The 56973-nt window shown below is 56.6% G+C and carries 54 protein-coding genes (2 of these 54 cut by a window edge); 29 read left to right on the top strand and 25 right to left on the bottom strand.

Annotated features, from left to right (window positions below):
* The 7 genes from fdh3B to R0J87_RS04850 all read right to left on the bottom strand — a co-directional run.
* A protein-coding gene (gene fdh3B, locus R0J87_RS04820) for a formate dehydrogenase FDH3 subunit beta (protein WP_404343866.1) crosses the window boundary here: on the bottom strand, positions 1–98 show its 5' portion. 517 nt of this gene lie to the left of the window's left edge; 98 of the gene's 615 nt are visible here — the first part of the coding sequence; the start codon lies at positions 96–98; its stop codon lies beyond the left edge, outside the window.
* Positions 99–159: 61 nt separating this feature from the next.
* Positions 160–3015, bottom strand: a complete 2856-nt coding sequence (locus tag R0J87_RS04825; RefSeq protein ID WP_498884694.1) for a formate dehydrogenase subunit alpha — start codon at positions 3013–3015, stop codon at positions 160–162.
* A gap of 24 nt (positions 3016–3039) precedes the next feature.
* Complete coding sequence (locus R0J87_RS04830; protein WP_052509959.1) at positions 3040–3243, bottom strand: twin-arginine translocation signal domain-containing protein; 204 nt, start codon at positions 3241–3243, stop codon at positions 3040–3042.
* 74 nt (positions 3244–3317) lie between these two features.
* Positions 3318–3971 carry a TorD/DmsD family molecular chaperone gene (locus tag R0J87_RS04835; RefSeq protein ID WP_498884697.1) on the bottom strand — a complete coding sequence of 218 codons (654 nt, stop codon included), beginning with the start codon at positions 3969–3971 and terminating at the stop codon, positions 3318–3320.
* A gap of 4 nt (positions 3972–3975) precedes the next feature.
* A complete protein-coding gene (locus tag R0J87_RS04840) occupies positions 3976–5691 on the bottom strand; it encodes a 4Fe-4S binding protein (protein ID WP_498884699.1) in 1716 nt (571 codons plus the stop codon).
* A gap of 208 nt (positions 5692–5899) precedes the next feature.
* Positions 5900–6535: a DUF3306 domain-containing protein gene (locus tag R0J87_RS04845; protein ID WP_498884701.1), complete on the bottom strand. Its 636-nt coding sequence runs from the start codon at positions 6533–6535 to the stop codon at positions 5900–5902.
* Complete coding sequence (locus R0J87_RS04850; RefSeq protein ID WP_498884703.1) at positions 6532–6972, bottom strand: DUF3305 domain-containing protein; 441 nt, start codon at positions 6970–6972, stop codon at positions 6532–6534. The genes R0J87_RS04845 and R0J87_RS04850 overlap by 4 nt, the downstream gene beginning before the upstream one ends.
* A gap of 151 nt (positions 6973–7123) precedes the next feature.
* On the opposite strand from R0J87_RS04850, the gene R0J87_RS04855 reads away from it, so the two are divergent.
* The 5 genes from R0J87_RS04855 to R0J87_RS04875 are packed head-to-tail and all read left to right on the top strand — an operon-like array spanning position 7124 to position 11869.
* Positions 7124–7981 carry a formate dehydrogenase accessory sulfurtransferase FdhD gene (locus R0J87_RS04855; protein ID WP_404343878.1) on the top strand — a complete coding sequence of 286 codons (858 nt, stop codon included), beginning with the start codon at positions 7124–7126 and terminating at the stop codon, positions 7979–7981.
* Positions 7978–8598, top strand: a complete 621-nt coding sequence (gene mobA, locus R0J87_RS04860; protein ID WP_498884705.1) for a molybdenum cofactor guanylyltransferase MobA — start codon at positions 7978–7980, stop codon at positions 8596–8598. The genes R0J87_RS04855 and mobA overlap by 4 nt, the downstream gene beginning before the upstream one ends.
* On the top strand, positions 8595–9848 hold the full coding sequence (gene moeA / locus R0J87_RS04865; protein WP_498884707.1) for a molybdopterin molybdotransferase MoeA: 1254 nt from the start codon (positions 8595–8597) through the stop codon (positions 9846–9848). The genes mobA and moeA overlap by 4 nt, the downstream gene beginning before the upstream one ends.
* The gene (gene moaA, locus R0J87_RS04870; protein ID WP_404343884.1) at positions 9845–10837 is read left to right on the top strand and encodes a GTP 3',8-cyclase MoaA; all 993 of its coding nucleotides are present in this window, start codon (positions 9845–9847) and stop codon (positions 10835–10837) included. Before moeA ends, moaA begins: the two co-directional genes overlap by 4 nt.
* A 3-nt stretch (positions 10838–10840) precedes the next feature.
* Positions 10841–11869 carry a CobW family GTP-binding protein gene (locus R0J87_RS04875; protein WP_498884709.1) on the top strand — a complete coding sequence of 343 codons (1029 nt, stop codon included), beginning with the start codon at positions 10841–10843 and terminating at the stop codon, positions 11867–11869.
* Here the strand turns inward: R0J87_RS04875 and R0J87_RS04880 are convergent.
* Positions 11849–14899 carry a bifunctional diguanylate cyclase/phosphodiesterase gene (locus tag R0J87_RS04880; RefSeq protein WP_498884711.1) on the bottom strand — a complete coding sequence of 1017 codons (3051 nt, stop codon included), beginning with the start codon at positions 14897–14899 and terminating at the stop codon, positions 11849–11851. The genes R0J87_RS04875 and R0J87_RS04880 overlap by 21 nt on opposite strands.
* A gap of 189 nt (positions 14900–15088) precedes the next feature.
* Between R0J87_RS04880 and R0J87_RS04885 the strand changes: the two genes are divergently transcribed.
* Positions 15089–15997: a LysR family transcriptional regulator gene (locus R0J87_RS04885; protein WP_404464257.1), complete on the top strand. Its 909-nt coding sequence runs from the start codon at positions 15089–15091 to the stop codon at positions 15995–15997.
* Positions 15998–16060: 63 nt separating this feature from the next.
* On the opposite strand, the gene R0J87_RS04890 is transcribed toward R0J87_RS04885, so the two are convergent.
* Complete coding sequence (locus R0J87_RS04890) at positions 16061–17572, bottom strand: NCS1 family nucleobase:cation symporter-1 (protein ID WP_498884714.1); 1512 nt, start codon at positions 17570–17572, stop codon at positions 16061–16063.
* A gap of 615 nt (positions 17573–18187) precedes the next feature.
* Between R0J87_RS04890 and R0J87_RS04895 the strand changes: the two genes are divergently transcribed.
* The 5 genes from R0J87_RS04895 (at position 18188) to R0J87_RS04915 (ending at position 24375) form a co-directional block, all read left to right on the top strand.
* Positions 18188–19054, top strand: coding sequence for a nitrilase-related carbon-nitrogen hydrolase (locus tag R0J87_RS04895; protein WP_498884716.1), 867 nt, complete (start codon positions 18188–18190; stop codon positions 19052–19054).
* A 31-nt stretch (positions 19055–19085) separates the two neighbouring features.
* A complete protein-coding gene (gene hydA / locus R0J87_RS04900) occupies positions 19086–20525 on the top strand; it encodes a dihydropyrimidinase (RefSeq protein WP_253018362.1) in 1440 nt (479 codons plus the stop codon).
* A 40-nt stretch (positions 20526–20565) separates the two neighbouring features.
* On the top strand, positions 20566–21945 hold the full coding sequence (locus R0J87_RS04905) for an NAD(P)-dependent oxidoreductase (RefSeq protein ID WP_498884719.1): 1380 nt from the start codon (positions 20566–20568) through the stop codon (positions 21943–21945).
* Positions 21942–23285, top strand: a complete 1344-nt coding sequence (gene preA, locus R0J87_RS04910) for an NAD-dependent dihydropyrimidine dehydrogenase subunit PreA (RefSeq protein WP_295709829.1) — start codon at positions 21942–21944, stop codon at positions 23283–23285. The genes R0J87_RS04905 and preA overlap by 4 nt, the downstream gene beginning before the upstream one ends.
* 238 nt (positions 23286–23523) lie before the next feature.
* Positions 23524–24375, top strand: coding sequence for an ABC transporter substrate-binding protein (locus R0J87_RS04915; protein ID WP_498884721.1), 852 nt, complete (start codon positions 23524–23526; stop codon positions 24373–24375).
* 33 nt (positions 24376–24408) lie between these two features.
* Here R0J87_RS04915 and R0J87_RS04920 read toward each other — a convergent pair whose 3' ends face one another.
* From R0J87_RS04920 to R0J87_RS04930, 3 genes are read right to left on the bottom strand one after another with little or no spacing between them, the layout of a single operon-like run.
* The gene (locus tag R0J87_RS04920; protein ID WP_498884723.1) at positions 24409–25299 is read right to left on the bottom strand and encodes an amino acid ABC transporter substrate-binding protein; all 891 of its coding nucleotides are present in this window, start codon (positions 25297–25299) and stop codon (positions 24409–24411) included.
* Between the two features lie 11 nt (positions 25300–25310).
* On the bottom strand, positions 25311–26210 hold the full coding sequence (locus R0J87_RS04925) for an amino acid ABC transporter substrate-binding protein (RefSeq protein WP_498884725.1): 900 nt from the start codon (positions 26208–26210) through the stop codon (positions 25311–25313).
* The gene (locus R0J87_RS04930; RefSeq protein WP_498884728.1) at positions 26200–27645 is read right to left on the bottom strand and encodes a diguanylate cyclase domain-containing protein; all 1446 of its coding nucleotides are present in this window, start codon (positions 27643–27645) and stop codon (positions 26200–26202) included. The genes R0J87_RS04925 and R0J87_RS04930 overlap by 11 nt, the downstream gene beginning before the upstream one ends.
* A 249-nt stretch (positions 27646–27894) precedes the next feature.
* Between R0J87_RS04930 and codA the strand changes: the two genes are divergently transcribed.
* Positions 27895–29142, top strand: coding sequence for a cytosine deaminase (gene codA, locus R0J87_RS04935; RefSeq protein ID WP_498884730.1), 1248 nt, complete (start codon positions 27895–27897; stop codon positions 29140–29142).
* A gap of 51 nt (positions 29143–29193) precedes the next feature.
* Positions 29194–29670, top strand: a complete 477-nt coding sequence (locus R0J87_RS04940) for a YbaK/EbsC family protein (RefSeq protein ID WP_498884732.1) — start codon at positions 29194–29196, stop codon at positions 29668–29670.
* A gap of 14 nt (positions 29671–29684) precedes the next feature.
* Here the strand turns inward: R0J87_RS04940 and R0J87_RS04945 are convergent, their stop codons facing one another.
* Positions 29685–30134 (bottom strand): GNAT family N-acetyltransferase, encoded by a 450-nt coding sequence (locus R0J87_RS04945; protein ID WP_498884734.1) that lies wholly within the window; start codon positions 30132–30134, stop codon positions 29685–29687.
* A 212-nt stretch (positions 30135–30346) separates the two neighbouring features.
* Between R0J87_RS04945 and pcsA the strand changes: the two genes are divergently transcribed.
* From pcsA to R0J87_RS04960, 3 genes are all read left to right on the top strand, one after another.
* Positions 30347–31030 (top strand): phosphatidylcholine synthase, encoded by a 684-nt coding sequence (pcsA, locus tag R0J87_RS04950; protein ID WP_498884774.1) that lies wholly within the window; start codon positions 30347–30349, stop codon positions 31028–31030.
* Positions 31031–31323: 293 nt separating this feature from the next.
* Entirely contained in the window at positions 31324–32217 is an 894-nt protein-coding gene (locus R0J87_RS04955; protein WP_498884736.1) for a DUF3034 family protein, read from the top strand.
* A gap of 29 nt (positions 32218–32246) precedes the next feature.
* On the top strand, positions 32247–32699 hold the full coding sequence (locus R0J87_RS04960; RefSeq protein ID WP_498884737.1) for a group I truncated hemoglobin: 453 nt from the start codon (positions 32247–32249) through the stop codon (positions 32697–32699).
* Positions 32700–33039: 340 nt separating this feature from the next.
* Here the strand turns inward: R0J87_RS04960 and R0J87_RS04965 are convergent, their stop codons facing one another.
* Positions 33040–33591, bottom strand: coding sequence for a fasciclin domain-containing protein (locus tag R0J87_RS04965; RefSeq protein ID WP_404471928.1), 552 nt, complete (start codon positions 33589–33591; stop codon positions 33040–33042).
* 181 nt (positions 33592–33772) lie between these two features.
* Between R0J87_RS04965 and R0J87_RS04970 the strand changes: the two genes are divergently transcribed.
* Together R0J87_RS04970 and R0J87_RS04975 are read left to right on the top strand one after the other, a co-directional pair.
* The gene (locus R0J87_RS04970; RefSeq protein WP_498884738.1) at positions 33773–34336 is read left to right on the top strand and encodes an RNA polymerase sigma factor; all 564 of its coding nucleotides are present in this window, start codon (positions 33773–33775) and stop codon (positions 34334–34336) included.
* Positions 34315–35025 (top strand): anti-sigma factor, encoded by a 711-nt coding sequence (locus R0J87_RS04975; protein ID WP_498884740.1) that lies wholly within the window; start codon positions 34315–34317, stop codon positions 35023–35025. The genes R0J87_RS04970 and R0J87_RS04975 overlap by 22 nt, the downstream gene beginning before the upstream one ends.
* Here R0J87_RS04975 and R0J87_RS04980 read toward each other — a convergent pair.
* Entirely contained in the window at positions 35015–36454 is a 1440-nt protein-coding gene (locus R0J87_RS04980) for an aminotransferase-like domain-containing protein (protein WP_498884775.1), read from the bottom strand. The two genes, R0J87_RS04975 and R0J87_RS04980, sit on opposite strands and share 11 nt — an antisense overlap.
* A gap of 166 nt (positions 36455–36620) precedes the next feature.
* Between R0J87_RS04980 and R0J87_RS04985 the strand changes: the two genes are divergently transcribed.
* Together R0J87_RS04985 and R0J87_RS04990 are read left to right on the top strand one after the other, a co-directional pair.
* Entirely contained in the window at positions 36621–36812 is a 192-nt protein-coding gene (locus tag R0J87_RS04985; protein ID WP_498884741.1) for a DUF1127 domain-containing protein, read from the top strand.
* Positions 36809–37684, top strand: coding sequence for a PhzF family phenazine biosynthesis protein (locus R0J87_RS04990; protein ID WP_498884742.1), 876 nt, complete (start codon positions 36809–36811; stop codon positions 37682–37684). Before R0J87_RS04985 ends, R0J87_RS04990 begins: the two co-directional genes overlap by 4 nt.
* Here R0J87_RS04990 and R0J87_RS04995 read toward each other — a convergent pair.
* Complete coding sequence (locus R0J87_RS04995) at positions 37681–38655, bottom strand: LysR family transcriptional regulator (RefSeq protein ID WP_498884744.1); 975 nt, start codon at positions 38653–38655, stop codon at positions 37681–37683. The two genes, R0J87_RS04990 and R0J87_RS04995, sit on opposite strands and share 4 nt — an antisense overlap.
* Before the next feature lie 159 nt (positions 38656–38814).
* Between R0J87_RS04995 and R0J87_RS05000 the strand changes: the two genes are divergently transcribed.
* Genes R0J87_RS05000 through speB form a run of 7 tightly spaced genes read left to right on the top strand, consistent with a single transcriptional unit; the run spans position 38815 to position 44945 of the window.
* Positions 38815–39642, top strand: a complete 828-nt coding sequence (locus R0J87_RS05000) for a transporter substrate-binding domain-containing protein (RefSeq protein WP_498884746.1) — start codon at positions 38815–38817, stop codon at positions 39640–39642.
* Positions 39643–39691: 49 nt separating this feature from the next.
* Positions 39692–40348, top strand: coding sequence for an amino acid ABC transporter permease (locus R0J87_RS05005; protein ID WP_290836350.1), 657 nt, complete (start codon positions 39692–39694; stop codon positions 40346–40348).
* A gap of 13 nt (positions 40349–40361) precedes the next feature.
* Positions 40362–41057: an amino acid ABC transporter permease gene (locus R0J87_RS05010; RefSeq protein WP_498884749.1), complete on the top strand. Its 696-nt coding sequence runs from the start codon at positions 40362–40364 to the stop codon at positions 41055–41057.
* A complete protein-coding gene (locus R0J87_RS05015; RefSeq protein WP_498884750.1) occupies positions 41044–41862 on the top strand; it encodes an amino acid ABC transporter ATP-binding protein in 819 nt (272 codons plus the stop codon). Before R0J87_RS05010 ends, R0J87_RS05015 begins: the two co-directional genes overlap by 14 nt.
* A 55-nt stretch (positions 41863–41917) precedes the next feature.
* Entirely contained in the window at positions 41918–42637 is a 720-nt protein-coding gene (locus R0J87_RS05020) for a DUF1989 domain-containing protein (RefSeq protein ID WP_498884751.1), read from the top strand.
* Positions 42638–42658: 21 nt separating this feature from the next.
* Complete coding sequence (locus R0J87_RS05025; protein WP_498884752.1) at positions 42659–43948, top strand: M20 family metallo-hydrolase; 1290 nt, start codon at positions 42659–42661, stop codon at positions 43946–43948.
* Positions 43949–43958: 10 nt separating this feature from the next.
* Positions 43959–44945: an agmatinase gene (speB, locus tag R0J87_RS05030; protein WP_498884753.1), complete on the top strand. Its 987-nt coding sequence runs from the start codon at positions 43959–43961 to the stop codon at positions 44943–44945.
* A gap of 46 nt (positions 44946–44991) precedes the next feature.
* Here the strand turns inward: speB and R0J87_RS05035 are convergent, their stop codons facing one another.
* The 4 genes from R0J87_RS05035 to aptA all read right to left on the bottom strand — a co-directional run bounded on the left by R0J87_RS05035 (position 44992) and on the right by aptA (position 49308).
* Entirely contained in the window at positions 44992–45657 is a 666-nt protein-coding gene (locus R0J87_RS05035; RefSeq protein ID WP_498884754.1) for a histidine phosphatase family protein, read from the bottom strand.
* A 110-nt stretch (positions 45658–45767) separates the two neighbouring features.
* Positions 45768–46388, bottom strand: coding sequence for a TetR family transcriptional regulator C-terminal domain-containing protein (locus R0J87_RS05040; RefSeq protein ID WP_498884756.1), 621 nt, complete (start codon positions 46386–46388; stop codon positions 45768–45770).
* Positions 46389–46500: 112 nt separating this feature from the next.
* On the bottom strand, positions 46501–47997 hold the full coding sequence (locus R0J87_RS05045) for a CoA-acylating methylmalonate-semialdehyde dehydrogenase (RefSeq protein ID WP_498884777.1): 1497 nt from the start codon (positions 47995–47997) through the stop codon (positions 46501–46503).
* Between the two features lie 30 nt (positions 47998–48027).
* Positions 48028–49308: an omega-aminotransferase AptA gene (aptA, locus tag R0J87_RS05050; protein WP_422822616.1), complete on the bottom strand. Its 1281-nt coding sequence runs from the start codon at positions 49306–49308 to the stop codon at positions 48028–48030.
* 308 nt (positions 49309–49616) lie between these two features.
* On the opposite strand from aptA, the gene R0J87_RS05055 reads away from it, so the two are divergent.
* Positions 49617–50882, top strand: a complete 1266-nt coding sequence (locus R0J87_RS05055) for a Zn-dependent hydrolase (RefSeq protein ID WP_498884757.1) — start codon at positions 49617–49619, stop codon at positions 50880–50882.
* Positions 50883–50924: 42 nt separating this feature from the next.
* Here R0J87_RS05055 and hmuQ read toward each other — a convergent pair whose 3' ends face one another.
* Positions 50925–51227, bottom strand: coding sequence for a heme-degrading protein HmuQ (gene hmuQ, locus R0J87_RS05060; protein ID WP_498884758.1), 303 nt, complete (start codon positions 51225–51227; stop codon positions 50925–50927).
* 111 nt (positions 51228–51338) lie between these two features.
* Between hmuQ and R0J87_RS05065 the strand changes: the two genes are divergently transcribed.
* Positions 51339–52919 carry a cryptochrome/deoxyribodipyrimidine photo-lyase family protein gene (locus R0J87_RS05065; RefSeq protein WP_498884760.1) on the top strand — a complete coding sequence of 527 codons (1581 nt, stop codon included), beginning with the start codon at positions 51339–51341 and terminating at the stop codon, positions 52917–52919.
* Between the two features lie 105 nt (positions 52920–53024).
* Here R0J87_RS05065 and R0J87_RS05070 read toward each other — a convergent pair whose 3' ends face one another.
* The 4 genes from R0J87_RS05070 to R0J87_RS05085 form a co-directional block, all read right to left on the bottom strand.
* Complete coding sequence (locus R0J87_RS05070) at positions 53025–53813, bottom strand: hypothetical protein (protein WP_498884761.1); 789 nt, start codon at positions 53811–53813, stop codon at positions 53025–53027.
* A gap of 97 nt (positions 53814–53910) precedes the next feature.
* On the bottom strand, positions 53911–54306 hold the full coding sequence (locus R0J87_RS05075) for a hypothetical protein (RefSeq protein ID WP_498884763.1): 396 nt from the start codon (positions 54304–54306) through the stop codon (positions 53911–53913).
* A 317-nt stretch (positions 54307–54623) separates the two neighbouring features.
* Positions 54624–55895 carry a 4-aminobutyrate--2-oxoglutarate transaminase gene (gene gabT / locus R0J87_RS05080; RefSeq protein ID WP_498884780.1) on the bottom strand — a complete coding sequence of 424 codons (1272 nt, stop codon included), beginning with the start codon at positions 55893–55895 and terminating at the stop codon, positions 54624–54626.
* Between the two features lie 11 nt (positions 55896–55906).
* On the bottom strand, positions 55907–56973 hold the 3' portion of the coding sequence (locus R0J87_RS05085; protein ID WP_230834544.1) for an NAD-dependent succinate-semialdehyde dehydrogenase. 385 nt of this gene lie beyond the right edge of the window; only the last 1067 of its 1452 coding nucleotides appear in the window; the start codon falls outside the window, past its right edge — the gene reads right to left on this strand; the stop codon is at positions 55907–55909.

A 56973-nucleotide genomic window follows, 5' to 3' on the forward strand; every position in this document is an offset into this window, starting at 1 on the left:
ATGCCCCACTCGACGTCGTTGGCGTTCTTACAGGCCGTGACGCAGCCGTTGCACTCGATGCAGCGCTCGGCGTCACACATAAATTTCATTTGAGCCATGGTGTTCTCCTCTTGCCGGTGCGGGCGTGTCCGCACCAGCATACTGTCAGGTCAGGTCGTGTTAGCTGGCGCGTTCGATACGGCAGATGGTGCACTTGGTTTCTTGCATCAGTGTCACCGGGTCGTAGCCGTAGGTGGTGGCGGTATTGGCCGCTTCACCAATGACGTAAGGAACGGTGCCTTCCGGATAGCGGTCGTGCAGGCTTTCGCCCTGGAACACACCGCCAAAGTGGAACGGCATAAACGCCACTTTACGATCAACGCGGGGGGTAACCAGCGCTTTCACCTTGACTCGGCCGCCTTCGGCACCTTCGACCCATACTTGGTCGCCATCGCGAATACCAATGTCGTTGGCATCGGCCGGGTTGATCTCAACAAACATCTCCTGCTGCAGCTCAGCCAGCCACGACATGGAGCGCGTCTCTTCACCGCCGCCTTCGTACTCAACCAAACGACCTGAGGTCAGAATGATCGGGTAGTCCGCGCTGTTGTCACGATCCTGGATGGTTTTGTACATCGTGGGCAGACGCATGATGGAGTCAAAGTCGTCCCACGTGGGGTAGCGCTCAACCAGGTCACGACGGGTGGTGTAGAGCGGCTCACGGTGCTTCGGCACGGCATCCGGGAACGTCCATACCACGGCGCGGGCTTTGGCGTTACCGTAAGGCGCACAGCCGTGCTCGATGGCCACGCGCTGGATACCGCCGGAGAAGTCGGTCTTCCAGTTCTGGCCTTCGGCCGCCGCTTTCTCTTCAGCGGTCAGGTCATCCCACCAGCCCAAGTCTTTGAGCATTTGGTCGGTGAACTCCGGGTAGCCATCGTCGATATCACCGCCCACAGGAGCCGAGCCTTCCGCCAGCAGGTTGACACCATCGCGCTCGATACCAAAGCGGGCGCGGAAGCCCATGCCGCCTTCCATGACCGGAATACTGGTGTCGTAGAGGTTAGGCGAGCCTGGGTGTTTGAACTCCGGCGTTCCCCAGCAGGGCCATGGCAAGCCGTAGTAGTCGCCATCGGCGGGGCCGCCCTGGGCACGCAGGTTTTCAAAGCTGAAGGTGTGCCAGTTTTGCTGGTGCTCTTTCAGGCGCTCCGGGCTTTGGCCGGTGTAGCCTACCGTCCACATACCGCTGTTGATTTCACGCAGCACGTCTTCAATGACCGGACGGTTGCCTTCCATTGCGATGTTTTTCACGAACTCGTTGCCAAAGCCAAGCTTATTGGCAAACAGATACATGATTTCGTGGTCAGGCTTCGATTCAAACAGCGGCTCGATGACCTGATCGCGCCACTGAATCGAGCGGTTGGTGGCCGTCACGCTACCAGTGGTTTCAAACTGCGTGGCTGCAGGCAGCAGGTAAACGCCGTCGGTGCGGTCATGCATAACGGCTGCAACGGTGGGATAAGGGTCAACGATGACCATCATCTCCAGCTTCTGCATCGCTTTCTGCATTTCAACGCCGCGGGTTTGCGAGTTGACCGCGTGGCCCCAGTAGAACATCGCTTTCAGCGCGGTGCGCTGGGAGATGTTTTCGTCCTCTTCCAGCACGCCATCCACCCAGCGCGATACGGTAATACCGCTGGAGTACATGGGCTTGCCGTCGGCGTACTCAGTGTCATCGAAGCGACCTTTCAGCCACTCGTAGTCCACGTCCCACACTTTGGCCCAGTGCTGCCATGCGCCTTCCGCCAAGCCGTAGTAACCCGGCAGGGAGTCACAGCCCAGACCCAAGTCAGTAGCGCCTTGAACGTTGTCGTGGCCACGCAGAATGTTGGCACCACCACCGGATTTACCGATGTTACCTAGCGCCAGCTCCAGAATGCAGTAGGCGCGAGTGTTGTTATTACCGGTGGTGTGCTGGGTACCGCCCATACACCACACCACGCAGCCGGGGCGGTTGTCGGCAAGGCGCTTGGCCACGTCGAACATGTCCGCTTCGGATACGCCGGTAATATCTTCTACAACGCTGGGCGGGAACTGCGCGACTTCAGCGCGCACATCGTCCATGCCATAAACACGCTGGCTGATGTACTCGCTATCTTCCCAGCCGTTTTCAAAGATGTGCCACAGCAGGCCCCAGATGTAAGCAACGTCAGAGCCAGGGCGCAGACGCACGTACTTGTTGGCCTTGGCAGCGGTACGCGTAAAGCGCGGGTCAGCCACGATAATCTCGCAGTTGTTGCGCTCTTTCGCGATCAGAATGTGCTGCATGGCCACCGGGTGGGCTTCACTGGGGTTAGAACCGATGAAGAGGATCGCCTTGCTGTTGTGCATATCGTTGAGCGAGTTGGTCATCGCTCCGTAACCCCAGGTATTCGCAACGCCCGCCACGGTAGTGGAGTGGCAGATACGCGCCTGGTGGTCGGTGTTGTTGGTGCCCCACATGGAGGCGAGCTTGCGCATCAGGTACGCCTGCTCGTTGTTGAATTTCGCCGAGCCCAGCCAGTAAACGCTGTCGGGGCCGTGGGCGTCGCGCAGCTCAATCAGCTTGTCGCCAATTTCGTTGACGGCCGTGTCCCAGTCCATACGCTGCCATTCACCGGCCACCAGCTTCATCGGGTACTTCAGGCGACGAGTGGAGTGGCCGTGCTGGCGAAGCGACGCACCTTTGGCACAGTGAGCGCCACGGTTGATCGGGTGGTCGAAGGCGGGCTCTTGCTTGGTCCAAATACCCTCTTGCACTTCGGCATACACACCGCAGCCCACCGAGCAGTGGGAGCAGATGGTGCGTTTGGTTTCCACCGGGGAGTCAAGCACCGGGGTTTTATCGGCCGCTTCGGTGCGCTGCATCATTGGCGCGCCCATAAAGCCCACGGCGGCAACGCCACCGGTGGCCACGCCCGTGCGCTTCAAAAACTGACGACGGGAAATACCCAGCCCAGTGGTAGCAGGGGTGTTCGTTTTGCGAGTTAGACGCATGGCAAATCTCCTGGCAGTTCGCCGTCAGTCACGCAGCGAGGCGTAATAAGCACGAATATGGTCGGTCTCGCGGTAGTTCACCGCCTGTTTGTCGCGCTCAACCGGGCTTTTATCATCCGCCTGTGCCAGCGTGACGTGTCCTACCGCAACGGCTGCGCCCGCAGCGGCGGTGCCTAAACCAACGGTTTTCATAAACCGGCGGCGCTCAGGGTTATGTGACTGGTGCATGGGGTTCTCCTCTTTCATGCCCTTTTTTTATACGTGGCCCGCAGGCCCTGTTCTTACCGCTGCGCACGGTCACGTCACGGTGTGGCTTTGCGCGCTGCGCCGGCGTCATAGGAAGCAGGCTCCACTATTCGTACCGGCTGGTAGGCCGCCTGATCGCTCAAACGTGCCTGTTCGCTCTCCATAAAAGCGCTACCCAACTGCCCCAGCGCTGAATAGAAAGCGGTGTCTACTTTTGCAAGGTCGTCCCAACAGCGGTTAGCCCAGGGGGCAAGGTGCCGTTGAAAAAAGGTAAACTGCTCACCGTTCTGTGCGGCGATGAGCATGGCCATCACTTCGCAAATGGCAGCCAAATGATCTTCTGGGTCACGCGTGTGTTCGCTACGCTCGAAGCCTAGCGCCCGGAGATCCTGACGCAATGCCACCAGCGCGGCTTCCATCAACTCGCCGTTGCGATACCAGGACGCATAGGGCACAACCTCCCCTTGGATCACGCCGACTAAATGCCGGAAATGTGCCCGCTTTAGGCTGTCCACATCGCTTTGGCCTGCCGCCTGTGACAGCGCGGCCCAGCATTCGGCAATACGGCTACCATCTTGCTCAATATCGAGGCTTTCCAGCCACGCCAGTAGCTCGCTGTCCGGCGCTTGGCGCAGCAGACTGGCGAACAGCTGGTAGATATCCATGCGCAGCGCATCGGTTTCGTTTAGCGTCGGCATTGCATCGCTCATTGCATTACACCTTTAGTTGCGCGTCAGGGTCGCGAGCCATGGTTTTCCAAACGTCTTTTACCCGGCAGTCTTCGCACATTTCCAAACGTGTTATGGCATCACCGGCAAAATAGGGGTGGTTAGCCAGTTTGGCCTTAATCGTCGCGACAGTGCTGGCCGTGGCAAACGGTTTACCGCAGCCAATGCATTCAAACGCCGCTTCTTCATGGCAGATGTGCCGCGCTTCACGGTCAGGTGCCGCGAGGAAACCGGGCACCAGCGTGATGGCATCTTCCGGGCACGCCTGCTCACATAGGCCGCACTGCACGCAATCGGCTTCCAGGAAGCTGAGTGCGGGAGTATTCCCACCCGATTTAAGCGCAGGCGTTGGGCAGTTGCTGACACAGGCGTGGCACAGTGTACAGGCAGCGCTATCAACGTTGATGCCGCCGTACGCCGCGCCTTGGGGCATGGCGTGGCGTTCACCGCTGGGCGTACCCAGCTCGGCCAAGCGTGCCAGCACCACGTTCAGGCGAGCGCGCTTGTTAGGCTCTTTAAAGCTCAGTGGCGACTCAGTGAGCGGGGTAAGGCTTGGCAGCGCATCGCGCTCGCTCTCAGCCCCTACCGGCAGCAGTTTGATACGCGAAGTGTCATGACCTAGCGCGACGAGCAGCTCGTGAGCCTGGGCAATTTGCTGCTCTAAAAATGCGCTGAGCCGGGGCGGCATGCCGTCGTGAAGCTGAATGCGCACTTCTGAAGCGCCGCTGGCGAGTGCCGTCAGCCACTGATCGTGGCCCGCAGCGCCCAGCTCTTCCAAGGGAGCATCAATGATGTGGCCCGGCGTTGTGACGCCTGCCGCACGCTCAGCATCCATTGAATCGTGGGTAATAAAGCGCAGTACCGGCACCTCGCCACCGACTTCCCGGTAAGCGGACAGCCAAGTGGCTAACGTATCCTGCTGGCGGCGGGTTTCCGGCAGGCGGAACTCGATGGCACCGGTAGGGCAGGCGCTGGTACAACTACCCACGCCTTGGCATAAAAATGGGTCGATCTCGATGCGCGACTCAATACGCCCTTGGATGCTGGAAATCGCATCCGCCGGGCAGACGTCCAAGCAACGGGTACAGCCAACATTACCGCTGGAAGAGTGAGCGCAAAGGTCACTATTGACCTGGAAGTAACGCGGTTTATCGAACTCGCCGACCAGCTCGGTCACGCTCTCCAGCACCTCGGCCCGCTCCGCTTCCTGGCGCTCCCAGGAGAGGCGTATATAACCCGGAGGAGGCATCTCCCAAGAGGCAGCGCTGAGCGTTTCCGGCTCGCAGAGGTCCAGCACAACGTCAAACACATCACGCTCGAGCAGCGCTTGAGCAAGGTTCAGTACGTCGCCATCGTCTTGGGTCAAGGTGGCGCGAAAAGCGCCCAAATGCCCTGCAATAGTGAGCTGCTTCTGCTGATGGGGGCTCAGCACGTGGGTAGTGAGCGGTTCTTGGGTAGCTGACAGCTCGACAGCCGTATCGGTGGTCAATAGCGAGAGCGACGCTAACCCACGGCCTTTCAGGGCAAACGCTGCCTGGCTCACCGCCAGTGCGCTACCCAGCAGCATCACGTGCCCGCGACTGTGGTAGGTCACATTGGCTGGCGTGAGGTTCACCGGCCATGAGATACGCCGACGCACCGCTTCACGAGCGGCGACGTTGCGCTGGTCGTCAATCGACGCCAGTTGGATTCGTTGGTTCATGCATTCTCACGGTCAAGAGGTCGTTTTTGTTATAATTGGGTATTAGATTTTATCATCCTACGGATGACATTCGGCGTTATAACGACAGATCATTTCTAATCTTGCTTCCATCAGCGTATGGCGCAAACAGCATTATTGCCACTTCCATTGGTCGTATCGCTGTCAACGCAAGCTCGCCAAACTTACTCTAAAACACTGATCTTTATAACTAACTGCCTTTTTTTTGCCCGTCCTGAGCGTGAGCAGAATAATCAGACTGGTCGTCTAGTGGAGCACTTTGTACAAAACTGTCATCACTTGTGCAAGCGTTGAAAGGCTCAGACGCAGGCATTGACGCTGTCTCTTCCGATGCGTTGCCCTGCTGTTCGTCGTTTTTCTGAGCAGTCTCCCTTGGCTCCGAGTCTTCCAATCGATCTAACGTCTCTTCCGCTTTATTGGCCCAACGACGCAGTTTACCTGCCAGCTCGCTAGCCATGGGTTTGAGCTGCTGAGTGTAGTCGGCGTCGTAATCATCTAGCCCATCACGCACATTATAGTTACCCGTCGACCACAGCCTGCGCAGCGCGCGGCGGCGCAGGGCGGCACTGACACCAGGCACCATAAAAGCACTAAAGTCGCTACCTGCAGGCAGTGCGTCAGGGTCAGGTAACGTGTTATCCAGGCTGCCGGGGAGCGGCGGAGCGGCGTCTGCGCGCTCAGCCTCGGGGACGGCGGCGTCGTGCTCTTCTTCGGTTAGCGCCTGCGCTTCCAGCGGCGGATCCGTAGGCTCTAGCTGCTCTGGAGGCTCGACACCTTCGCTTTCAATGCCGCGCTTTTTACGCGACCAGCGCTCAAAACGGCTCACTGCGGCTGCTCCTTGGTCGGGGTATCTTTGCCACGCCCGGCCCCTTTACGTTTTTTCTTGCGCGTTTCCACGGGGGCTTCGCCGTGGCGAGCAAGATAGTGCTCTATCCACACCTGAATCGCCATCGGCATCGCAGCTTCTAGCACTTGCTGCTCACCATCTAACCAGCCTGCAGCTACATCCTGGCTGGCGGTGATCGCATCAGGTTTCGGGGTTTGCCCGGTGAACCCGGCACGCACGAACAGGCGCGGCGTCGGCGAGGTGAGGTTAAATCGATAGGCGGCTCGCTCGGTCATATAGAGCTGCAGGTTGAGTACGCACTCCCCTTGATCACCGGGTACAAGCTCTGCAATGCGCCACTGGGTCAGCGTGAAACTGCGTACCTGCTTGGGCTCGGCGACTAAGGTAACGCTTAATGCGCGTAAACTATCACTCATGGGTTTCACCACCTTAGACCTTGAACGGGTAGACAAGTAAGCCTTTTGAGCGCCATCATCGTCAACTCAGACTATTTTACTCAACTATTATGATCTTGTGCGCCGTGTTTGCGTCAGCCACACAGCGTTTTGGTATCAGTGAGGATTGCGGATGCCCGCCCTTCAGCTAAGCCGAGCCCGCTTACCGGCCACGACCACCATTGATGTCATGGATGCCTACGGCGACACTCGCCCGCAGGCCATTGCCGCCGAGCGTGCGCTTACGGTGTATCTTAACAAGCGTGAAATTGTCACCCTGATGACGCTGGGCGATGACCCCGAAGCCCTAGTGGTGGGCTATTTGCGCAACCAGGGGCTTTTGAGAAACGCCGAAGATTTAACCGCGGTTCAGGTTGACTGGGACGTCGAGGCAGCGGTGATCGTGACTCGCCACCTGCCCGAGGATTTAGAGGCACGCCTAAGCACGCGTACGGTCACCACCGGCTGCGGGCAGGGCACCGTGTTTGGTAAACTGTTGGAACAAACCTCGCTCACTGCGCTGCCCAAAACACCGCTGGCGCAATCAACACTTTATGAATTACTGACCAATTTGAACACCTACAACGAGACCTACCGCAGCGCGGGCGCGGTACACGGCTGCGCGCTGTGTCATCAGTCGCAGGTGCTGGATTTCGTCGAAGACGTAGGCCGCCACAACGCCGTAGACACGCTAGCGGGGCGTCAGTGGCTCAACCAAGCCGACAGCCACAGTGCCGATATTTTCTACACCACGGGCCGGTTAACATCGGAAATGGTGCTGAAAGTCGCGCAAATGGGCATTAGCGTGCTGGTATCTCGCTCAGGCGTCACCCAAAAAGGCGTAGAGCTGGCCGAGCGTTTCGGCGTAATGCTGATTGCCCGCGCTAAAGGGAAAGGCTTCCAAGCCATTAACGCCGCTGGTCGCTTAACACTGGACGCGATTCCCCCCAAGCCGCCGAGCGCACGCTCGTCCAAGGAGGCAGGCGTATGATCGCCAAGCACGATCTGACTGGCATGATTCTCGCGGGCGGTGAAGGCCGCCGTATGGGCGGGCGAGATAAGGGCCTGGAGCCCTTTGCAGGCCTCCCGCTGGTAGCGCATACCGTTAAGCGCTTCGATGGCCAGGTGCAGGAGCTGATGATTAACGCCAACCGCAATAGCGATGCGTATGCGCTGTTTGCCGACCGCGTGATTGAAGATGCCGAAGGCGGCTTCAAAGGCCCGCTGATGGGCATTTACAGCGGCCTGCGCGCGGCTCAAACGCCGTGGCTGCTGGTCGCACCCTGCGACTCTCCTGCGCTGCCCCACGATTTGGTGGCGCGCATGGTCTCAGGTATTACCCAGGCGGGTGTCGAGCACGATATCGCCGTGGCGTTTGATGGCGAGCGCCTGCACCCCGTCGTCGCGCTGCTGCGTACGTCGCTGGCCGATGATTTGGCCACCACCCTGGCCGAAGGCGAGCGTAAAATCGACCGCTGGTACGCTCGCCACGCCTGGTGCCGGGTGGATATGTCCGACTGCCCTGAAGCGTTTGCCAACCTCAATACCGAAGAGGAGAAAGCTCGCTTGGAGCTGGCACTGACAACGCCTTCCCAGGAGACGCCATGAGCCTGTCGTGTTTTGAACTGGGCGAGCAGATGCTCAGCGTCGATGCCGCTCGCGATGCGCTGATGACGCTGGTTGAGGAACCGGTAGCGGTAGAACAGGTGGCACTAGGCAGCGCCTACGGACGCAGGCTAGCGACCGATATCACCGCGCCTATTAACGTGCCACAGAATACCAATGCGGCGATGGATGGCGTTGCCTTGGCCTGGCCAAAGCAGCCGCCCTTTCAAACCCACTGGCCTGTTGCGGGCGATGCCTTCGCCGGGCAAGCGTTTGAGGGTGAGGTGCCTCCAGGCCGGTGCGTGCGTATCACCACCGGCGCACCGCTGCCCAGCGGCACCGATACGGTGATTATGCGTGAGCAGCTCATCGAGGGTAACGACAGCGTCACCATCGATGCGCCAGAGCGGGTCAGCTTTGGGCAGCACGTTCGCCAAGCGGGAGAAGATATTGCCAAAGGGGCCGTTGCATTAACGGCGGGCTCACGGCTAGATGCTGCCAGCATGGGGCTGATTGCTTCGTTAGGCCATGCCACCATCGACGTCTATCAGCGTCCAAAGGTAGCGATCTTCTCCACTGGCAACGAAGTCACGCCGCCGGGGGAGCCGCTGCCCAGCGCCGGAATTTACGACACCAACCGCTTCACCCTGATTGGCATGCTTAGCGAGCAAGGGGCCGAGGTGGTGGATTTAGGCATTTTGCCCGACGACCCGCGCGCCATTGAGCAAGCGCTTGCGGAAGCAGCGGCGCAGTGTGACCTTGTGATTACCAGCGGCGGTGTTTCCGTTGGCCACGCGGACTACACCCGCACAGCGCTTGAAAAACTTGGTCGGCTGGCCTTTTGGCGGGTGGCGCTACGCCCTGGCCGCCCGATGGCCTGCGGCCAGTTGGGGGATTCGCACACGCCGTTTGTGGGCTTACCCGGCAACCCGGTAGCCGTCATGGTGACCTTTAGCCAGTTCGTGGTGCCGCTACTGCAGCGGCTTCAGGGGCAGTCTAACGTATCGCCTTCACGGCTGACCGCCATTGCTCAGACGCCGCTAAAAAGCCGCCTGAAACGCACTGATTTTCTGCGCGGTATCTACACATGTGACGACCAGGGCGTGCTGCATGTGCGCAGCACAGGCGCCCAGGGCTCGGGTATTTTGACCTCTATGGTAATGGCCAACTGTTTGATCGAACTTGGCGATGACCAAGCAGACGCCCAGCCAGGCGAGGCGGTCTGCATTCAACCGATAACGAGCTGGCAATGACCGAACAACTGATTGACGATTTTGGCCGCCGGGTGCGCTACGTGCGCATTTCGGTCACCGACCGCTGCGACTTCCGCTGCGTTTACTGCATGAGTGAGGAGATGACGTTTCTTCCCCGCGCGCAGGTACTCACGCTGGAAGAGCTCGCCATGGTGGCGCGTGCCTTCACCGAGCTAGGCGTTGAAAAGATCCGCCTAACCGGCGGTGAGCCGCTGGTGCGAAAAGGCATCGAACAGCTGGTGGATGAGATTGGCAGCCTGCCAGGGCTGGACGACTTCACCATGACCACTAACGGTGCCAGCCTGCGCAAGCACGCCAAGCGGCTGTATGAAGGCGGCCTGCGCAGGCTCAACATTAGCCTGGACTCCCTCGACCCCGAGCGCTTTAAGCAGCTGACGCGTACCGGCGACTTAGCCAAAGTCATCGATGGCATTCACGCCGCCAAAGAGGCGGGCTTTAAGCGCATCAAGCTGAACGCGGTGATTTTAAAAGGGCGCAACGACGATGAGGTGATTGACCTTGTTGCCTTCGCCCGCCAGGAAGGTCTCGATATTAGCTTTATCGAGGAGATGCCCCTGGGCGATGTGTCAGACCACTCCCGGGCAGAGACGTTTTATTCCAGCGACGACGTTCAGGCGCTGATCGAAACCCGTTTCCCGCTCACCCCGACCACTGAGACGACGCCGGGGCCATCGCGCTACTTCAAAATGGCCGACAGCGACAGTCGGGTGGGCTTTATCTCGCCCCACAGCCATAACTTTTGCGATAGCTGCAACCGCGTACGGGTCACCGTGGAAGGCCGCCTGCTGCTCTGCTTAGGGAATGAGCACTCGGTGGACCTGCGCGCTGTATTACGTCGCCACCCCGGCGACATGCAGGCGCTCAAAACCGCCATTATTAACGCCCTGCCGCTTAAGCCCGAACGCCACCACTTCACCACCGATGGCGACGTGCAGGTGGTGCGCTTTATGAACATGACCGGAGGTTAACCGTTGGCAGCCGCTTCGCGCGTTCCCGTTCACATCGTCACCGGCTTTTTAGGTAGCGGCAAAACCACGCTTATACACAGCCTGATCGAACAAAAGCCTGTGGATGAGAAATGGGCGATTTTGGTCAACGAATTTGGCCAGATCGGCATTGATCAGGCAATGTTTGATGCCCGCGATGATGTGGTGGTGAAAGGCCTGCCCGGCGGCTGCCTGTGCTGTCAGCTCGCGTTTGTGCTCCAGGCCGCGCTGGTCAATTTATTAGCGCGCAGCAAACCCGACCGGGTGATTATCGAGCCATCGGGCTTGGGTCATCCGTCGGGGTTGCTGGATCTGCTGCGCGGTGAGGCGTTTCAAGACGTGGTGGCGGTACAGGATATCATTGCCACGCTTGACCCCCGCCGCCTGGACGAAGCCCGCGTGCGCGAGCACGACACGTTTCAGGACCAGCTAAATATGGCCGATGCCATCGCCATCACCATGAGTGAGCAGGCAAGCAGCGCCCAGCATCAACAAGCGCAGCAGTTTATTGGCGCGCTATGGCCGGCCCGTAAATGGGTGCACACCGTTGAGGCAGGGGTGCTGCCGGTGTCGCTCATCTTGGACAGCGGCCAGGCGCGCCAACAAAATCAGCCCGCGATGCCTGCCGAGCATCAGGCTCTGGCAGCCAGCCCTAGCCTAGAGGGGGCTTTTTTCGATTTTCCGCCCCCTGCGGGCCAGCCCCAACAGCAAACCGCCACTGCGCTGGGTTACACCAGCACGGGCCTGCGCTGGCACCCTACCGAGCGATTCGACCTTGATCATCTCGCCTATTGTGTTAGCGCGCTGCCCGCTACGGCGCGAGTAAAGGGAGTGTTCCACACCACCGACGGCTGGAAGCGGCTCAACCGCGCAGACGGCGCGCTCAGCGTTGCCAGCAGCGCCTGGCGGCAGGACTCACGGCTCGAAGTCATTACCCCCGACCCCATTGAGCACGAGCCACTCATCGCGTCACTGCACGCGCAGCTGGCCCGCTCACTGGTGGGAGTGCGCTGAGACCACCGCCTCAATCTCGCTGACCGGCGCCGGACGGCCAAACAGATAGCCCTGAAAGGCGTGGCAGCCGTGGGCCATCAGCCACGCCTGCTGTGCCTGGGTTTCTACCCCTTCGGCAATGATATCCAGGTTCAAGCTCTTCGCGAGGGCGATGGTACTCTCCACGATCGCTGCGTTGGCCTTGCTCTCTAGCACCTGTTGCACAAAGGACTGGTCAATTTTCAGCTGATCCAGCGGCAGCTGCGCCAAGTACGCCAGCGACGAGTAGCCTGTACCGAAGTCGTCCAATGAGAAGCGCACGCCCAACGCCTTCAGGCTCAGCATCTTATCCCGGGCATCGTCGCGGGCTTCCACAAACAGCGACTCGGTGACTTCGAGCTTGAGCTGGGCAAGGGGCGCTTGAGTGCGCTGAAACACCTGCTCCACCCGAGACAGAAAATCTGCGTCGCGAAACTGTAGCGGGCTGATATTGACCGAGATAGTCAGTCGGCTGAGCTGAGCTGAAGGCGCCCAACAAGCAAGCTGCTGGCAGGCCTCTTCCAACACCCACTCGCCGACATCGTTGATGAGCCCGGTGCTCTCTAATAGCGGAATAAACTCACCCGGAGAGACCATACCGCGCTCAGGGTGCTGCCAACGCAGCAGCGCCTCCACCCCCGTTAGCGTACCGTGGCGATCTACCTGAGGCTGATAGTGGAGCCGCCACTGCTGGTTCTCCAATGCCTGACGCAGCTCCGCCTCCAGCTTTACTTTGGCAAGCAGCGTCGCCTGCATGGAGGGATCGAAGAAACGCAGCGCTTGACGCCCGCTCCCCTTCGCCTGGGAGAGCGCCATGTCTACCTGCTGTAAGTAGTCATCGGCGCTGCGCTGGCTATCCGAAATAATGGTAACGCCCACGCTGGCAGTCACCACGGCGCTCTCTTCGCCGATGTGGACGGGCTCATCAAGCGCCGCTAACAGTTTCCGGGCAATATTCTCCGCTAACCTTTGCGTCTGACGAGGGCTGCCATCCACACCCTCAATCAACACGGCAAACTCATCGCTGCCCAGCCGGGCCAGGGTGTCGGTATCGCGCAACATTTGGCCGAATCGACGCGCCACGCACTGCAGTAGCTGGTCGCCCGCATGATGGCCCAACGTATCGTTCACGTGGTTGAAGTTATCAATATCAATCAGTAGGAGCGCGCCGCAGCGCTGGTGGCGGTTCAGCTCTTTGAGCGCCGTTCCCACACGATCCATGAACAGCCGTCGATTGGCGAACCCGGTCAAGGGGTCGTAAAACGCCAGCTGGTGAATCTCCTGCTCGGCGGCTTTGCGCTCGCTGATATCACTCATGGTGGCCACATAGTGGGTCAGCTCACCCTCTGCGCCGTAAACCGCGCTAATGGTCAGCCACTCAGGAAACAGCTCGCCGTTTTTGCGCTGATTCCAGATCTCTCCTTCCCAGCTTCCTTTGTTAACTACACGCTTCCACAGTCGGCGATAGAACGCTGCGTTATGGTGGCCCGAACTAAACATACGCGGGTTTTTACCCACTACTTCCTCATCGCTATAGCCAGTAATGCGTTTGAAAGTATCGTTCACTTTCAAGATATTACCTCGTGCATCGGTCACCATAATGCCCAAATGCGCCTGAAACGCAGCCGCAGCAATTTGTAACTCCACCTCAGCTTGCTTCGCGTCGGTAATATCGCGGGTCACGGATAGGACTCCTTCAAATTGATGGATATTGCTGGCCAACGGGCTCACCGTCGCGTGAAAGTAGCGCTGCTGCTGGCCGAACATCAGCGGGTACTCAAACGTCGCCACCTGACGAGAGCGCTGGACTTGGTGAAAAACAGTATCAAAGGTAGTGGCCAGCGTGGCGGGCAGCACCTCTTGATAGTGCCTCCCAAGCGCTTTCTGGCTCCCTAAGATCAGCTTGTCATTTTCAATGGCGTGGATATAGCGAAACCGCCCTTCGCCATCAAAGACAACAATCAGGTCTTGCAGGGAGTGAATCAGCGCGTCCATCCGCGCTTCTCGGGATTGTAGCTGATAGGAGAGCGCTAGCCGGTTCAGGTAGTGACGCACTCCCCAAGCACCCAGTAACACTATGACGGCCATGACCACCGTGAGTACCAGGCCGCGCTGACGCCACCCAGCGAGCTGACGCTGCACATCAACCCCTACGACTACCAGCACGGGATAACTGCCCACCCGCTGCATATGGAACAGCCGTTCACGCCCGTCAAACGGCGAGCGGGCGGTAAACGTTTGGGCGGCTTGCTGGGTGGTCAACCACTGCTGCGTGGCTGGGTCATCTATTCGAGTGCCCACAACGGCTTGCTGTTCAGGAGTGGGATGACGAGCGATTAGCTTCAGCGTGCCATCTACTAAGCTCATGCTTTCGCCGTCATAAACGCGCATTTGCTGAAGGGCGTCTATCAACGTTTGTGGCACAAGGCGCGCGACCACGATGCCATCGAAGCGGTCATTTTCACCGCTGATACGGCGGGCGTGATAAAGATAAAACTGCTGGTCTTCGTCCGACCAGTAAAGCGGGGTCACGAGTTCACGCTGCAGCCCCTGCTGAAACGAGCGAAAAAAAGTGGTGTGGCTAATATCAATACCGGCATGGCGATTATTGCTACTACTGATCCATACACGCCCCTGAGCGTTGAGAATGCCCAGCTCGTTAATCAGCGGCATATAGTGGGTCAAAGCTTCCACGGAGCGCTGAATATCGGCCATGTCCTCATCGCTCTCGAACCCTCGCGTTTCGACATGCTGAGCCAAGGTGAAGAGCGCTTGCCCACTCTGCCCAAAGACGCCTTTCGCCCACTCGGTCATGACATTTGAACGAGCCGTTGCGCGTGCTTCTGCTGCACGAATCTCTTGTTGATACTGGCCGGTCAATAGCCAGCCAAACAGCGAAACCATAACGCACAGAGCAAGAATGAAAAGGCCAATCACACGCTTCTGCTGACGCCGATACCTTGGCAACACCAGCACATCGCGGGCCGTTGAGTCACTGCGAGAAGGAAACATTACACATAGACCTTATTCAGGCATCCCGCAGGCGCACCTGATACAGTGTAAAAAAGAACAGCGAAAGATACACCACCGCGACTTCAAGATGGCATTACTAAATAGTGGCGCGTCGCTTTTTTGATGTATATCAATTTTTAGCAAATTTGATACCGCAATAAGCGCCCTTTTTATCAAGAAGAGGCAGTTATGGCATCGTTAGGCCAAATGAGCGACTACGAAATACGCTTAGTGCGTATTTTTAAAACGGTGGTGGAGTGCGGTGGCTTTACCGCAGCGGAGACCACGCTCGGCATTAGCCGCTCAGCCATTAGCCAACACATGAGCGACCTAGAGAGCAGGCTCGGCTTCTCGTTATGCCAGCGAGGGCGTGGTGGTTTTAGCCTGACAGAAGAAGGCAAAGAGATTTACCAGGCAGGGCTTACACTGCTTACGGCGCTCGAGACGTTTAAAAGCGATGTCAACGCGCTGCATCACACCATCAAAGGCGAGCTGAATATCGGCATTACCGATAACCTCGTCACGCTGCCCGCCATGGACGTGACCCACGCGCTGGCCGCATTAACGGCTCCCCATCACGCGGTGACCGTCAATATTCATATGGAGCCATCGGACGCGGTGATTCGCGGCGTGATGGATGGCCACCTGCATGTCGGTGTGGTGCCCGCAGTGAACCTGCCGACCAGTCTAGAAACACGGCTGTTGTACGACGAACCTTCTTACTTATACTGCTCCGCCGAACATCCGCTGTTCAGCCTGCCTGATGAAGCGTTGAGCCTGCCCCAAATCGCAAGCCACCCGGCCATTCGGCCGCGCTACCCGCTTCCAGACACCGCACGCCAGGCCCACGAAGCACTCAACCTACAGGCCTCTGCATCCGACCGAGAGGGCGCGGCGTTTCTCATCCTCACCGGCAGATTTATCGGTTTTCTACCCGAGCATGTTGCCGAGCAGTGGGTGGCAGCAGGCAAGATGCGCGCCCTGCACCCGGCCGCTCAGCACTACCGTATTCCCTTTGTATTAGTCACCCGCCACGACCGTCGACCGAATCGCGTGGTGGATGCATTTTTGGGGTTTATTAAACAGCGCGAGCCATAAAGCGTAACGCCCGGCGGAGCGCCGGGCGTTACGGTGTGGGTCAGCCGTTAATAGGATGACGGCCTACTTAACGATCTCACTTGCCGCCAGAGGCACAGGCCCTGCCTGGGGCGACGTCGCGAGCGCTTGGCTGGCGAGGTAATAGACGACTGCTCCCAACGCGGAGCCCGTAAACCAGCCGTAGTCATAAAACCAGTTCATGGTGCCGGTTAGCAGCGAAAGCAGCGTTAACGCAACCGGAACCCCAAAGGCGATAAAACCGGCCATATTGACGGCGGGATAAGCATAGTGGTCCATATATAGGCTCGGCACATCCAAACGCTGCTTTTTAATCAGGAAGTAATCCACTGCCATAATGCCAGCGATAGGGCCCAACAGGCTGGAGTAGCCTAATAGCCAGTTGGAGTACATTTGTTCAAGGGAAACGCCGGGGGCGATGACGCCAGCTTTTTGCAACAAGTCATAACCCATCAGCAGCACACCGACCGCACCGGTCATGAGCACGCCACGCGTTTGGTTAATCAACTTCGGCGCAATATTTTGGAAGTCATTCGTTGGCGACACGATATTGGAAGCGGTGTTGGTGGAAATAGTCGCGATGATAATCAGCAGCATGGCCATGATGACCCAGAAGGGACTATCGATATAGCCAATCAAACGAACAGGGTCGGCGACGGTTTGACCTACTAGGTTTTCCGACGCAGCGGTCAGTACCACCCCCAACGCAGCAAAGAAAAACATCGTGAGTGGCAGGCCAAGAATTTGCCCCACAATCTGATCTTTTTGGCTTTTGGCAAAGCGGCTAAAATCGGGAATGTTCAAAGATAGCGTGGCCCAAAATCCCACCATGGCCGTTAAACCTGCAAAAAAATAGCCGTACACCGAGGCCCCTTCAGGGCGCGACGGCGGCTGTGCCAATAGCTCGGTCATCGACATATTCGGCCATGCCCACATCATAAGCCCAATACCCACGGCTAAGAGCAAAGGAGCCGCCAGCGTCTCCAGCCACTTAATCGACTCCGCGCCCCGGATCACCACATAGAGGTTCATAGCGCCGAAAACAAAAAAGCCAATCACTTCCCCCACGCCCCCTAGGGCTGCCCAGGCGGGAATCAGCTCCGACAACAGCAGGTGAATGGCCAAGCCGCCAAACATGGTTTGAATACCGAACCAGCCGCAGCCCACCAGCGCACGTACTAGGCACGGCACATTCGAGCCCAAAATACCGAAGGATGAGCGCAATACCACCGGAAAAGGAATACCGAACTTAGTACCGGGAAAAGCATTCAGCGTCAGTGGAATCAGTACGATCACGTTGGCTAGCAGGATGGCAAAGAGCGCTTCCCCCACGCTTAAGCCAAAATAAGCGGTTAACACCCCGCCCAGCGTATAGGTGGGTACACAAATCGACATTCCTACCCACAGCGCTGCAATGTTCCACTTGCTCCACGTGCGCTCACTTGCCTGAGTAGGCGCAATATCTTCATTGAAACGAGGACTCGAACGAACATCGTCCTCAACGTGGAGTTCAATCAGCCCCTCTCTGTCTACCATCTGGGTTCTTGAGCCTGTCATTTTATTCTCCTCAGCAGCGACATTGCCGACCGCATTTACGGCTTCAGCTTTTGATGCAGCAATAAACATGCCTAAACACACCGCATGACGGATAACTTATTGAGCAAAAAGCTGACTTAATCGACAGATAGGCAGTCACCGCACTCTCACTTGTTATTGTGTGTTTTTTGAATGCGACGTAAGACCACTAAAAACCTTAGTTGGTTAAAAAAATAACGCACCAAAAAGAAACAAAAAAATCCTTTAAAACCCTATAAAAAAATATCAAGACATTGATTTTAAGTCATATAAAAAAATCACCAAACATGTGCACGCATTCACCAAATCAGGGAAAACAGTCTTAATGAAAAACAAAAGCATATAAAATCAATAACTTAAAAGGAAAATCATCATTAGGTAAAAAAATCTTGAAAAGTGACCACACAAAGGTCTATGTTCAAAAAGCTGTCAAATATGACAACTTTTAAAAACAACAATAAACACTCGGCTTTATGCCGGTGTCACCACACGCCAAGTGACCGTCATCACACTCATAAATATTAGCGATTAGTGTTTTTAACTTGCCGTGATGCGCTAGCCAATGTGGTGAGCGCGTATGACACGAGAGGGCTTTGTATGCAGAAGATGAAAATCGGCCTGATTCAAATGGGCCTAAAAACCAGTACCGACCTGGAACCCGCCGCTATTCGAGACGCCATGAACGAAGCGCATCTGCCGCTGATAAAACAAGCCGCTGAACAAGGCGTGCAGGTGCTGTGCTTCCAGGAAGTGTTTAATCAACCCTACTTTTGCCCCAGCCAGGACAGCAAATGGTACGCCGCTGCCGAGCGGGTGCCGGAAGGGCCCACCTGCCAGATGATGCAGGAGCTCGCCGCCGAACACCGTATGGTGATCATCGTCCCTATCTATGAAGAAACCGAGACCGGCGTTTACTACAACACGGCAGCGGTATTCGACGCTGACGGTAGCTATCTGGGCAAATACCACAAGACACACATTCCCCAAGTGGCTGGCTTTTGGGAAAAATTCTTCTTTAAGCCGGGCCAATCCAACTGGCCGGTGTTCGATACCGCCTACGGCAAGATCGGCGTGTATATCTGCTACGACCGCCACTTCCCTGAGGGCTGGCGAGCACTGGCCCTTAACGGTGCCGAAGTCATCTTCAACCCCTCCGCGACTGTGGCCGGGCTATCCCAATATTTATGGGAGCTTGAACAACCCGCCTCGGCCGCCGCTAACGGCTGCTTTATCGCTGCCATCAACCGCGTGGGCAACGAAGCTCCTTGGAATATCGGCGACTTTTACGGCTCCAGCTACATCGTCAACCCACGCGGCAAGATCGAAGCCCAGGCCAGCGAAACCGAAGACGAGCTGCTGGTACACGAGATCGATTTAGACATGGTGCGCGAGGTGCGCAACAACTGGCAGTTCTTCCGTGACCGCCGCCCGGAAACCTACACCCGCTTAACCGACGGCGAATAAGCCCCTCATTCAATTACCCAAGGAGTGAACCATGAGTTTATTGATCAAGGGCGGCACCGTCGTCACCCACGCCGACACCTACCGCGCTGACGTGCTCTGCGTCGATGGAAAAATCCACGCCATTGGCACCGATTTAGACGTGCCGGAAGGCTGCGAGATTGTCGATGCCAGCCACCAATTGGTGATGCCCGGCGGCATCGACCCCCACACCCATATGCAGATGCCGTTTATGGGCGCGGTAGCCAGCGAAGATTTCTACACCGGCACCGCCGCGGCCATGGCGGGCGGCACGACAACCATTATCGACTTTGTGATCCCAAGCCCCGGCCAGTCGCTGCTGGAAGCATTTAACACCTGGCAAGGCTGGGCCGAAAAAGCCGCCACCGACTTCGCTTTCCACGTGGCGATTACCTGGTGGGATGAGAGCGTCAAAGAAGAGATGGGGACGCTGGTGCGGGAGCACGGCGTTAACAGCTTCAAGCACTTTATGGCCTACAAGGGCGCGATCATGGCCACCGACGATATCCTGGTGGAGAGTTTCTCGCGGTGTTTAGAGCTTGGGGCGATCCCCACAGTACACGCGGAAAACGGCGAGCTGGTCTACCACATGCAGCAAAAGCTGCTCGCCCAGGGGATGACCGGGCCAGAAGCGCACCCGCTTTCCCGACCGCCTCAGGTGGAAGGCGAAGCCGCCAGCCGGGCGATTCGTATTGCCAGCACCCTGGGGGCGCCGGTTTATTTGGTACACGTTTCCACCAAGGACGCGGTGGACGAAATCGCCTACGCCCGCCAGCAGGGCCACCCGGTATTTGGCGAGTGCTTAGCGGGCCATCTGGTAATCGACGACAGCGTTTATCAAAACCCCGACTGGGCAACTGCCGCCGCCCACGTCATGAGCCCGCCCTTCCGCCCTAAAGGCCATCAGGAAGCGCTGTGGCACGGCCTGCAATCCGGCAACCTGCAAACCACCGCCACCGACCACTGCTGCTTCTGCGAAGAGCAAAAAGCTGCTGGGAAAGATGACTTCACCAAGATCCCCAACGGCACCGCAGGCGTGGAGGACCGCCTGGCCGTGCTGTGGGACGAAGGCGTGAATACCGGCAAGCTATCGCCCCAGGAGTTTGTCGCGGTCACCTCCACCAACACCGCCAAAATCTTCAACCTCTACCCGCGCAAGGGGGCGATCCAAGTGGGCTCCGATGCTGACATCGTGGTGTGGGACCCGAACGGTACGCGCACGATCTCCGCGAAAACTCACCATCAGAACGTCGACTTCAACATCTTCGAGGGCAAAACGGTGCGCGGCATTGCTCGTCACACCATTAGCCAGGGCAAGTGGACATGGCGTGATGGCGAGCTACACGCCGAACGCGGCGCAGGGCGCTACTTAGAACGCCCCGCCTACCCCGGCGTATTCGAGCTGCTCGCAAAACGCGCCGAGCTGAATGCCCCTGTGGCGGTAACTCGCTAATCCCGGCCCCTACGAAGAACAGAGCAATGGAGAAACGACCGTGACCCCTTCACTTGATCACCTGCCCAGCGCAAAAGAGGTCGGTACCTACGACCCAGCGACGTTGGCGCATAATTTCAGCGACCTTCATCCGCCGCTGACGCCGCGCCAGGCCATCATTGAAAGCCAGCGCTGCCTCTACTGCTTCGACGCGCCCTGCGTCGAGGCCTGCCCGTCGGACATCGACATTCCGAGCTTCATCCGCCAAATCAGTGAAAACAACATTAATGGTGCAGCAGAAACCATTCTGGAAGCCAATATCCTTGGCGGCAGCTGCGCCCGCGTATGCCCCACCGAAATCCTCTGCGAGCGTAGCTGCGTGCGTAACCACGACGCGGAATGCCAGCCGGTGCTGATTGGCCTGCTCCAGCGCCACGCCACGGATCATATGCAGTTTGAGAGCCACCCCTTTAAGCGCGCCGCCAGCACTGGCCGACACATCGCCGTGGTGGGTGCCGGGCCTGCGGGACTCTCCTGCGCGCATCGTCTTGCCATGCTGGGCCATCAGGTGACGATTTTTGAGGCCGAACAAAAGCCCGGCGGGCTCAACGAGTACGGTATCGCCCGCTACAAGATGACCGATGACTTTGCCCGTAAAGAAGTCGAGTTCTTACTGGAAGTCGGCGGCATCGACCTTCAGTACGGCCAGCGCCTGGGCGACAACCTCACCCTCGACACCCTGCGCCAGCAGTACGACAGCGTATTTCTGGGCTTGGGGCTAGGGGCCAGCCGTACGCTGGGACTAACCGGCGAGGATGCACCGGGCCTGATGCCTGCGGTGGACTACATCAAAACCCTGCGCCAAACCGATGATCTGGGCAGCCTGTCCGTGGCCAAGCGCTGCATCGTGATTGGCGCAGGCAATACGGCGATCGATATGGCCACGCAAATGGCGCGACTGGGCGCGGCTGACGTCACGCTGGTGTATCGCCGTGGCGTTGAGGCGATGTCCGCCACCGACCATGAACAGGAGATCGCCAAGGCCAACGGCGTGCGCATGATCACCTGGGCGCAGCCTGACGAGATTCTGCTGAATGAGCAAGGGCAGGTGGCAGGCATGCGCTTTGCCAAGACTCAGGGGCAGGCGGGCCAATTAATGGCCACTGGAGAAACCTTCGAAATTGCTGCGGATGCCATCTTCAAGGCCATCGGCCAAGGCTTCGCTGGCGAAAGCTTACGCGACGCCACTGCCGCGGAGCTTGCCCGCGACGGCGAGCGCATTCACGTCAATGAGATGCTCCAAACCTCACTGCCCAACGTTTACGCCGGGGGCGACTGTGTGAAACCCGGCCAGGACCTCACCGTACAAGCCGTGCAGCACGGCAAGCTGGCGGCTCACGCCATCCATCAAGCGCTCGCCGCCCAGCAGGAGGCCGCATGAACACCACGCCTTTCAACACCCTCTCTTTTCCAGGCAAGAAAAACAGCGGCGACAGCGTGGTCAATGGCGTTGATCTGTCGGTGAATTTTGCTGGTATCAAAGCCCCGAACCCGTTCTGGCTGGCCTCGGCCCCACCCACCGACAAAGCCTACAACGTCGTGCGCGCCTATGAAGCGGGCTGGGGCGGCGTGGTGTGGAAAACCCTTGGTGAAGAGCCCGCGGCGGTCAACGTCTCCTCACGCTACTCCGCCCACTACGGCAAAAACCGCGAGGTGATTGGCTTTAACAATATCGAGCTGATTACCGACCGTTCTTTGGAGATTAACCTTAAAGAGATCACACAGGTGAAGAAGGATTGGCCGGACCGGGCGCTAATCGTCTCCATCATGGTGCCCTGTAACGAGGAAGCCTGGGCGTACATCTTGCCACTGGTAGAAGCCACCGGTGCAGACGGAATTGAGCTCAACCTGGGCTGCCCTCACGGCATGCCGGAACGCGGCATGGGCGCGGCGGTGGGCCAAAACCCGGATCTGATCGAAAAAGTCACCTACTGGTGTAAGAAGCATTACTCCAAACCGGTTATCGTCAAACTCACCCCCAACATTACCGATATTCGCGTGGGTGCCCAGGCGGCGCTACGTGGCGGCGCGGATGCGGTCTCGTTGATCAACACCATCAATTCTATCACCAGCATCGACCTGGACAACATGGTCGCCAAACCCACCGTAGGCCACCAGAGCACCCACGGCGGCTACTGCGGTAGCGCCGTGAAACCCATCGCCCTGAACATGGTGGCAGAAATTGCCCGTGACCCAGCCACACCCACGCTACCTATTTCCGGCATCGGTGGTATTTCTACCTGGCGGGATGCGGCGGAATTTATCGCCCTGGGCGCAGGCAGCGTGCAGGTATGCACCGCCGCCATGCTCAACGGCTTTAGGATCGTAGAGGAGATGAAAGACGGCCTCTCCCGCTGGATGGCGGAAAAAGGCTACGACTCCATCGAGGCGTTTTCCCGCAAGGCGGTGCCGCACACCACCGACTGGAAGCATCTGGATATCAACTTCAAGACCATCGCCCATATCAACCAGGATTTGTGCATCGAGTGTGGCCGCTGCTATATCGCCTGCGAAGACACCTCTCACCAGTCGATCGCCAAGCTTACCGAGCAGGACGGCGCACGCCGCTACGAGGTCATCGAAGACGAGTGCGTGGGCTGCAACCTGTGCCAAATCACCTGCCCCGTAGAGAACTGCATCACCATGGTGCCTCAGGAAACCGGCAAACCCTTCCTCGCCTGGGATAACGACCCGCGTAACCCCTTCCGTGTCGCTTCTTAGTCGCTTAGTGCTTAATGATTAGCGCGTAGCTATTACGCGCCACCACGACCGCCTCTACGCAGGCGGTCGCATTTTCTGCAACATGGCGTTCCCTTTGCAAAGCGAGACAATGCCTCAGCTTGCTGCGATGATGAGAAGCTATTGCATATAGCTATGCTTCTCAAAAGACAGCTGTATTTCTCAAAAGACAGCTGTATTTCTCAAAAGACAGCTAGGGTTTCTCAAAAAAGGGACTGCCATGAAAGTAACGACCTTCGCCACTGCGCTACTGCTGGCCAGCGCCAGCGCCGCCGCAAGCGCCGACCAGCGCATTGCCACGTTTGATTTAGGCAGCCTGGATACGCTAGATGCACTGGGGGCAAGTGAGCACGTAGTGGGCGTGCCCAAAGCCAGCTTGCCGAGCTACCTTGAACAGTATGCCGCCGACACCTACACCGATATTGGCAGCCTGCGCTCGCCGGATATGGCCGCGCTAGCAGACGCCAACCCCACGCTGATTGTGCACACGGGCCGCCAGGCCGAGTGGGCCGAAGAGCTAGGCGAGATTTCCCCACTATTTGATGCCAGTGTGTCAGGCGAGGCGTATCTTGCTGCCGTTGAGCGCAATGTGCGCGAACTGGCCAGCCAACTAGCGGTAGAAAGCGAAGCCGAAGAGGCGCTCACAACGCTGAACAGCGAGATCGAGCGCCAGCGGGAAGCGCTGCAGAATGCCCCGACGACGCTGGTCGTCACGCACAATGGCGGCAACCTGATGCTGAACCAGCACCCGGTGGTGCATCAGGTGCTGGGCATTACTGCGCTGGAGATGCCCGAGAGCGTGACTCCCGAAGTACGCGGTGAACGCACTTTTACGCCGCTTTCCGCTGACGCCATTGCCGAGATCAACCCCGACATAGTGCTCGTGATCGACCGCAGCGCCGCCATTGGCGATGAGCCCGCAGACGCCGATCAGCTGCGTGCCACCCTAGCGGACGCAGGCGCAGAATCACAGCTGGTGCTGCTGACACCGGCCCTGTGGTACCTCTCTGGCGGCGGCCTACAAAGCCTGGCCCTGCAAATGGACGAAGTGACCAGCGCCCTGGCCAACTAAGCGCCATCACACTTTCGGCCGCTTTCGGGCGGCCTACCCCTGCGGATTGGTAAAATACTGCGCGAGCGTCTCGCTCATGGGCACATTCAACGTGATGCCTTTACCGGGTAACGGCTGCTGGAACCATCGTTCATACAGCTCTAGCATGTCTCCTCGCTGATACATCTCATGCAGCACTTGGTTGACCTGATCAACAAATGGCTGATCGCCTTGGCGCATCAGTAAGCCCAGCGGCTCTTCTGCGGTGATGATCTCTTCTGAGAGCGCATAGGCAGAAGGGTCTCTGGACGCCGCCATCATCGTGCTAAGCAGAATATCGTCCATGGCAAAGGCAGCAACACGACCGTCCGTGACTAAGTCGAAGGCTTCTTGGATGGATTCAACCGGCACGACGGAAAGATTAAGACGCTGTTCGCGGTTGGCCTGGTTGATTTGCCCCACATTCACCGTGCCTCGTGCCACGCTAACACTGCGCCCAGCAAGATCCTGCAGAGTAAAAAAATGATTCTCTTTGAGGGATACAAACCGTACGGAGACAAAAAAGTGGTTCAGCGAAAAGTCAGCACTGCGCCGGCGCTCCGCATTATTGGTACTGGCATTACACTCGATATCGATCTCACCGCTTTTTAGCAGCTGTATCCGGTTACCGGGTGTTGTAAACACGTACTCGATATCGAGTTTAGGTAAGTCGAGTCGCTGCTGTAACTGCGCCGCCACCTGCTGGCATAGATCAATGGAGTACCCCAGTACGTTGCCCTCTTGATCTTCATAAGAAAAGGGCGCGGTATCGCCATAACCCACGCGTAGCGTGCCCGTGTCACTCAACCGCTGAAGGGTATTGATCTCCGAAGCCATCGCCGAGGAAGCCGCCAAAACTGTTATCAGCAGCCCCACCCACCACTGCGCTTGCACTCTTCTATACATACTTCACCCCTTTAGTCGGCGTAAGCGTCTGGATGCGCCAATATGGCAGCCAACGCTGCGCTCATCGGTAAGCCAATCACTCGGTTCTCTGGCGGTATGGGCTGCAAAAACCACTGATCATACAGCGCATGAATAGCGCCACTTTGGAAATACTCATACAGCGCTTCGTTCACCACCTCAGCAAACACCGCATCCTCTAGCGGCATCATCAAACCGTAGGGTTGTGGCTCACTAATCGCTTCTTCAGAGATGTGAAAACGCTGGGGCGAGACCGCCGCCGTCACAAGGCTCGCGAGCAAAATATCGTCCATCACAAACGCCGTGGCTTGTTCGTTAGCGACCATGGCGAACGCTTCGTCATGGCTACGGCTTAACATCACTGCGATATTCAGCCCTTGAGCGCGGTTCAGTTCGTTTAACTGCTCGATATTAATCGTGCCCGTGGTGGACACAACGCTACGCCCAGCCAAATCCGCAATCGTGCGCATGTCATTGTCTGCCAGTGCGACATAGCGTGTAGCGGTCAGAAAATGAGGATAGGAAAACGTGGCCTGCTGACGCCGCTCAGGCGTGCTGGTGGTGACGCCACACTCAAGGTCAATCTCCCCCTTGCGCAGCAGAATAAAGCGGTTGACCGGTGTCACAGGCACAAAGTGAACATCGAGGGGAGCGCCCCCTAGCCGCTCACTGATGCTCTCTACCACGGCCATGCACAAATCAATGGCATAACCCACGGGCTGCCCGTCGGCCAAGTAAGAAAAAGGGACTTCGTTATCGCGATGGCCCAGTGTAATGGCCTGATTGTGGGCAATCCGCTGCAGAGTAGGAGACGCATCCACAGGAAGGGGGGAAGCGCTGGCATGCATGCTGCCCCAAGCAGCCGTCAGCCAGAGCATTGTCTTAGCGCTCATGGTGTTCTGCTCCCATGGTCATCCCAGGGCTAAATACTGCGTAGCGACCACGCCCCATCGCCTTGGCGGTATACAACGCCACATCGGCGCTGCGTAACAGCGTATGACTACTGGTGCCATCTCGAGGAGCCAGCGCAATGCCAACGCTCACACCAATGCTGACATCATGGCCATCAATGGCAAAGGGTTCTTGCAGTACTTCCACCAGTTGATGTGCCAACCGATTGGCTTTTGCCAAGGCATCACGATCGGCCTGTTGGATAATCGAGAATTCGTCTCCGCCTAAACGCGCCACTAAGTCGTTCTCTTCCAACAGCCCCTGGACACGTTGGCTCGCTTCGACCAGCAATGCATCACCCGCTGCATGGCCGAGGGTATCATTCACCGCTTTAAAGCGGTCTAGATCAAAAATCATTACGTTAAAGGAGGTGCCATGAGGTACTTGCGAGACCGCTTCCTGCAGCGCGTCGTTAAACTGCACCCGGTTGGGCAACTTGGTTAAGTCATCATGATGCGCTAAATGTTGGTAGCGCAGCGCCTGCTCTTTTACCTCCAACAAATGCTCACGCTCTTCCACTTTTTTACGCAGCGCTTCAATGGCTTGCGCCATGCAGCCAATCTCATCGCTACGCTGGGTATAGGGCGTTCTGTGCTCGGTCTGATTATGAGCAATATGCGTTAAGGCACGTATTAAGCGTGGAACCGGCTTAAACAGCTGGTTCATCAGCATACTCACCAGCAGCGCGGTGGCTAATAGCACCACGCCCAATGACGCCACGACTTTCAAAATCAGGTCACGGTGCACCTGATACAGCTCACTTTTCAGCCCAATACTAGACACAACCAAGCCGTGCAGATCTCCCTGGGGCGTTGTGATGGGTAGGGAACTAATGAAGTGATCCTCGTCCCCGATACGCGCAAAACCCACATAAAATTCTTTAGCCGACAGGCTATTGGGTACTTCGGGCGTGTCTGGAAAAACGATCTCGCCAACCTCACTGTTAAAGGCATCCGCCACTGGCGTGATAGAGCCGTTCGCCTCGCGTGCAAAGAGCCACACATTACGCCGCGTCTGGGCGCTGGCCAGCGCCAGCACATCGATAGGGCTGAAACCAGTGCTCAGCACGGAGTCTTCATCGCCAATGGGCCGTGCAGAGACCAACTGGTTCACTTGACCCGTGGAATCGGTACGCACAGCCACGGAGGTATAAATGCGGCGAATGGTGGCACTGACAATCTGCGCATTGACCTGAGCTTCGCGCCCCCACTGGTCGCGGGCACTACGCTCGACCATGGTAAAACCCAGCATCGCGCCCATCAGGTAGGCAAAAACAACGCCCAGCAGCATAAAGATGGCGACTTTGCCCACCACCGTGCGATGCCACGGAAGCTTAACCTTGGAAACAGGCGCGTTGTCAGCACTGACCTCTTGCATGCAGCACGTGTCCTTAAATTTGCATGATGGCCATCCGCACAGAGGCTATAAGCGACCAAAATCTCAGAATTACGTTATCAACCTCTCAGCAACGGCTGCAGGCTCATGGTTTATTAACAAACTATCACTAAATGAACTATTTATAAGCACACTATTTAAACGTTCTACCTCTGAATCAAGCCGCTTATCTGGCATGTCTTTTGCTGAAACTTAATGGTTTTAATCTTCAGTGCGAAAAGGAGTACTCCTATGCAAATTGTTAACGCACGCCTGCGCCAACGCCCTGAGCTTTACCGAATCGAGATAAGTAACGGTCTATTCACGGATATCACGGCACAAGATGCGCCACAAACAGCAAACGCTGAACAACTGGATGCCGGCGGAAAGCTCATCTGCGCGCCGTTTATCGAGCCTCATATCCACTTAGATGCCGCCCTCACGGCGGGTGAGCCAAGCTGGAACCAAAGCGGCACGCTGTTTGAAGGGATTGAGCGCTGGGGCGAGCGCAAACCGCTGCTTAGCGAGGCCGACATTCGCGAACGCGTGTTAAAAACCTTAAACCTACTCATCGGTAACGGCGTTCAGTTTGTGCGCACCCACGCCGATACTAGCGACCCAAGCTTGGTGGGGCTAAAAACACTCTGCGCCTTGCGTGATGAGCTGAAGGATAAGATCGATATCCAGGTAGTGGCTTTCCCTCAGGATGGCCTGCTCTCTTACCCCGGTGGCGACAAGCTGATGGAAGAAGCACTGGAGATCGGCGCTGACGTGGTGGGTGGCATTCCCCACTTTGAATACACCCGCGAGCTAGGCGTGGCCTCCATGAAGCGAGTGATTGAGCTGGCGATGAAGTATGACCGCTTGGTGGATGTGCACTGCGATGAGATCGACGATCCCAACTCGCGCTTTCTTGAAGTGCTGGCCTGCGAGGCTCTGTTCAATGAGTTAGGCAGCCGCGTGACCGCCAGTCACACTACCGCGATGCACTCTTACGACAACGCCTACTGCTCTAAACTCTTTCTGTTGCTCAAGCGCTCGGGCATTAACTTTATTTCCTGCCCAACGGAGAGTATTCACCTTCAAGGGCGCTTTGATACCTACCCAAAACGGCGTGGTGTGACCCGCGTGAAAGAGCTTAACGAAGCAGGAATCAACGTCTGCTTTGCAGAAGATTCTATCTTCGACCCCTGGTACTCGTTAGGTAACGGCAAGCTGCTACGCACGCTCGATTTTGGCCTGCATATCTGCCAAATGATGGGCTACCAGGATTTTAGTAACGCACTTTCCCTGATTACCGATAACAGCGCCCGCACTATGAATATCGAATCGCGCTACGGCATAGAAGTGGGCAAACCGGCCAGCTTCAATCTACTAGAAGGCGAAGATGACTACAGCGTGCTGCGTAACCAGGGTGATGTACTACTTTCCGTGCGGCACGGTGAAATCATAATGCAGCGTGAGCCATCACGTATCGTCACGCCGCCATGGATTGGCTAACCACATGATGGCAAGTTAGATTAGCGATTCCACTTGCCTAAGGAGCACACCATGAGCATCGAGACCGTTCGCCAGTTTTTTGCCGAGCACGCGCCAGAGGTGGCCATTGAAGAGCTGGAAACAAGCACGGCGACCGTACAGCTCGCCGCCGAGGCTCACGGTGTTGCCCCTGGGCAGATTGCTAAAACATTGGCGTTTAAAGTAGGCGAGAAACCGCTGCTGATTGTGGCCAGTGGCGATGCACGGATCGATAACCGCAAAATTCGCGATACCTTCGGTGGCAAAGCCAAAATGCTCAATGCTGACACCGTGATGGAGCTGACCAGCCACCCAGTGGGCGGGGTATGCCCGTTTGGGCTGGCAACGGATCTCCCCGTCTATTGCGACGAATCCCTACACGCGTTCGATGAAGTGCTGCCCGCTGCAGGCTCACCTAATAGCGCGGTGCGTTTAAGACCCAATCATTTGGCCGAGCTGGCCGGTGCTCAGTGGGTGGATGTGTGTAAGTTGCCAGAGAGCACCAGCTAAGGCGGTGTAGTGCTTTACTTCACATCGAGTAAATAGCCATAAAACGCCGTATTGCGCTGCCAGCCCAGCGATTCATACAAACGCTGGGCGCGCTCATTCTCTACCTGCGTCATCAATATCAAACGCGCGACGCCATGTTCACGGGCAAGCTGGGTAGCGGCTTCCATGAGCGCCCTACCTGTACCTTTCTCTCGACACTCGGGCAGCACAAAAAGGTCGTTTAGCGCCCAGCGCGCATTCAAGCCGACGGTGGAGACACCGGGATAGAGCTGAACAAACCCTGTGAGTGCGCCTTCTCTGTTTTCACTCACCAAAATGCGGGAATCCGCTTGCCCAAAGCGCTGGCGCAAAAAGTCACGCGCTGCTTGAATATCGCTTGGCTGCTGATAAAACTGCCGATAGCCGTCAAGTAGCTCGGTTAAAGCGTCGAGATCATGAATCGTGGCAGGGCGAACATGGGTCATGCGCTATCTCCCTAGTGGATAAGCCACCTTGCTGTGGTCATCTAACAAGGCTGCGTTCAGAGGATACGCCGCGTATTTCCTGACGGCTTTCTTATAGTAGTGTATCGTCTTTTGAACGTTTATTAATCAATCTAACAGCAAGGGGACGACGCGTTCCCACTGGGGTTACCGTGGTCCAATCACTCTCTACTCAAACAGAATCCCGAGCACCGATTTACAAAGCTTGGAGTGTCCATGTGTTTACCGCCAGTGGCGTGCTGCTTGGCACGATGGCGCTGCTGGCGCTGGTCGACAATAACCCGGTGGCCTGCCTGCTCTGGCTGGGGGCAGCGATGATGATCGATGGCATCGATGGTACCCTGGCACGTAAATATGAGGTGAAGTCCGTACTCCCCCACTTCGATGGTTCCACGCTGGATATGGTGATCGATTACCTCACCTGGGCCTTTATCCCCGCCCTGTTCATTTACTACTTCATTGAATTGCCGCCCTACTTAGGGCTGATCTCCGTTTTTATCATTTTGCTGTCGTCGATGTTCTGCTTCTGCAACGTCGATATGAAAAGCCAAGATAATTACTTCGTGGGCTTTCCCGCCGCCTGGAACATTGCCGCCGCCTATTTTTACATTCTTGATTTACCGCCACTGCTGACGTTTGGCGCAATACTCGTCCTGGCGATGCTGACCGTGACGAAAATGAAGTTTCTGCATCCGTTTCGAGTGCGTCTATTTATGCCGCTCAATATCGCTGTGACGCTATTGTGGTGCGTATGCACGACTTCATTAATCCTCTCAAACCCTGATCACGCCGCCTGGGCACTATGGGGTTTAGGCGTGACCTCACTTTACTTCGCGGGCATGTGTTTTTGGCGTACCTCCAAAGAATGGCGCTTATAAGAACTATTAAAATCAAAAATTTGAATAAAAATCCTCGCACCTATCTTATCTCATGAGTCGGCATTCCATAGGGTGCATTGCACCCTATCATTACGCGTGATGAATAAATATTTGCGTCTCAAAATGAGCGTTGCAGAAAGATTTATGCCTCTTCGTCCCTCTCAGGATCACCCTTCGAATTTTTTATTCGGCAAAATGCATCCATTGAGCACCTACCTGCGTATTGGTCTATGAAGCCTCCTCTCTTTTAAGGACGGTTGGGTTAGTTAGGCAACGGGAATGGGGACAAGATCATGAGTAGAACAACAACGGGCGTACGGGCAATTTCTGTAGGCATACTGGGTTTGACATTAGTGTCTGTGTCGGCCCAAGCGCAATCAATTGGCTCAGCTACCAGCGGTAAATTATTGTTAACTGGCGGTGTCAGCCAAGTTGAAGGTTCTGGCGGCGGCGGCTTAACGCCTTGGGCGACTATCGGCGGCTACGGGACTAAAGACCAGATCGGTGGTTCCGCCTATTTTACGCACATCAACGTCGACGATTTCAGCCTCGATAGTTATGGAGCACTCGTTGGCTTCTACGACCGCTTAGAACTAAGCGTTGCACGACAAAGCTTCAATACTGAAGATGTGGGTGCCGCTCTCGGCCTCGGGCAAGACTTTCGTATTGATCAGGATATCTTCGGCGCGAAATTCAGGCTGTTTGGAGATGCTGTACTTGACCAAGATACATGGCTGCCGCAGGTGGCTTTCGGTGTTCAATACAAGCGCAATGAACAGAAAGACCTCGTTCGTGCTTTAGGCGCCAAAGATCACAGCGGCACTGATTATTATGTATCTGCCACGAAGCTTTTCTTATCCCAAAGCTTACTGGTCAACACGACCCTTCGGTATACCGAAGCAAACCAGTTCGGCATCCTTGGCTTTGGTGGTGATCGTCATAGCGGCTATAGCTTACAGCCTGAATTTTCGATTGCTTACCTACTCAACCGTAATCTTGCAGTGGGTGCTGAATATCGCGCCAAACCCAACAATCTCAACGTAGCTGAAGAAGATGACGCTTGGGATATTTTTGCTGCTTGGGCACCCACTAAAAACGTCTCGCTCACGCTCGCCTATGTCAACCTTGGCAATGTCGTGGTTGATGATCAAAGCGGTGTTTACGGTTCAGTACAGTTCAGCTTCTAAACATTTAAAAAGATTCGAGGAAAACGACCATGACACGATTTATGTATGGCTTCGCATTGAGCCTAACTCTGTTAATAAGCGGCGGCGCTCAAGCACAAATGGACCCTGCTCCAGCTAATCCCGATTTACAACCAGTATTGGAAGATTTTGGTGGTGAGGCCGGTCTCACCACCTTAATGGATGATTTCATGAATATTATGTTGGAAAATCCACAGCTAAGGCCCTTTTTTATCAATACTAACCAGGATCGCGTTAAACGCCAGCTTGTAGAGCAATTTTGCGTCATCCTTGGCGGTGATTGCACATACTCAGGCCGAGGGATGAAGGCTTCTCACGCTCACCTGGAAATTGACAGAGCGGACTTCAATGCACTCGTTGAAGATTTGCAAACCGCTATGAATCGCCAAGGCGTTCCGTTCCGCTCTCAGAATAAACTATTAGCCGAATTAGCCCCCATGCACCGTGAGATCGTCACACAATAATCCACCACAGTATGTTAAACACCCCGCTTATGCGGGGTGTTTTTTTGGAAGCAATTTGCCTGTAAATACAGCATGCCACACATCAACTAAGCAATCACAGCGCCGTGCAACGATAGAAGTAATCCGCGAACTAATGGCTCAAGGTTATTCAAGCCCATCACTATCTAATAAGACTGCACTCAGCGTATTGGGAGCTGCGCTTCATAGGAGTTAGCAAATGCTGTCAGGCAGCGCTAACACCGGCTTTTTGTACACAAAAAAACCCGCTGTTTTGTTTCTAAAGCAGCGGGGTTAAACAACAACTTAACTAATTAGCAGACTCAAGCCTATACAGCAGAGCTTATGGCAACAGTACGCTGTCTATCACGTGAATGACGCCATTCGACTGCGCCACATCCACCACTGTAATATTAGCACTGTTGCCTTGGGCATCCATAACCATCAGATTGTTACCGTTACGCATCACCGTAAGGTGCCCACCTTGTACGGTTTTAAAGGCTACCGTGCCGTCATTTTCCATGACTTGCTCCAACAACACATCGCGTGTCAGATTGCCGGGCACCACGTGGTAGGTTAGGACTGTTTGCAACTGCTCCTGATTTTCTGGCATCAATAGTGTATCGACAGTGCCATCAGGCAATTTAGCAAAAGCCGCATCAACCGGGGCAAAGACAGTAAAAGGACCTTCGCCCTGCAAAACGTTCACAAGATCTGCTGCCTGTACCGCCGCTACCAATGTGGCATGGTCACCAGAATTGACAGCATTTTCAATGATATTACGCTCTGGCAACATGTTCGCACCACCGACCATGGTCGGGCCGTGAGCGGCAACCGCAGTACCTGTCCAAAGAGCGGCGGCACAAAGGCTGGCAGTCAAAAGTTTGAGTTTCATTGGGGCATCTCCTGGTTATCGTTAAAATGGCTCAACAATGTAAGCTCATTCATACATACGCACTGTCGCGCCAAGTGGATGCATTATTGTGTGATTTTTTTTGGGTGCTCATTCTCTCTATTGCCTTCAACGCTACGCTCACCAAGACTGACGTACCGCTTTAACGCGCAGAGATGCCTGAATGACCGATCCCACACAACAACAGCAGTATCTTATTGAACAACTCAATAGCTGTGCCCAAGGTGATAGGCGAGCTTTTGAGCGTCTCTATCGTGCCTCCTGTGCGCATCTATATGCCCAGTTGCTGCGTATAGTAAGAGATGAGGGGGCTGCACAAGACTGCCTTCAGCATGTGTTTATAAGAGTCTGGCACGTTGCTGACCAGTATGACGCCACGAAGGCTAAACCCATGACCTGGCTATCTACACTGGCCAGAAATATCGGCATTGATTGGATACGGCGCAAAAAGCCACAAGACTCAACAGCAGATGAACCGCTGTTAGAGGCGCTGCTCAGTAATGACGACCCTGAGGACGACAGTATTAACGCCCAACAGCATGGCAAACTGCAAACCTGTTTAAATACGCTCAGCAGCCATCAACGACAGCTAATGGAAATGGCCTTTTTCCAGGGGCTGACACACAGTGAACTCGCCCACACGCTTACCCAGCCGCTGGGGAGCGTGAAAAGCTTGATTCGACGCGGACTTGAGAGGTTGAAGGCATGCCTAACCAGTGGGATTTAGCCAGCCCTGAGGAGCGTCATCTTGCGGCCGGAGAGTATGTGTTAGGAGTACTTGATAGCGAACAAAAAGTGCGCTTTGAAGCTCTTCTGGCCGTCAGCCATGATCTGCAAAATGATGTCGATGCTTGGCGAGAGCACCTACAAATACTGAACGAGCAGCTTGAGCCTAAGACACCGCCCAAAAAGGTTTGGCAAGGTGTCAAACAAGCAACGGGAACGTTTGCCCTTCCCTGGTGGCAACGTTTGGGTACTTGGCAAGCCATGACTGCCAGTTTCGGCGCCATAGCGTTGGTATTGGGCCTTCTTTGGCAGCAAGCAGAGCTCACCACGCTTCCTTCTGGCGAGGCCGTCTTTGTCGTGCAGGATGAATCACGCACACCCAGTTGGATTATCAGCGCAACTGATCAAGGGGAGTTAATCGTGCAGACGATTCAGCCTTCGCAAGTCGGCCAGAATCAGACGGGGGAGCTATGGCTAATAGCAGATGGCACGCCTGTTTCGCTGGGCTTACTGCCATCAGAAGGTAGCCGGCGTTTACTGCCTAGCGATGCGTTACGTAACCTATTATTCAATGCAGACTTAGCCGTTAGCGTTGAGCCTCAAGGCGGCGCACCCGCAGGACAGCCGACTGGCCCTATTATCGACCATGGCCGCCTGACGCCGGTAAAAGGCAGCACGTTCAACTTGTAGAACAGCCCACTTGTGTTTGCTCCACCATTTCCTTAGCAAGCAACCCCACCCGGCGCACCGCTTCTTCAATCGCGGGCGTTAAGGTAAATGCGTAGTTCAACCGCAAGCACTGACGAAATTTACCCGAGGCCGAGAACAGTGAACCCGGCGCCACATGGATGGCGTGCTGCGCTAAGCGCTCGTTGAGGCGCACGCAGTCGACGTCCGCCGGTAGCTCTACCCAGAGTAAAAAGCCCCCTTGCGGATAGCTAATGCCCGACCCTTTGGGAAAGTAGCGCTGTACCCAACTAATCATCACATCCCGCTGGCGCTGATACTGGCGGGAAACAGCGCGTAGATGACGCTCAAAATGGCCCCTGGCGATAAACTCCGCCACGGCCAATTGCGGCAATGTAGCAGAGGCACCGGTGGAGACGTACTTCATATGCAGCGCCTTTTCCCGGTAGCAGCCAGGGGCCAGCCAGCCCACGCGCAGGCCCGGCCCTAAGGTTTTCGAGAAACCGCTACACAGCAGCACGCGCCCGTCGGTATCAAAGGATTTAATCGTTAGCGGCCTGGGTTGGGTGTAGGCCAAATCCCCATAAATATCATCTTCAATAATGGCCACATCAAACCGTTGGGCAAGCTGATAGAGCGCCCGCTTACGCGCTTCCGGCATGGTATAGCCCAACGGGTTGTTATAGGTGGGCGTGACCTGAATAGCGCGAATAGGCCACTGCTCTAACGCCAGCTCTAACGCTTCCAGGCTGATGCCGGTTTGCGGGTCGGTGGGGATCTCCAGCGCCTTTAAACCGTTGGCCTTCAGAATCTGCATGGTGCCGTAGAAGCTGGGCGAATCTACCGCCACCACATCGCCAGGCTGGGTGAGCGTACGCAGCGCAATGGAGAGCGCTTCCTGGCAGCCGGTGGTAATCAACACATCATCTGGATGCAGCAGGCAACCAGACGCCACCGCCAAACGCGCCACCTGTTGGCGCAGTTCAGGGCTGCCGCTAAGTTTGTCGTAGTTGAAACCGTGAAGATCGTTACTACGGTGCAGCCCGGCGAGGATTTTCGACAACGGCTTTAACGATGCCACCTCAAGATTGGGTACGCCGCGCCCAAGCAGCAGTCGTTTGTCGTCTCGCTGGGTAGCTACCAGCTCTAACACTTGGTCCCACTGGGAGACATCCAGCGGGCACTGGGCTGGTCGGGATACAGAAGGCAAAACGGAGGGTATACGGCAAGGCAGCACGAAGTAGCCCGACTTTGGCCGCGACTCAATCAGCGCGGCGTCCATCAATTGGCGATACGCTTCTTGCGCCGTTGAGATACTGACGTTCAGCTCTTGGCAGACCGCGCGAATGGAAGGTAGCCGGTCGCCCACGCGATAAATCCCGTGCTCGATCCGCTCCCGCAACGTTGCCGCCACCTCTTCATAACGCGTCATCACACCCACCCCGCTCGGTTCATCCGCCATACAGAAGGCCTACCGCTTCGCCATACAGAGGTATAACACGCCCTATCTGTATCGTAAAAATAAAAAAACCTATATCTGTATTGCCAACGGCAGGCTGCGTAACCTAAACAGGCACCCCACCGCTCGGAGAGCCGCCATGCCACGCTTCAGTCTCACTCAGCTTCGTTACCAATTAAGCCGATACCAGCAGCGCCGCCGCAGCCGTCGGCAACTGCTCACGCTAGATGACCACTTGCTGAAAGATATTGGCCTCACCCGTGAACAGGCCTGCCAGGAGGGAAAACAAACCTTTTGGAAACAGACGCTCTCCGATAAGGGGGATGTATGACCACCGCCGAGTATTACTTGCTGGATGTATTTACCGACCAGCCCTTTACGGGCAACCCACTGGCCGTGTTTCTCAACGCGGATGGGCTGGACACCCGCACCATGCAAGCGCTGGCCAATGAGTTAAATCTGGCGGAAACGGTGTTCTTGAGCGCCGAGGCAGCGCCACACCACTACCCCATGCGGATTTTCACCCCGACCAGGGAGCTGCCCTTTGCAGGCCACCCTACGGTAGGCACTGCCCACCTGCTGGCGGCGTTAAAACTCGCCCACCCAGAGCAACCCTTGGTGCTTCACCCGCCCATCGGGAAACTCGCGATCACATGGGCCAACGGCAGGGCAACGTTCAAAACATCCAAGGCCGCTATGCTGGCAGACAGCACCCTCGATCGCCCCACCACCGTTGAGCTGTTGGGGTTAGATATCCATCAGGTAGTGGGCGATCCGGTCATCGCCTCCTTCGGGTTGCCCTTTCACCTGATTGAGCTATCGGATATCGCGGCATTAGAGAGCGTCAGTATTTCCTCTGCCCTCTGGACAAATGCCGTGATGCCAAGCAGTGCAGTTCAAATCTACCTGTACGTGAGGGAGCAATCAGCGGGACAAGAGAGCGTGATTCGCAGCCGCATGTTCTGTATGCACGACAGCCTCTGCGAAGACCCAGCCACCGGCAGCGCCGCAGCAGCGTTAACCGGCTACTTAGCTTCACTCCAGCCCGAAGCGCTGCGCTGCAAGATTCACCAAGGCGTTGAAATGGGGCGACCCAGCGTTATTTACACAGCCGCCAATGGCGATATAACGCCGGGGTTTGTGACGGTGGGGGGCCCGGCGGTCTTGGTGGGTAAGGGAGAGCTCTTCTTAGCGGCGCGTTAATCAAACGATATATCGTCAATGGTGGCAGTGTTAAGTATCAGCTCATCGCCCTTGTACGCTTTGAACGAATGCGACTGCTGCCAAAGCCGTGCCACTAGCTCCTGAATAAAGGTGCGCACAATCAGCGAGGGGCGTCGCCCTGACCGGGTGACAACACAAAACGGTGAAGAGATCTCGACCTGATCCGGCAACAGCGCTTTAAGCTCACCACGCTCTACCCAGTGGTTAGCGTAGTAGTGAGGTAAGTTGCCGATAAAGTGACCACTCAGTATCAGCAGAGCCTGCGCTTCCATATTGGAAGCATGGGCACCCACCTGGGCGTTGGGAAAGCTTTTAAGCTCTTGCAGGTTGGCATAGGGGCGTACCACAAAGGGGTGGTTAATCACCTCATCGACCGTTAACTGAGCGCCATCGCGGGCAAACAGTGGATGCCGTTTTGCGCAATAAATACCGTGTACCTCGGTGTAAACCTGGCGATGCTGCAAGCCTTCCATTTGCGCCGTTTCTGGCAGTATGCCGAGCTGCACGGCACCGTTGGCGATCTCGCCAATTAAGCGATCAGGGCTACCCACCGTAATGTTAAGGCGTGCTTTGGGGTTTTTGCGTAGGAACTCGCCAATCACCCCCTGTAGGTCAAGATCCACATCCATAATGGTGTTATCAACAACGCCTAAGCGCAGCGTGCCATAAACCGAGCTACGTAGCTCACTCATCTCGCTGTCAAAATCGTCTACGGATGAGAGCAACACCTTAGCCCGCTCATACACGATGGCACCCCGCTCAGTCAGTTCAAACCCCTGCCGTCCCCGGCTGCATACAGTGAACCCCACGCGCTCTTCAAGCGCTCGGATATGGAAACTAATGGCGGATTGGCTCATATGCAGTGCTGTTTGTGCGCCAGCAAAGCCGCGATGCTCGGTCACCGCCAAGAAAACAGAAAGGCTTTTAAGATCAGCGGCTGAGAGTTTCATTAGCGTGCTCTACGTTGGTGCATTTCACATCAATAAAACGGGTATGAACATCGAAAGATAACAGTTTTATTGTTGCATAACGCCTGCTTAACTCAAGGGGTTCTTGCTCAGTAGGCGATAGCCGCTGATTCGAGTATCACCACCCCGAGGAGCACCCCCATGCAACGTATCCCCACTATCACCGCCGGCCTCCTACTTGGCGTGAGCTTCGCCACTACCGCTCATAGCGACTTGCTTGACGACATTCGTACAGATGCGACCTTTACCGTCGGCACTGAAGCGCGCTTCGCTCCGTTTGAATACATTGAAGATGGCGAAATTGTTGGCTACTCCGCCGACATTATGGAACACGTCATGAGCGAGCTTGAAGGCGTCGAATTAATCCGCATGGATCTGCCCTGGCAAGGTATTCTGCCGGGCCTGGAGCGCGAGCGCTTTGACTACGTCATTACCTCGGTCACCGCTACACCCGAGCGTATGGAGCGCTACCACTTAAGCACCCCCATTGCCGATGCCACAATGGCCATTCTAAAACGCGCTGGCGAAGAAGATATCAACTCACCTGAAGATATCGCTGGCAAAGTAGCCGCCGCTCAAGCTGGCTCGGCACAGCTAGAAGCACTGGAAGCCTTGGCTGCCAAACTTGAGGAAGCGGGCACACCGGTCGCCAACATCCGCACTTATACAGGCGTTGACGAAGCTTACGCCGAGCTGGGCACTGGGCGTGTCGATGTAGTGATTAATAGCCTACCCAACTTGCTCGAAGCAGAGCGCACCCGCCCGGATGTGTTTGAAGTGGTCGGCACCTTCGGCGATCCGGTCTATTTCAGCTGGGCTGGGCGTAACGACGAAGAAAGCGCGTCACTGAATGCGTTTATGGATGAGCAGATTCAACGCCTCAATGAAGACGGCACGCTAAATGAGCTACAAGAAAAATGGTTTGGCGGCCCGATGGATCTGCCTTTAGAACTGCCAGCGCCCGAGTAAAACGCCGCGCAGTTCGCTAAGACGATTCACTTCTCTCTAAGGGTGCCCCATGTTTGAGATTCTACTCAACCACTACCCTGTGCTGCTTAAAGGCTTGACCACCACCATGGTGGTCTCGCTTTCCGCCATCGCATTGGGCTTGGTATTAGGCGTTTTACTGGCCTTTGGTTTGACCAGCCGGTACCGCTTGGTGCGCTGGCCCTGCGGGCTTTACCGCAGCTTTTGGCGTGGCACCCCTATTTTGCTGCAACTGCTGCTGGTCTATTACCTACTGCCCGAAATCGGCATTGAGATAGCGCCTATCCACGCGGCTATTTTGACCTTAACGCTGAATACCACCGCCTTTCAGGCGGAAATCTTCCGTAGTGGCATCAGCCATATTCCCGCTGGGCAAATAGAAGCGGCGCGCATGGCGGGCATCTCCGCTTGGCAAACTCGGCGGCGGATTATTATGCCCCAGGTGTTTCGCCTGACCTTGCCACCGTTGACCAACGAGATCATTACGATTCTCAAAAATTCGTCGCTGATTTCGGTGATTGCAGTCACTGAGCTAATGCGGGTGAGTGAGCAAATCGCTTCGCGCACCTTTCAGCCATTAGAGACCTATCTTGCCGCTGCCGTGCTTTATCTCGCCGTCAATCTTGTGCTGGCACGCATCAGCGCTTACTTAGAACGCCGCATGAGCGGCGGCCTAGCCACCGAATAGGGGAGTGTCCGCTATGTTAGATATTGCCCTGCTATGGGAAATGCGTGGTCTGATTCTGCAAGGGTTGTGGAACACGCTGTGGATCTGTTTTTTAGGCTGCCTACTCGCTCTTTCATTAGGCCTGGTGCTTGCAGCGCTTCGGCTCGCTAACCCACGCCTTTTCGGCTACCCGGTGGCCTGCTACGTAGAGATATGTCGTGGCACGCCACTACTTATTCTACTGTTTTTACTCTATTACGGCGGCCCCAGCATTGGCCTTCGTCTGGACGCTGAGATCGCTGGTGTCGTGGGGATTGGCCTGTATGGCGCAGGATATTTTGCAGAAATTTATCGTGGTGGCTTCAAGTCGATTCCTAAAGGCCAATTGGAAGCGGCGAGGATGCTGGGCATTTCCCCCTGGCATGCGCTCATCCGTGTTCAGATCCCCCAAATGGCACGCTTAATTGTCCCCCCTGGCACCAATCAACTGATCATATTGGTGAAAGAGTCCGCCTTAATTTCGATTATCTCGGTGGATGACCTGACCAAAAACGCCACCACCATCGTTAACCAAACCTTTCAAGTCATCGAACCCTACCTGGCCGTTGCGCTGCTCTACTGGCTGATGATTGAACTGGTCGCCCGGGGTGGCTTTGCGCTGGAAAAACGCTTAGCCAATCGTCAACCGCGCCATGTCGCTCAAAAGGATAACTCCCATGCCAACGGCTGACACACTCTCGCCGCCTACGCCTACCCGACAAAAAGCCATTGTTGAGGCTCACGGCATTAGTAAGCAGTTTGGCGATCTTGAAGTGCTAACCAACATCGACTTCAGCCTCGCCCCTTCCGAAGTGGTCTGTGTGATTGGCCCTTCCGGCTCGGGTAAATCAACCCTACTGCGCTGTCTGGCATTTTTGGAGCCCTACGACCACGGCAGCGTCTATATCGACGGCCAACTATTGGGCTATGAAGACCGCAGCGGTAAACGTGTGCGCACCAGCGAAAAGCGCGTGGACGAAGTGCGCGCCCCGGTGGGCATGGTGTTCCAGCACTTTCATCTCTGGCCCCATCGTACTGCGCTTGAGAACGTGACCGAGGCACTGCGTTTGGTCAACGGCCTTTCCCGTCGCGATGCCGATGTAGAAGGCATAGCCATGCTCGAACAGGTCGGCCTTGCTGACCGAGCGGGTCACTTTCCAGAGAGCCTTTCGGGCGGTCAGAAGCAGCGCGTGGCCATTGCTAGGGCGCTCGCCATGAAACCCCGGGTAATGTTCTTCGATGAGCCCACCTCGGCGCTCGACCCTGAGCTGGTGGGTGAAGTGCTAGATGTCATGAAGAAGCTGGCCGCCGATGGCATGACCATGGTGATCGTCACCCACGAGATGGGCTTCGCCGCCAAAGTCGCCGACCGGGTGATTTTTATGGATCAAGGCCGCGTGGTGGAAAGTGGCCCGCCATCCACGCTGTTTCGCCAACCGAAAAGCGAGCGCCTGCAACAGTTTCTGAATACTTGGCGCGAGCGTCATATCGATTAATTCGACTTGCATGTACCGATTAGCAAACACCATTACGACACACCTGGAGAATCCTATGAGTACTGACACACGCTTTGATCACGCGCGCATTGACCAATTGCCCCACAGTAACAGTGAGCCCTGTGGTCACAATCACACCTTGGACACCCCCATTTCTCCCGATGGCACGCCAGTGCTCGGCGAACGTTACGAAGTCGCCGCCCGAGGAGGCAAGGCAGTACGCCTTAAGGCCGGCCAAACCATCCGTATTATTAACACTCACGGCACTCAGGTATGCGATACCTGGGCGTTTAGCACTGCGAACCCCAATGAATTTATGTCTTGGGAGCATGGGCGCGCCTGGTTAAGTGGGCTGATTCCTCAGGTAGGCGACCCACTGATGAGTAACCGCCGCCGCCCGATTATGACCCTCACCGCCGACACCTCGCCCGGCATTCACGACACATTGATGGCCGCCTGTGACCTGTTCCGCTATATGACGCTGGGCGTAGAGGGCTATCATGATAGCTGTGCCGACAACCTGCGCTTAGCCATGCAAGCCATTGGCACAGAGGCGCCCGAAGTGCCCCAGCCATTCAACCTTTGGATGAATATCCCGGTTAACGCCGAGATGAAAGTCGACTGGTGCCCGCCGGTTTCAAAAGCTGGCGACTATGTTGAGCTACGCGCCGAGATGGACTGTATTGTGGCAATGTCAGCCTGCCCGCAAGACATCATCCCAATCAACGGTGCAGACTGTGTACCTGTCGAGGTGCATTTCGAAGTTTACGAATAACAAACAACCCAGGAGAACCTAATGCAGAGCCACATCCATCATCCAACTGACAGCTCTTCTTTAGATATCAAGGCGATAGCGAGTGCGGTTAACTCAGAGCGCTTAGCCAATGATTTGGCAACGGTAGCCAAATTTGGTGCTCGTTCAGATGGTGGTGTGGCGCGCTTGGCGCTTGACGACAGCGATACCCGGGCGCGGCTGTGGCTGATTGAGCAGGCCAATGCGCTAGGGGCAACGGCAAGTGTAGACGCCATCGGCAATGTGTTTCTAGATATTCCCGGCAGCGACCCTGAGCTTGCCCCCGTGGTTACCGGCAGCCATTTGGATAGCCAACCGGCGGGTGGTAAGTACGATGGCGCGCTCGGGGTGCTTGCTGGCCTTGAAGCACTACGCGCGCTTAAACAGGCGGGCTTTGCCCCGCGCCGTCCTCTATCGCTGGTGAGTTGGACCAACGAAGAAGGTGCACGCTTCTCGCCTGGCACCTCTGGCTCAGCGGTCTTTTGCGGCGTGCGCAGCCTCGATGAAACGCGCGAGGTTGAAGACAGCGACGGCGCCAGCCTGGGAAGTGCATTAGACACTTGCTTGGCTGCACTGGACGCCGCCGGTGTGCCACGACGTTCATTGGCAACGCCCATGCACACTTTTCTGGAATTACATATTGAGCAAGGCCCAATATTGGAGCGAGCCGGTGCTTCCGTAGGTGTTGTGGAAGGTATCCAAGGCGTTAGCTGGTTTGAAGTCACGGTAACAGGGAGCGCCAACCATGCGGGCACAACGCCGCGAGCCATGCGCCACGATGCGTTAGAGGGCGCTTGTGCACTGGCAACTGCGTTACGGGAAGCCGCGAAAGACAACGAAGACCGGGTGCGCTTTACCATCGGCAAGTTTACCGTTAACCCTGGTTCTGTGAATACGATTCCCGACCAGGTCACCTTCACTATTGATTTACGCCACCCGGAAGCAGCGATGCTAAAAGCGCTGGAAGCCGAATTCAATGAGCGCGCCCAGCAGACCTGGGCGGGCTGCAAGGCAACACTGACATCACTCTCGCGCGTTGAGCCAGTGGCGTTTCCCGCCACCCTCACCGCCCTGCTTGATGACACCGCCCATGAGCTAGGTATTACTGCACCGCGATTAGTATCGGGCGCCTTTCACGATTCGATTCACCTCGCCAACCACTGCCCAACGGCGATGCTGTTTGTGCCCTGCCGCGATGGCCTTAGTCACCACCCCGATGAGCATACTGAACTCGATGATGCCGTCGCAGGCACTCAACTACTGGCCGCCAGCCTGGCGAGCTTAACCCGATAAGGAGAGCGACATGGCCAAGGGCACCGACGGCACTCGCCGCAACGCCGCCACCGGCGAAAGCTACCTACCACGTCAAGAGCCACGCTATCGCGAAATAGCAAGCTTTTTACGCGCGCCGTTAGCCGACACATTGGATGAACTTGATATTGCCCTGGTGGGAATACCCTTTGACGGCGGCGTGAGTAATCGCCCAGGTACCCGCCACGGGCCGCGGGAGATTCGCAACCAATCGAGCATGATGCGCAGCCTGCATCATGTTACCCGGCTGGACCCGTTTGCCCAGGCACGTATTGCCGATATTGGTGACGTGCGCTTTTCGTCGATCTACGACCTTGAGCACGTCTCCAATGATATTGCCGCCTACTACAGCGCCATTCGCCGGGCAGGCGTTATCCCGCTAAGTGCCGGTGGCGACCACTCGATTACCTACCCCATCCTACGCGGCTTAGCGGCTGATGGGCCGGTAGGTTTGATTCATATCGATGCCCATACCGATACATGGGACGAGTTCCAAGGCTCAAAATTTCACCACGGAGGTCCCTTCCGACTCGCCTGTGAACATGGACTGATTGATCCTAAACGCACGGTGCAGATCGGTATTCGCGGTGCGCAAAACACCACCCAAGGCTGGGACTACTCCGATGTAACCGGCATGCGGGTAATGTTTATGGAGGAAGTGGATGCACTGGGTATCGAAGCGACGGTCGCTGAAGCGCGCCGCGTAGTCGGTAGCGGCCCGGTATATCTATCCTTCGATATCGATAGCATCGACCCCACCTTCGCCCCTGGTACCGGCACCCCGGAGGTCGGCGGCCTCACCAGCCTGCAAGCACTGCAGCTAGTGCGTGGCTTTCGCGGCCTACCGCTGATTGGGGCAGATGTGGTGGAAGTCTCACCACCCTTTGACCCCAGCGGCAATACGGCGCTGCTTGGCGCTACCATTATGTATGAGCTTTTGTGCTTGATTGCTGAGCAGGTGGCTACTGATAAAGGCTAAGCACTGTGAAGTTTTAGCCATATATCGAACGGTTATTGCGTCAACCCTACGAACATGACGGATTACCGCCATTAATGGCCGGGACAATCTCGAGAACGCCTAATAATTGGCTGCCTTCATTCCCACGTGGCTCCAACACCAGAACGCCTGCTTCCGGCAGGCTCGTACCGGAGAGGACGCTGCCAAAAATCATTTGAGCAGGAGTGCGGTGGCCAACGAGAACGCGATTCTCTCCCTGTCCCACAGGCTCACTGAACAGACGCCGGTGTTCTGACAGCACCCAGTCGAGACGCCCACGGGCATAATCATCAGCGAGTAGGCTATCCGTTACGCTGACTCTATCGACGCCGAAAGCCAGTTCGGCGGTATCACGTGCACGATACACAGGGCCAGACAGGATGGGCTCAGCCATAGGGATACCCAGCGCTTCAATCCGTTTGCCTAGCTCAGCTGCTTGTTCACGCCCTACTGATGAGATGTTGCGCTGCCCCTCTCGTCCAGCGCTATAGTGATAGGTATCGCATTGCTGACCGGTGGTGTCGGCATGGCGTATATACATCACCAGCCCGCCACCACGCAGGCGTTCTAATAGCGCTGCGCCCTCTTCAGATTCAATGTCTAATGTTTGAATTGTTGACTCGGCATAAGCACTTTGAGCACATAAGCTGGCAACAAGAAGCACCGTTAGCAAACCAAGCAGAATTCTTACCATCAGAACATGCCCTCTTATGTTAACGATCACGTAAAAGTGCAACAAAAAATAGTGACACGTTCCCACGCGAGCAAACGCACGAAACACCACTCACACTTTGTCAGCCAACCTTAAGCCGTCAGCCCAATCCCTCTTAAAATCACCGAGGTCACCGACTGCACGGCTTTTTCAAACTGTAGGTCGTCCAGCGGTTTGTCGTCGTTTAATAGGTAGATTTGGTAGTCGAAGTCGGCGTAGTGCTGGGTGGAGGCCCAGATCATATAGAGCAGGTACGAAGGTTCGACGGGGTTGATTTGGCCGGAATCGATCCACTCGCGGATTTTCGACTCTTTCAGCTTGGCCCATTCATAGAGGTTATCGCGCAGCCGCTCCTTGAGAATCGGAGCACCCTGCATCACTTCGGCCGCCCAGATTTTGGAGCCGTGGGCGCGGTAGCGGGAGTGGTTCATCTTGGCGCGAATGTAGGTGGAGAGCACCACTCGGGGGTCGTCGTACAGCTCAAAGCAGAGCGCGTCCTGCTTCCATAGCTCTAACAGCGCCAGCAGCACCTCTTGATAGAGTGCTTTCTTAGTCGCGAAATAGTAGTGCACATTGGACTTGGGCAGGTCGGCTAACTGGGCAATGTCACCCATGGAGGCACCGGCGTAGCCTTTCTCGGCAAACAGCTGCTCCGCCGCCTGAAGGATCTTTTTGACGTTCGTTTGCCGAATTTCGTCCTGTGTTCTCGCCACGCTGGTATCCCTTTGCAACCCTGACCGCTAATAATACGCACCAAAAATACACCACCGCCCAACAATAATGCAGGCGGTGGTGCAGTGAAGATGGCGCAGTTAGCGCATCGCGTCAACGCTGGTTAGTAGGAAACGAGAACTCCGCCCGTGTGGCTTCGCTGACGGAAGGCCAGCGCTGGGAAACCGCCTTGCGGCGAGTGTAGAAGCGCACCGAGTCTGGGCCGTAGGCGTGAAGGTCGCCAAACAGCGAACGCTTCCAGCCGCCAAAACTGTGATACGCCACCGGCACGGGCAACGGTACGTTCACCCCCACCATGCCGACCTCGATACCGTCGGTGAAGCGGCGGGCGGCTTCGCCATCGCGGGTAAACAGGCAGGTGCCGTTGCCGTATTCGTGGTCGTTGATCAGCTGCATGGCATCGTCCAGGCTGCCGACCCGTACCACGCAGAGTACCGGCCCAAAAATCTCTTCCTGGTAAATGCGCATCTCAGCGGTGACGTTATCGAACAGGCAGCCACCCACAAAATAGCCCTCTTCATGGCCAGCCACGGTCAGGCCACGGCCATCCGCCACCAGCGAAGCGCCAGCGTTCACGCCATCTTCAATAAACCCAAGCACTTTATCGCGATGCTCTGCGGTGACCAGCGGGCCCATATCCAGGCCTTTATCGGTACCCGGGCCCACCTTCAACTGGGCGATTTTGGGTAGCATGGTTTCCACTAACCGGTCAGCAGTTTCATCGCCTACGCATACCGCTACCGAGATCGCCATGCAGCGCTCGCCGCAGCTGCCGTAGGCGGCACCCATCAGGGTGTTGGCGGCGTTTTCCAGGTCGGCATCCGGCAGAATCACCGCGTGGTTCTTCGCCCCGCCCAGGGCCTGAACGCGCTTGCCTGCTGCCGAACCTCGGGAATAAATCGCTTCTGCCACGGGCGTAGAACCCACAAACGAAATGGCTTTCACGGCTTTGGCATCCAAGAGTGTTTCCACCGCTTCGCGACCGCCGTGAATGACGTTCATCACGCCTTTGGGCAGCCCCGCTTCTTGCAGCAGTTCAGCCACGGCCATGGCCGCTGATGGGTCTTTTTCGGAAGGCTTAAGAATAAAGGTGTTACCGCAGGCAATCGCCATCGGGTACATCCACAGCGGCACCATGGCGGGGAAGTTAAACGGGGTAATGCCCGCGACCACGCCTAACGGCTGGAAGTTAGACCACGCATCAATGCCTGGCCCCACGTTGTGGGAGTACTCGCCTTTTAACAGTTCCGGCACGCCACAGGCGTACTCGACGTTTTCAATGCCGCGCTTCAGCTCGCCCATGGCGTCTTCGACCGTTTTGCCATGCTCTTCGCTGACCAGTTGCACGAGGCGGTCCGCATGCTCTTCCAGCAGCTGCTTAAAGCGGTACATCACCTGGGCGCGCTTGGCGGGCGGCGTATCGCGCCAGGCAGGAAAAGCGGCTTGAGCTGCGGCAATGGCACGCTCCACATCCGCCGCGCTGGCATCTGCCACGTGGCGAATCACTTTTCCTGTAGAAGGATTAGTAACACCCAGCGTGCGCTGGCTTTCCACTAGCTCACCGTTAATCAGGTGGGAAACAACACTCATCATGAAACTCCAAAACAGGGTTGGCCAGGGCTACGCCAGTGAATCCAGGGTGGTCGCGACGGCATCGAACAAACGCTCAAGCTCGGCTTCCGTGGTGCCAAAGGGAGGGCCGAACTGCAGGGTGTCGCCGCCGTAGCGCACGTAGAAGCCCGCTTCCCACAGCGCCATATGGGCATCGCGGGGTCGAATGGTGGGGTCGCCGTTGCGCGGTGCTAGCTGAAGGGCACCAGCCAAGCCGTAGTTACGAATATCGACAATGTGGTTGTGGCCTTTTAGGGCGTGTAGCTTCTGCTCGAATATGGGGGCGATAGCATTCACCTGAGCGGGGAAGTTTTCGCGCTCCATCATCTCCAGCGCTGCCAGCCCCGCCGCGCAGGCCACGGGGTGGGCGCTGTAGGTGTAGCCGTGGGGGAATTCAATGGCGTGCTGGGCACCGCCTGCGTGCATAAAGGTGTCGAAAATCTCACCAGAGGCGATCACTGCGCCCATGGGGATCGCGCCGTTGGTGATCTGTTTGGCCACGTTCATGATATCCGGCGTGACGCCAAACGCTTCGGCTCCGGTGGTCGCCCCACTGCGGCCAAAGGCGGTAATCACCTCATCAAAAATCAACAGAATATCGTGCGCGGTGCAGATCTCCCGCAGCCGATCCAGGTAGCCTTTTGGCGGCACAATCACACCCGCCGAGCCCGACATCGGCTCCACAATGACTGCCGCAATGGTAGAGGCATCGTGCAGGGCGATTTGATCCAGCAGCGCATCGGCCAGCTCAGCGCCGGTTTCCGCTTGGCCACGGGTGTACGCATGGCCCGCCTGCAAGGTGTGGGGCAGGTGCGTCACGTCCATCAACTGGCCGTAGTGCTTACGGTTGCCGCCAATGCCGCCCAGGCTGGTGCCACCAATATTCACCCCGTGGTAACCCTTAGCGCGGCCGATCATGCGGGTTTTTTCCGGCTTACCTTTTAAACGCCAGTAGGCCTTGGCCATCTTGACCGAGGTATCGGCAGCTTCTGAACCGGAGTTGGTGAAAAACACGTGATCCAGCCCGGCAGGCGTTAAGCTCGCGACCTTTTCCGCTAGTTTGAACGCCAACGGGTGGGCAATCTGAAAGCCAGGGGCAAAATCCAGCGTACCCAGCTGCGCCGCCACGGCTTTTTGGATCTCTTCACGGTTATGGCCTGCCCCGCAGGTCCATAGGCCCGAGAGCGAATCAAACAGCTTGCGCCCCTGGTCATCGATGTAATAACGCCCTTCCGCCCCGGCAATCATGCGCGGGTTTGCGCGGAAATCGCGGTTCGCGCTGAACGGCATCCAGAAGTGCTGGTTGAGGGCGGTGCCCTGCTCATCGGCGGGGTGCGTGTGGGTAGTGGTGCGGTTTTTTAATCCGCTTTTTAGTCCGCTTTTTAATCCAAACATAGTGGCCAAGCTCCATCGCTAACAGGCATAGCCACAGCATGCGCCACCCACCACGTTTATAAAATTAACCTTTTCTTTTGTTCACGTTAGAGAATTTAGACGTAATTGGGCGGCATTTATCTCTACGCTGGCTAATAGCCAATAACAACTAACAGGACGCCGCCAGCATTGCCTGTGCCACTTTGAAAAGGACGACATAACGTATGAACTCGCTTGTTGACCCCACCACAACACTCGATCATTTACGCACCGACAGCGACCGCCTGTGGGCGGCACTGATGGAGATGGCCACGCTGGGCGCTACCGCGAAAGGCGGCGTCAATCGCCAAGCATTGACCGAGCTAGACCGCCAAGGCCGCGACCTGTTTATTCAGTGGTGCCGCGCCGAAGGCTGCACCATTCGTATTGATAATATCGGCAATATTTTTGCCCGCCGAGAAGGCAGCGACCCCAACGCCAAAACAGTGGTGGCAGGCAGCCACTTGGATAGCCAGCCCACGGGCGGTAAGTACGACGGCTGCTTTGGCGTGTTGGCAGGGCTGGAAGTCATTCGCACCTTAAACGAACACCGCATTACCACTAAAGCGCCCATTGAAGTGGTCGCGTGGACCAACGAAGAGGGCTGCCGATTCCCGCCCTGCATGATGGGCTCCGGCGTGTTTACCGGCGAGCTGGAATTCGATGCCATGATGGCACGTAAGGATGCCGATGGGGTGTCGGTCAGCGATGCCCTAGACACCATTCACTACCGAGGCAGCGACGAAGTATCGCCCAGCGAGATTAAGGCCTACTTTGAGCCGCATATCGAGCAGGGCCCTATCCTAGAAGACACCGACACTACCATTGGTGTGGTGATTGGCGCACTGGGCCAGAAATGGTTTGACCTCACTCTTACCGGCCTAGAGGCCCATGCAGGCCCCACGCCCATGCACCTGCGCCGGGACGCCATGATGGGCGCGGCGGAAGTGACCCAAGCGCTCAACCGGATTGCCAACGAACACCAGCCCCACGGGCGCGGCACCGTCGGATACATGGCGCTGCACCCTGGCTCGCGCAACGTGATTCCTGGGCAGGTAAAGATGACGCTAGACATGCGCCACTGGGAGCCAGATGCATTAACGGCTATGGGCGACGCGGTGGCCGCCGCGATTGAGGAGATTTGCCAGCGCCACGGTTTAACCTATGAATTAGCGCCCACGGCAGATTTTGCCCCCGAGTATTTCGATAAAGCGTGTGTCGACGCCGTGCGCCAAGGGGCTGAAAAGCTTGAGCTATCGCATATGGATATCATTAGCGGCGCGGGGCACGACGCGATTTTCATTGGCCGAGTGGCCCCAGCGGCGATGATCTTTATTCCCTGTAAAGACGGCATCAGCCACAACGAAGCGGAAAGCGCGACGCCAGGCGATGTTCATGCAGGGTGTAACGTGCTGCTGCACGCCATGTTAGAAGCAGCAGGCACCGCCTGAAAGTAACGCTACCGCACCCAAGTGCGGTAGCCATTTCCTGCCTTACAACACCACCTCAAACCCTTCAAACTTAGGCGGGCCAAGGTAGATGCCTTCTGGCGCTTTGGCGTTGGCGTGGGCCTTGCGGAAGGCGTCTGACTTCGTCCAGGCGCGGAAGGCCTCTTCGGATTCCCACACGCTGTGTGAGATGAATACGGTGTGGTCTTCCTGGCTTGCGCCCTGCAGCATTTGAAACTGCTTGAAGCCGGGCACTTCGTCCAAGTGGGAATCGCGGTTGCGCCATACCTCTAGAAAATCCTCTTCGCGGCCTGGGGCAATCCGAAAACGGTTCATGGCGATATACATAGTGGCTCTCCTGTGAGCGGGTGTGACTCAGTTGGTTACGCAAACAATCGCTTGATGGTAACGTCATCACTACATCACGAATAGATAAGTGACGAACAGGCGTTACGGCTAATGGCTCAGGCACCCCTTCAGGTCGTTTGGTTCAAACGCGATTTGCGCATTCACGATCACGCACCGCTGGCCAACGCCGCTGCGGCGGGCCCGGTGCTGCCGCTATTTGCCATCGAGCCTGGGCAATGGCAAGCGCCGGACAGCGCTCTGCGCCACTGGCAGTTTGCCGCCGATTCACTGGTTGATCTTGCCCAAGCGCTCAGTACGCTGGGCTTGCCGCTCTGCCTGTGGCAGGGCGATATAGTGGAGTGCCTCACCGCCCTCAAAGCCCACTACGGCGAACTGGTGCTGCACTCCCACCAAGAGACCGGCAATGCCTGGAGCTTTGAGCGGGATCAACGTGTTCAGGCGTGGTGCCACGCCCACCAGGTGCCCTGGCAGGAGGCCCGCCAGCAGGGCGTGATTCGCGGGCTGAGTAGCCGCACCGGGCACCAATCCCGTTGGGAAAGCCACTGGGAAGCGCTAATGGCCGCCCCCACCTACTCCGCCCCGCCCACAGCGGTGGCAGCACCCGGTTGGGAAGCATTTCATCACGTAGACGTAGCGCAACTGCCCTCGCTCACTTTGGGGTTTGATACCACGCCCTGCCCCCAACGCCAGCGGGGCGGGCGCAGTGAAGGGCGCGCGCTGTGGCTGAGCTTTATTACCCAGCGCGGGCGGCGCTATCGCGGCTCGCTCTCTAAACCGTTACTGGCCTGGGAGTTTGGATCGCGGCTCTCCCCGCACTTGGCCTGGGGCACGCTTTCCATGCGGGAAGTGGTGCAATCCCTGCGCCGCCAGCGGCAAAAGCACGCCGACGACACCGCCTGGGCCCGCTCGCTGCGCGCCTTTACCTCGCGGCTCTATTGGCACTGCCACTTTATTCAGAAGTTGGAAAGCGAACCCAGCATCGAGCAACAAACGCTGCACCCAGCGCTACGCGGCCTGCGGGAGCGCGACCCGGAACACCCCCACCTGATTGCCTGGAAGCGCGGCCAAACCGGCGTGCCGCTGGTAGATGCCTGCATGCGCAGCCTAACCGCCACCGGCTGGATCAACTTTCGCATGCGCGCCATGCTGCTCTCCCATGCCACCTTTGGATTGGGGCTGCACTGGTATGAGCCAGCATTACATTTGGCGCGGCTGTTCACCGACTTCGAGCCGGGCATTCACTACCCCCAAGTGCAGATGCAAGCAGGCGCCACGGGCACCAACGCTATGCGGGTCTATAACCCGATCAAGCAAGCAGAAGATAACGACCCCACTTGTGAGTTCATCGACCGCTGGGTGCCGGAACTAACGCCACTGCCGTTAGAGTGGCGCGCCAAACCGTGGGCGCTGCCGGAAAGCCTGCAGAAACGCTTCGGCTTTCAGCCGGGCGTCGACTACCCTATCCCCAACGATTTCGAAGCCGAAGCGCGCCATTGGAAGAAGCTGCTCTACGAACTGCGCCGGACGCCGGAGGCTAGAGATGCGAGTCAGGCGATTGTGGATAAGCTGGCGAGTCAGCGGCGGCCGCCCGCTCGGCGGTCTAGAAAAGCGAAAGTGGCTAATCGTCAGCAGCTTTCGCTGTTTGATGAGAGCGGGTTGGAGGATAGATAGCTGTATAACTAGCTAGTTTCTCAAAAGAAGGTGTGGCCGCATCGAGGAACAATATGCCATGGCATATGCGCCATAGGGAGCGTCCTTTTCTAGTATTGGGCATGCTCAAACGCTCGGTTCGTGCTGTTTCGGCCCATGCCAATTGAATAACTCTAATGTGTTCTGAAGGATATTTTGCAGCCTCTCCATTGATTCTGGTGATACATCAACCTCTCCGTAATGGCCGTCGGCCATAGTCGAGCCATATTTGGAGCCATTGAGTGAGTTCAGAATCAATACTCCTCCATTGGGAGCATTCACCATTTTGTTTTCAACGGGCTTAAGATCCAGTGGTTTCGGATTACGACCCGCACCAAGGGCCCGCGATCTGTCCTCCAAGTGCTGAGCGGTATTCCTTACTCCACGGAGGTCGGGAAACGCTTCGCTTATCTGAGCGTGTAATTGCGCAACGACTACAGGGACGCCCTCTTCTCGTGATAGCACACCCAAAAACTTATCAAAAGAATCAAGAGCATAAAGGAACGCTCGAGCGTATACGAAGGGCAAATTATGTTCAAACTCTCTTGGCTGACCACCGTTCGACCATTTCTCTCGTTTGAACCGGACTTCTGTTTCAAAGTGAACATCCTCCCAATGTTCGTGCCCTGGAAATCCACCGTATTCACGTTCTATTTCCTGCCTAATCTCACGTCTACGTTGAGAATCTCGCGCCCAGTTGTTGGGCTCTGCAAATGAAGGCCGGGTAGAACTGGCTGCAATAAACAAATTCAGCGCAAGATTTGCCTCGAAATACTGTGACTTAAGTGATTGCAACAGATTTCCAATTTTCCAGGACCAATCTCGGTCTTCTCCATCTAGCCACGTTCCAGGAGTAATAATTTCAAAAACGTACATAAAATATACCTCTTTGGAGCATAACTCTGCTTAGAACGCATTTCTTTTTAATAGAGGCGTAGTTGCAATGGAAAAATAGTCACTTTGCCTGCCCTTATTACAAGGCACCGCCAAACCAAACTACGTAAGCTAATGCGCAAGAGCAAACCAATAAAACAAGAGAAAAAACTGTTAACAACATTGTAAGTACGCCGGTTTCTGGAGCTACGCGAAGAGCTAACATATCCCGGATTTCAAAGACATCTTTTCGCGTAGTTAAGGACTGAACGGCGCATATAGTGAAAAAAATACAGAGGGCACCACCCATTACGAGTAGAAGAAAAAGTGCAAGCAATGCATTTGTAGTCTCGCTATTAGTGGCGTAGTAAGAAACAATGGCACCACTCACAACAAAATATAGACTCATCAGCTTAACAGTAGTTTCTAAATAGAACTTATAGGTATCTATATGCTGCTGGTACTGTCGCCACAAGAGTTCCTTTTGCTCGTCCATAGTTTCACGATGCCTTATAACAGTTATTTGAAAGCGCTTTCTATGATTGGATTACTATGCCAGCATGATTGGCCTAAAATAAAACCCAAAACATCCCAATTTTTTATTTTTATAATTATTTTTCCATTTTGCATTTATGCTGCATTTTCAACTCGTTTTCCTTAGGCATGTACCATACCAAACCCAGCTTAGCACAAGCCACTGAGAGCGACAGACGATCTCAGCATCAAGCTTTCAACTCCCATAAAAAAGCCCACCCATCGCCAACAGCTTACGCTGCCTGACGATGGGCGGGCTTAGTGCCGCTTAGAAGACTACTAGCTCAACGCTTCCAACGACTCCTCAATAATACTCAACCCTTCCTCTAACACCGCAGAAGAAACCGTCAGCGGCACCAGAATACGGATGCTGTTGCCGTAGAAGCCACATGAAAGCAGGATCAGGCCTTTCTCGCGGGTTTTGGCGCAGAGCGCGCCAGTGAGTTGTGGGTCGGGCTTGCCGTCGCGGTTGAGCAGTTCGAACGCGGCCATGGCGCCGAGCTGGCGGCCGTGGGCGACGGCGGGGAAGCGCTCTTCCCAGACGGCGAAGCGTTCGGCCAGCATTTTGCCCATCTGCTCGCTGCGGGCCAGGATGTTCTCTTCTTCGATGGCTTCGATCACCGCCAGGGCTGCCGCGCAGGAGAGCGGGTTGCCGCTGTAAGTGCCGCCCAGGGAGTTAGGGCCGGAGGCGTCCATCACCTTGGCAGTGCCGACTACAGCAGAGAGCGGCATGCCGTTGGCGAGGCTCTTGGCGGTGGTAAGGATGTCCGCTTCGATACCGCTGTGTTCCAGCGCAAACAGCTTGCCGGTACGGGCAAATCCAGATTGCACTTCGTCGGCGATCAGCAGAATGCCGTGCTCGTCGCACAGCGCGCGCAGGGCTTTCAGGTAATCAGGCGAGGCGATGTAGAAGCCGCCCTCGCCCTGTACTGGCTCAATCACGATGGCCGCCGTGCGGTGCGGGGCGATGTCGGTTTTAAACAGCGTGCGAATGGCGTTCAGCGAGGCTTCTTCGCTGATGCCGTGCAGCGGGTTGGGGAACGGTGCGCGGAACACGTCGCCCGGCATGGGGCCGAAGTCGTTCTTGTAGGGCAGCACCTTGCCGGTCATCGCCAGGGTCATCATGGTGCGGCCGTGGAAGGCACCGTCGAAGGTGATGATGCCGGTGCGGCCAGTGGCGGCGCGGGCGATCTTCACGGCGTTTTCTAGCGCCTCGGCACCGGTGTTCACCAGCATCGCTTTACGCTCCGGGCCGCGCACCGGGGTGAGTTCGCAGAGCTTTTGGCACAGCTGCACGTAGGGCGCGTAGGAAATGACCGCTGCGCTGGTGTGCATGACTTTCTTGAGCTGCGCTTCCACCGCCGCGACGATTTTCGGGTGGCGGTGGCCCAGGTTGAGCACGCCGATGCCGCCCGCGAAGTCGATCCAGCGTTTGCCGTCGGCGTCCCACAGCTCGGCGTTTTCGGCGCGCTCGGCAAACTGGGTGGTCGGCGTGGCGGCACCGTTGGCCACGAAGCGGTTTTTCAGGTCATTCAGTTCTTGGTTAGTCATCATCGTTCTCTTTATAAACCGCCTACGCAGACGTACTTCAGTTCGGTAAATTCATCGAGGCCATGGTGGGAACCTTCGCGGCCCAGCCCGGACTCTTTCACGCCGCCAAACGGCGCAAGCTCGGTGGAGATCAGCCCTTCGTTCACGCCCACCATGCCGTACTCCAACTGCTCCATGGTGCGCCAGATGCGGCGGTAATCCGTGGCGTAGAAGTAGGCGGCCAGGCCAAACGGAGTGTCGTTGGCCATGGCGATGGCTTCTTCATCGCGTTGGAAGCGGAATACCGGGGCCACCGGGCCGAAGGTCTCTTCGTCGGCGACGGCCATTTGAGTGGTCACATCTGCCAGTACCGTGGGAGTAAAGAAGCGATCACCCGCCGCGTGGGGCTGGCCGCCGCACAGCAGGCGCGCACCTTTATTCACTGCGTCATCGACGTGGCGCTGCACTTTATCCACGGCGGCTTGGTTGATCAGCGGGCCGATGATGCTGCCTTCGGCCAAGCCGTCACCCACGTTGAGGGCGTTCACGCGCTCGGTGAGCTTCGCGACGAACGCATCGTAAATGCCGTCTTGCACCAGGAAGCGGTTGGTGCACACGCAGGTTTGCCCGGCGTTGCGAAATTTGGAGGCGATGGCACCGTTCACGGCGGCGTCAACATCGGCGTCATCAAACACGATAAACGGCGCGTTGCCGCCCAGCTCCATGGCGGTTTTTTTCACCGTGCTGGCACACTGGGCCAGCAGGTGTTTGCCCACCGGGGTAGAACCGGTAAACGACACCTTGCGCACCCGAGGGTCGGTGGTGAGTACCTCGCCCACGGCGGCGGGTTTGGAAGCAGTGACCACGTTGATGGTGCCTGCGGGCAGGCCCGCTTCCAGCGCCAGGTAGGCGGCGGCCAGCGCGGTCAGCGGCGTGGCTTCAGCGGGTTTAATCACCACGGTGCAGCCAGCGGCCAGGGCCGGGGCGCACTTGCGGGTAATCATCGCCAGCGGGAAGTTCCACGGGGTAATCGCCGCGACCACGCCCACCGGCTCGCGCAGTACCAGCAGGCGCTTATCCGCGCCGTGGCTGGGCAGGG

Source organism: Halomonas sp. SIMBA_159, from assembly GCF_046536035.1.
GTDB lineage: Bacteria > Pseudomonadota > Gammaproteobacteria > Pseudomonadales > Halomonadaceae > Vreelandella > Vreelandella venusta_A.

Excerpts from the sequence above, each read along its gene's own strand:
- R0J87_RS04995 (WP_498884744.1), bottom strand. The coding sequence starts at position 38,655 with ATGAAACTCTCAGCCGCTGATCTTAAAAGCCTTTCTGTTTTCTTGGCG.
- R0J87_RS04975 (WP_498884740.1), top strand. The coding sequence starts at position 34,315 with ATGCCTAACCAGTGGGATTTAGCCAGCCCTGAGGAGCGTCATCTTGCG.
- R0J87_RS05070 (WP_498884761.1), bottom strand. The coding sequence starts at position 53,813 with ATGTACGTTTTTGAAATTATTACTCCTGGAACGTGGCTAGATGGAGAA.
- R0J87_RS04840 (WP_498884699.1), bottom strand. The coding sequence starts at position 5,691 with ATGAACCAACGAATCCAACTGGCGTCGATTGACGACCAGCGCAACGTC.
- R0J87_RS05035 (WP_498884754.1), bottom strand. The coding sequence starts at position 45,657 with ATGGTAAGAATTCTGCTTGGTTTGCTAACGGTGCTTCTTGTTGCCAGC.
- R0J87_RS04990 (WP_498884742.1), top strand. The coding sequence starts at position 36,809 with ATGACCACCGCCGAGTATTACTTGCTGGATGTATTTACCGACCAGCCC.
- R0J87_RS05010 (WP_498884749.1), top strand. The coding sequence starts at position 40,362 with ATGTTAGATATTGCCCTGCTATGGGAAATGCGTGGTCTGATTCTGCAA.
- R0J87_RS04980 (WP_498884775.1), bottom strand. The coding sequence starts at position 36,454 with ATGACGCGTTATGAAGAGGTGGCGGCAACGTTGCGGGAGCGGATCGAG.
- R0J87_RS04965 (WP_404471928.1), bottom strand. The coding sequence starts at position 33,591 with ATGAAACTCAAACTTTTGACTGCCAGCCTTTGTGCCGCCGCTCTTTGG.
- R0J87_RS04960 (WP_498884737.1), top strand. The coding sequence starts at position 32,247 with ATGACACGATTTATGTATGGCTTCGCATTGAGCCTAACTCTGTTAATA.
- R0J87_RS04945 (WP_498884734.1), bottom strand. The coding sequence starts at position 30,134 with ATGACCCATGTTCGCCCTGCCACGATTCATGATCTCGACGCTTTAACC.
- hydA (WP_253018362.1), top strand. The coding sequence starts at position 19,086 with ATGAGTTTATTGATCAAGGGCGGCACCGTCGTCACCCACGCCGACACC.
- R0J87_RS05020 (WP_498884751.1), top strand. The coding sequence starts at position 41,918 with ATGAGTACTGACACACGCTTTGATCACGCGCGCATTGACCAATTGCCC.
- R0J87_RS05075 (WP_498884763.1), bottom strand. The coding sequence starts at position 54,306 with ATGGACGAGCAAAAGGAACTCTTGTGGCGACAGTACCAGCAGCATATA.
- aptA (WP_422822616.1), bottom strand. The coding sequence starts at position 49,308 with ATGCCGTTCAGCGCGAACCGCGATTTCCGCGCAAACCCGCGCATGATT.
- R0J87_RS05065 (WP_498884760.1), top strand. The coding sequence starts at position 51,339 with ATGGCTCAGGCACCCCTTCAGGTCGTTTGGTTCAAACGCGATTTGCGC.
- R0J87_RS04890 (WP_498884714.1), bottom strand. The coding sequence starts at position 17,572 with ATGACAGGCTCAAGAACCCAGATGGTAGACAGAGAGGGGCTGATTGAA.
- R0J87_RS04895 (WP_498884716.1), top strand. The coding sequence starts at position 18,188 with ATGCAGAAGATGAAAATCGGCCTGATTCAAATGGGCCTAAAAACCAGT.
- R0J87_RS04985 (WP_498884741.1), top strand. The coding sequence starts at position 36,621 with ATGCCACGCTTCAGTCTCACTCAGCTTCGTTACCAATTAAGCCGATAC.
- mobA (WP_498884705.1), top strand. The coding sequence starts at position 7,978 with ATGATCGCCAAGCACGATCTGACTGGCATGATTCTCGCGGGCGGTGAA.
- R0J87_RS04850 (WP_498884703.1), bottom strand. The coding sequence starts at position 6,972 with ATGAGTGATAGTTTACGCGCATTAAGCGTTACCTTAGTCGCCGAGCCC.
- R0J87_RS04825 (WP_498884694.1), bottom strand. The coding sequence starts at position 3,015 with ATGCGTCTAACTCGCAAAACGAACACCCCTGCTACCACTGGGCTGGGT.
- R0J87_RS05000 (WP_498884746.1), top strand. The coding sequence starts at position 38,815 with ATGCAACGTATCCCCACTATCACCGCCGGCCTCCTACTTGGCGTGAGC.
- moaA (WP_404343884.1), top strand. The coding sequence starts at position 9,845 with ATGACCGAACAACTGATTGACGATTTTGGCCGCCGGGTGCGCTACGTG.
- R0J87_RS04835 (WP_498884697.1), bottom strand. The coding sequence starts at position 3,971 with ATGAGCGATGCAATGCCGACGCTAAACGAAACCGATGCGCTGCGCATG.
- R0J87_RS05045 (WP_498884777.1), bottom strand. The coding sequence starts at position 47,997 with ATGAGTGTTGTTTCCCACCTGATTAACGGTGAGCTAGTGGAAAGCCAG.
- hmuQ (WP_498884758.1), bottom strand. The coding sequence starts at position 51,227 with ATGTATATCGCCATGAACCGTTTTCGGATTGCCCCAGGCCGCGAAGAG.
- R0J87_RS04885 (WP_404464257.1), top strand. The coding sequence starts at position 15,089 with ATGGCATCGTTAGGCCAAATGAGCGACTACGAAATACGCTTAGTGCGT.
- preA (WP_295709829.1), top strand. The coding sequence starts at position 21,942 with ATGAACACCACGCCTTTCAACACCCTCTCTTTTCCAGGCAAGAAAAAC.
- R0J87_RS04855 (WP_404343878.1), top strand. The coding sequence starts at position 7,124 with ATGCCCGCCCTTCAGCTAAGCCGAGCCCGCTTACCGGCCACGACCACC.
- R0J87_RS04920 (WP_498884723.1), bottom strand. The coding sequence starts at position 25,299 with ATGTATAGAAGAGTGCAAGCGCAGTGGTGGGTGGGGCTGCTGATAACA.
- speB (WP_498884753.1), top strand. The coding sequence starts at position 43,959 with ATGGCCAAGGGCACCGACGGCACTCGCCGCAACGCCGCCACCGGCGAA.
- R0J87_RS04955 (WP_498884736.1), top strand. The coding sequence starts at position 31,324 with ATGAGTAGAACAACAACGGGCGTACGGGCAATTTCTGTAGGCATACTG.
- R0J87_RS05015 (WP_498884750.1), top strand. The coding sequence starts at position 41,044 with ATGCCAACGGCTGACACACTCTCGCCGCCTACGCCTACCCGACAAAAA.
- R0J87_RS04940 (WP_498884732.1), top strand. The coding sequence starts at position 29,194 with ATGAGCATCGAGACCGTTCGCCAGTTTTTTGCCGAGCACGCGCCAGAG.
- codA (WP_498884730.1), top strand. The coding sequence starts at position 27,895 with ATGCAAATTGTTAACGCACGCCTGCGCCAACGCCCTGAGCTTTACCGA.
- R0J87_RS05005 (WP_290836350.1), top strand. The coding sequence starts at position 39,692 with ATGTTTGAGATTCTACTCAACCACTACCCTGTGCTGCTTAAAGGCTTG.
- R0J87_RS04930 (WP_498884728.1), bottom strand. The coding sequence starts at position 27,645 with ATGCAAGAGGTCAGTGCTGACAACGCGCCTGTTTCCAAGGTTAAGCTT.
- moeA (WP_498884707.1), top strand. The coding sequence starts at position 8,595 with ATGAGCCTGTCGTGTTTTGAACTGGGCGAGCAGATGCTCAGCGTCGAT.
- R0J87_RS04925 (WP_498884725.1), bottom strand. The coding sequence starts at position 26,210 with ATGAGCGCTAAGACAATGCTCTGGCTGACGGCTGCTTGGGGCAGCATG.
- R0J87_RS04970 (WP_498884738.1), top strand. The coding sequence starts at position 33,773 with ATGACCGATCCCACACAACAACAGCAGTATCTTATTGAACAACTCAAT.
- R0J87_RS05025 (WP_498884752.1), top strand. The coding sequence starts at position 42,659 with ATGCAGAGCCACATCCATCATCCAACTGACAGCTCTTCTTTAGATATC.
- R0J87_RS04880 (WP_498884711.1), bottom strand. The coding sequence starts at position 14,899 with ATGTTTCCTTCTCGCAGTGACTCAACGGCCCGCGATGTGCTGGTGTTG.
- gabT (WP_498884780.1), bottom strand. The coding sequence starts at position 55,895 with ATGACTAACCAAGAACTGAATGACCTGAAAAACCGCTTCGTGGCCAAC.
- R0J87_RS04830 (WP_052509959.1), bottom strand. The coding sequence starts at position 3,243 with ATGCACCAGTCACATAACCCTGAGCGCCGCCGGTTTATGAAAACCGTT.
- R0J87_RS05055 (WP_498884757.1), top strand. The coding sequence starts at position 49,617 with ATGAACTCGCTTGTTGACCCCACCACAACACTCGATCATTTACGCACC.
- R0J87_RS04915 (WP_498884721.1), top strand. The coding sequence starts at position 23,524 with ATGAAAGTAACGACCTTCGCCACTGCGCTACTGCTGGCCAGCGCCAGC.